The 57671-nt window shown below is 68.1% G+C and carries 47 protein-coding genes (2 of these 47 cut by a window edge); 20 read left to right on the top strand and 27 right to left on the bottom strand.

Features of this window, described 5'->3' with window-relative positions:
- Positions 1 to 2073, bottom strand: partial view of a hypothetical protein gene (locus KA383_15715; GenBank protein ID MBP7747563.1) — the 5' portion only. It extends 903 nt beyond the left edge of the window; the window shows 2073 of its 2976 coding nt (coding positions 1-2073); the start codon lies at positions 2071 to 2073; its stop codon lies beyond the left edge, outside the window.
- A 171-nt stretch (positions 2074 to 2244) separates the two neighbouring features.
- On the opposite strand from KA383_15715, the gene KA383_15710 reads away from it, so the two are divergent.
- The gene (locus tag KA383_15710) at positions 2245 to 3693 is read left to right on the top strand and encodes an amidophosphoribosyltransferase (GenBank protein MBP7747562.1); all 1449 of its coding nucleotides are present in this window, start codon (positions 2245 to 2247) and stop codon (positions 3691 to 3693) included.
- 19 nt (positions 3694 to 3712) lie between these two features.
- Here KA383_15710 and KA383_15705 read toward each other — a convergent pair whose 3' ends face one another.
- From KA383_15705 to queG, 4 genes are all read right to left on the bottom strand, one after another.
- Positions 3713 to 5491 (bottom strand): VCBS repeat-containing protein, encoded by a 1779-nt coding sequence (locus KA383_15705; GenBank protein MBP7747561.1) that lies wholly within the window; start codon positions 5489 to 5491, stop codon positions 3713 to 3715.
- A gap of 188 nt (positions 5492 to 5679) precedes the next feature.
- On the bottom strand, positions 5680 to 6453 hold the full coding sequence (locus KA383_15700) for a hypothetical protein (GenBank protein MBP7747560.1): 774 nt from the start codon (positions 6451 to 6453) through the stop codon (positions 5680 to 5682).
- A 203-nt stretch (positions 6454 to 6656) separates the two neighbouring features.
- The gene (locus KA383_15695; GenBank protein ID MBP7747559.1) at positions 6657 to 7415 is read right to left on the bottom strand and encodes a hypothetical protein; all 759 of its coding nucleotides are present in this window, start codon (positions 7413 to 7415) and stop codon (positions 6657 to 6659) included.
- Positions 7416 to 7569: 154 nt separating this feature from the next.
- Positions 7570 to 8559: a tRNA epoxyqueuosine(34) reductase QueG gene (gene queG / locus KA383_15690; GenBank protein ID MBP7747558.1), complete on the bottom strand. Its 990-nt coding sequence runs from the start codon at positions 8557 to 8559 to the stop codon at positions 7570 to 7572.
- An 85-nt stretch (positions 8560 to 8644) separates the two neighbouring features.
- On the opposite strand from queG, the gene KA383_15685 reads away from it, so the two are divergent.
- Both KA383_15685 and KA383_15680 read left to right on the top strand, forming a co-directional pair.
- A complete protein-coding gene (locus KA383_15685) occupies positions 8645 to 9052 on the top strand; it encodes a hypothetical protein (protein MBP7747557.1) in 408 nt (135 codons plus the stop codon).
- Between the two features lie 25 nt (positions 9053 to 9077).
- Positions 9078 to 9857, top strand: a complete 780-nt coding sequence (locus KA383_15680; GenBank protein MBP7747556.1) for a hypothetical protein — start codon at positions 9078 to 9080, stop codon at positions 9855 to 9857.
- Here KA383_15680 and rsmA read toward each other — a convergent pair.
- Positions 9775 to 10650 carry a ribosomal RNA small subunit methyltransferase A gene (rsmA, locus tag KA383_15675; GenBank protein MBP7747555.1) on the bottom strand — a complete coding sequence of 292 codons (876 nt, stop codon included), beginning with the start codon at positions 10648 to 10650 and terminating at the stop codon, positions 9775 to 9777. The two genes, KA383_15680 and rsmA, sit on opposite strands and share 83 nt — an antisense overlap.
- Positions 10651 to 10726: 76 nt before the next feature.
- Here rsmA and selD point away from each other — a divergent pair, with 76 nt between their 5' ends.
- The 3 genes from selD (at position 10727) to KA383_15660 (ending at position 15466) form a co-directional block, all read left to right on the top strand.
- Positions 10727 to 11782 carry a selenide, water dikinase SelD gene (gene selD / locus KA383_15670; GenBank protein MBP7747554.1) on the top strand — a complete coding sequence of 352 codons (1056 nt, stop codon included), beginning with the start codon at positions 10727 to 10729 and terminating at the stop codon, positions 11780 to 11782.
- A 69-nt stretch (positions 11783 to 11851) separates the two neighbouring features.
- On the top strand, positions 11852 to 14857 hold the full coding sequence (locus tag KA383_15665) for a histidine kinase (GenBank protein ID MBP7747553.1): 3006 nt from the start codon (positions 11852 to 11854) through the stop codon (positions 14855 to 14857).
- 99 nt (positions 14858 to 14956) lie between these two features.
- The gene (locus KA383_15660) at positions 14957 to 15466 is read left to right on the top strand and encodes a J domain-containing protein (protein ID MBP7747552.1); all 510 of its coding nucleotides are present in this window, start codon (positions 14957 to 14959) and stop codon (positions 15464 to 15466) included.
- A 9-nt stretch (positions 15467 to 15475) separates the two neighbouring features.
- Here the strand turns inward: KA383_15660 and KA383_15655 are convergent, their stop codons facing one another.
- Positions 15476 to 16096: a hypothetical protein gene (locus tag KA383_15655; GenBank protein MBP7747551.1), complete on the bottom strand. Its 621-nt coding sequence runs from the start codon at positions 16094 to 16096 to the stop codon at positions 15476 to 15478.
- Positions 16097 to 16281: 185 nt separating this feature from the next.
- On the opposite strand from KA383_15655, the gene KA383_15650 reads away from it, so the two are divergent.
- Positions 16282 to 17583 carry a tetratricopeptide repeat protein gene (locus tag KA383_15650; protein ID MBP7747550.1) on the top strand — a complete coding sequence of 434 codons (1302 nt, stop codon included), beginning with the start codon at positions 16282 to 16284 and terminating at the stop codon, positions 17581 to 17583.
- Between the two features lie 6 nt (positions 17584 to 17589).
- Here the strand turns inward: KA383_15650 and KA383_15645 are convergent, their stop codons facing one another.
- The 7 genes from KA383_15645 to mtnA all read right to left on the bottom strand — a co-directional run bounded on the left by KA383_15645 (position 17590) and on the right by mtnA (position 23057).
- The gene (locus KA383_15645; protein MBP7747549.1) at positions 17590 to 18276 is read right to left on the bottom strand and encodes a lactate utilization protein C; all 687 of its coding nucleotides are present in this window, start codon (positions 18274 to 18276) and stop codon (positions 17590 to 17592) included.
- Positions 18269 to 19663, bottom strand: a complete 1395-nt coding sequence (locus tag KA383_15640; protein MBP7747548.1) for an iron-sulfur cluster-binding protein — start codon at positions 19661 to 19663, stop codon at positions 18269 to 18271. Before KA383_15640 ends, KA383_15645 begins: the two co-directional genes overlap by 8 nt.
- The gene (locus KA383_15635) at positions 19660 to 20403 is read right to left on the bottom strand and encodes a (Fe-S)-binding protein (GenBank protein ID MBP7747547.1); all 744 of its coding nucleotides are present in this window, start codon (positions 20401 to 20403) and stop codon (positions 19660 to 19662) included. Before KA383_15635 ends, KA383_15640 begins: the two co-directional genes overlap by 4 nt.
- 129 nt (positions 20404 to 20532) lie before the next feature.
- Entirely contained in the window at positions 20533 to 20811 is a 279-nt protein-coding gene (locus KA383_15630) for a hypothetical protein (GenBank protein ID MBP7747546.1), read from the bottom strand.
- Between the two features lie 22 nt (positions 20812 to 20833).
- On the bottom strand, positions 20834 to 21055 hold the full coding sequence (locus KA383_15625) for a hypothetical protein (protein ID MBP7747545.1): 222 nt from the start codon (positions 21053 to 21055) through the stop codon (positions 20834 to 20836).
- Positions 21056 to 21229: 174 nt separating this feature from the next.
- Positions 21230 to 21409, bottom strand: coding sequence for a hypothetical protein (locus KA383_15620; GenBank protein MBP7747544.1), 180 nt, complete (start codon positions 21407 to 21409; stop codon positions 21230 to 21232).
- A gap of 541 nt (positions 21410 to 21950) precedes the next feature.
- Complete coding sequence (gene mtnA, locus KA383_15615) at positions 21951 to 23057, bottom strand: S-methyl-5-thioribose-1-phosphate isomerase (GenBank protein ID MBP7747543.1); 1107 nt, start codon at positions 23055 to 23057, stop codon at positions 21951 to 21953.
- A 115-nt stretch (positions 23058 to 23172) separates the two neighbouring features.
- Between mtnA and KA383_15610 the strand changes: the two genes are divergently transcribed.
- Complete coding sequence (locus KA383_15610) at positions 23173 to 23952, top strand: SPOR domain-containing protein (GenBank protein MBP7747542.1); 780 nt, start codon at positions 23173 to 23175, stop codon at positions 23950 to 23952.
- A gap of 160 nt (positions 23953 to 24112) precedes the next feature.
- Here KA383_15610 and KA383_15605 read toward each other — a convergent pair whose 3' ends face one another.
- On the bottom strand, positions 24113 to 24277 hold the full coding sequence (locus tag KA383_15605; GenBank protein MBP7747541.1) for a hypothetical protein: 165 nt from the start codon (positions 24275 to 24277) through the stop codon (positions 24113 to 24115).
- Positions 24278 to 24731: 454 nt separating this feature from the next.
- On the opposite strand from KA383_15605, the gene KA383_15600 reads away from it, so the two are divergent.
- From KA383_15600 to KA383_15580, 5 genes are all read left to right on the top strand, one after another.
- The gene (locus KA383_15600) at positions 24732 to 25289 is read left to right on the top strand and encodes an HDIG domain-containing protein (protein MBP7747540.1); all 558 of its coding nucleotides are present in this window, start codon (positions 24732 to 24734) and stop codon (positions 25287 to 25289) included.
- A 136-nt stretch (positions 25290 to 25425) separates the two neighbouring features.
- Positions 25426 to 25962 carry a sigma-70 family RNA polymerase sigma factor gene (locus tag KA383_15595; protein MBP7747539.1) on the top strand — a complete coding sequence of 179 codons (537 nt, stop codon included), beginning with the start codon at positions 25426 to 25428 and terminating at the stop codon, positions 25960 to 25962.
- Positions 25952 to 26647 carry a hypothetical protein gene (locus KA383_15590; protein MBP7747538.1) on the top strand — a complete coding sequence of 232 codons (696 nt, stop codon included), beginning with the start codon at positions 25952 to 25954 and terminating at the stop codon, positions 26645 to 26647. The genes KA383_15595 and KA383_15590 overlap by 11 nt, the downstream gene beginning before the upstream one ends.
- 1 nt (position 26648) lies before the next feature.
- Positions 26649 to 27527, top strand: coding sequence for a hypothetical protein (locus KA383_15585; GenBank protein ID MBP7747537.1), 879 nt, complete (start codon positions 26649 to 26651; stop codon positions 27525 to 27527).
- Positions 27528 to 27672: 145 nt separating this feature from the next.
- Positions 27673 to 28998, top strand: a complete 1326-nt coding sequence (locus KA383_15580) for a nucleotide sugar dehydrogenase (protein ID MBP7747536.1) — start codon at positions 27673 to 27675, stop codon at positions 28996 to 28998.
- Positions 28999 to 29466: 468 nt separating this feature from the next.
- Here KA383_15580 and KA383_15575 read toward each other — a convergent pair whose 3' ends face one another.
- Genes KA383_15575 through KA383_15565 form a run of 3 tightly spaced genes read right to left on the bottom strand, consistent with a single transcriptional unit; the run spans position 29467 to position 31403 of the window.
- A complete protein-coding gene (locus KA383_15575; GenBank protein MBP7747535.1) occupies positions 29467 to 30651 on the bottom strand; it encodes a hypothetical protein in 1185 nt (394 codons plus the stop codon).
- Between the two features lie 35 nt (positions 30652 to 30686).
- Positions 30687 to 31160 (bottom strand): beta-hydroxyacyl-ACP dehydratase, encoded by a 474-nt coding sequence (locus tag KA383_15570; GenBank protein MBP7747534.1) that lies wholly within the window; start codon positions 31158 to 31160, stop codon positions 30687 to 30689.
- 48 nt (positions 31161 to 31208) lie between these two features.
- Entirely contained in the window at positions 31209 to 31403 is a 195-nt protein-coding gene (locus tag KA383_15565) for a histone H1 (GenBank protein ID MBP7747533.1), read from the bottom strand.
- Between the two features lie 245 nt (positions 31404 to 31648).
- On the opposite strand from KA383_15565, the gene KA383_15560 reads away from it, so the two are divergent.
- The 5 genes from KA383_15560 to KA383_15540 all read left to right on the top strand — a co-directional run bounded on the left by KA383_15560 (position 31649) and on the right by KA383_15540 (position 42884).
- The gene (locus KA383_15560) at positions 31649 to 33091 is read left to right on the top strand and encodes an excinuclease ABC subunit UvrC (protein MBP7747532.1); all 1443 of its coding nucleotides are present in this window, start codon (positions 31649 to 31651) and stop codon (positions 33089 to 33091) included.
- Positions 33092 to 33397: 306 nt separating this feature from the next.
- Positions 33398 to 35920: a hypothetical protein gene (locus KA383_15555; protein MBP7747531.1), complete on the top strand. Its 2523-nt coding sequence runs from the start codon at positions 33398 to 33400 to the stop codon at positions 35918 to 35920.
- A gap of 489 nt (positions 35921 to 36409) precedes the next feature.
- Entirely contained in the window at positions 36410 to 37846 is a 1437-nt protein-coding gene (locus tag KA383_15550) for a hypothetical protein (protein MBP7747530.1), read from the top strand.
- 58 nt (positions 37847 to 37904) lie between these two features.
- Positions 37905 to 38369 carry a hypothetical protein gene (locus KA383_15545; GenBank protein ID MBP7747529.1) on the top strand — a complete coding sequence of 155 codons (465 nt, stop codon included), beginning with the start codon at positions 37905 to 37907 and terminating at the stop codon, positions 38367 to 38369.
- 261 nt (positions 38370 to 38630) lie between these two features.
- The gene (locus KA383_15540; protein MBP7747528.1) at positions 38631 to 42884 is read left to right on the top strand and encodes a hypothetical protein; all 4254 of its coding nucleotides are present in this window, start codon (positions 38631 to 38633) and stop codon (positions 42882 to 42884) included.
- 9 nt (positions 42885 to 42893) lie between these two features.
- Here the strand turns inward: KA383_15540 and thpR are convergent, their stop codons facing one another.
- From thpR to KA383_15505, 7 genes are all read right to left on the bottom strand, one after another.
- Complete coding sequence (gene thpR, locus KA383_15535; GenBank protein ID MBP7747527.1) at positions 42894 to 43454, bottom strand: RNA 2',3'-cyclic phosphodiesterase; 561 nt, start codon at positions 43452 to 43454, stop codon at positions 42894 to 42896.
- A gap of 23 nt (positions 43455 to 43477) precedes the next feature.
- On the bottom strand, positions 43478 to 44383 hold the full coding sequence (locus tag KA383_15530) for a sugar kinase (GenBank protein ID MBP7747526.1): 906 nt from the start codon (positions 44381 to 44383) through the stop codon (positions 43478 to 43480).
- Positions 44384 to 44494: 111 nt separating this feature from the next.
- The gene (locus KA383_15525) at positions 44495 to 46366 is read right to left on the bottom strand and encodes a hypothetical protein (GenBank protein MBP7747525.1); all 1872 of its coding nucleotides are present in this window, start codon (positions 46364 to 46366) and stop codon (positions 44495 to 44497) included.
- Positions 46335 to 47153, bottom strand: a complete 819-nt coding sequence (locus KA383_15520) for a biotin--[acetyl-CoA-carboxylase] ligase (protein MBP7747524.1) — start codon at positions 47151 to 47153, stop codon at positions 46335 to 46337. The genes KA383_15525 and KA383_15520 overlap by 32 nt, the downstream gene beginning before the upstream one ends.
- A gap of 151 nt (positions 47154 to 47304) precedes the next feature.
- Complete coding sequence (gene xylB / locus KA383_15515; protein MBP7747523.1) at positions 47305 to 48834, bottom strand: xylulokinase; 1530 nt, start codon at positions 48832 to 48834, stop codon at positions 47305 to 47307.
- 21 nt (positions 48835 to 48855) lie between these two features.
- Complete coding sequence (tsaD, locus tag KA383_15510; GenBank protein MBP7747522.1) at positions 48856 to 49914, bottom strand: tRNA (adenosine(37)-N6)-threonylcarbamoyltransferase complex transferase subunit TsaD; 1059 nt, start codon at positions 49912 to 49914, stop codon at positions 48856 to 48858.
- Positions 49915 to 49918: 4 nt separating this feature from the next.
- Positions 49919 to 50932, bottom strand: coding sequence for an NAD(P)-dependent alcohol dehydrogenase (locus tag KA383_15505; GenBank protein ID MBP7747521.1), 1014 nt, complete (start codon positions 50930 to 50932; stop codon positions 49919 to 49921).
- Positions 50933 to 51039: 107 nt separating this feature from the next.
- On the opposite strand from KA383_15505, the gene recQ reads away from it, so the two are divergent.
- Positions 51040 to 52887, top strand: a complete 1848-nt coding sequence (recQ, locus tag KA383_15500) for a DNA helicase RecQ (protein ID MBP7747520.1) — start codon at positions 51040 to 51042, stop codon at positions 52885 to 52887.
- 111 nt (positions 52888 to 52998) lie between these two features.
- Positions 52999 to 53637, top strand: a complete 639-nt coding sequence (locus tag KA383_15495; GenBank protein ID MBP7747519.1) for a hypothetical protein — start codon at positions 52999 to 53001, stop codon at positions 53635 to 53637.
- A gap of 212 nt (positions 53638 to 53849) precedes the next feature.
- Here KA383_15495 and KA383_15490 read toward each other — a convergent pair whose 3' ends face one another.
- Entirely contained in the window at positions 53850 to 56762 is a 2913-nt protein-coding gene (locus KA383_15490; protein ID MBP7747518.1) for a hypothetical protein, read from the bottom strand.
- Between the two features lie 276 nt (positions 56763 to 57038).
- Positions 57039 to 57671, bottom strand: the 3' portion of a protein-coding gene (locus tag KA383_15485; GenBank protein MBP7747517.1) for an ROK family protein. The gene runs 306 nt beyond the window's last position; the window shows 633 of its 939 coding nt (coding positions 307-939); the start codon falls outside the window, past its right edge; the stop codon is at positions 57039 to 57041.

Here is a 57671-nt window from a genome sequence, read left to right as displayed (position 1 = left end):
GTTGAACGCGCCAAGCTTCAGCGGCAGCTCGGCTTCCTGCCGCGCATCCGTGCGGAACGTCAGGTCCGTGCGGCTGAGGTTGTTGTAGTCGTAGTCCTGGATCGCGTGGCGGTCGTCCGGCCGGTAGCGCACCTCCCCGACCCGCGATTCGTGGTACAGCACGACCGGACTGAGAAACGTGTCGCCGATCCGGCGATAGGCCAGCTCCGGCAGGTGCTCGGTCTGCGTGGTGAAGTCCAGGATGCGCCAGTTGGCAAGGAAGGTCAGCGCCTGGACGCCCTTGGCGCGCTTCAGGTAGATGAGGGTCTCCTGTTCCTTCCCCTCGAACCACTCGCGCTTCTCCCATTCCTCCATATAATTCGCGTCGCTGACGTAGGCGGCTTCGAGCGTCAGCTCCCAGTCATACGGCAGATAGTGCCGGTGCCGCCACAGGGCCCGGCCGCGCGTGGCCGTGCTGGGCACTTCCTCGTCACGGCGCAGCGGCCCGAGCGTGTCCTCGCCGTCGTCGTAGACGAAATAGGTGCGCAGCAACCCGTAGTAATCTTCGCGCTGATAGTCCACGTTGATGCCGACCGCCGGCCCGCGCTCCGAGAAGTAGTCGAGCAGCAGCGTGGCATCGAAACCCGGCGGCGGCTGGATGCCGAGCAGGTTGAACAGGTACCACCCCGACTCGAACTGGTAGCCGCGCTTGCTGCTGTAGCCGGTGGCGATGCGGCGGAGCAGTGTTTCGCTGGCCTCGAGCGTGCCCCGGCTGTAGGGCCACCATGAGACGGGCAGACCTTCCACGTTGAGCGTCGTGTTCCGCAGCTCATACGCGCCGGCCGCCGGCCCTAGGGCGCGGCCCTCATCGTCGCGCTTCGTCAGGTCGCGGATGTAAACGCGCTCGGCCCCCACATGGTAGCTGGGCGTGTAGAACTCGCTGGTCGTCACTCGCGCCTGGTCGGCGGAAAACTCCCGCGCGGAAAGCTGCCGCATCTCCGCCGCCCGCACGTACAGTGGGATCTCGCGGGCCGGCACGTCCGCCCGAAAAACGGCGTCGAGGATCAGCGCCCGGTCATGCTCGAAGTCGTAGTACAACCGGTCGGCGCGGACAAAGCGATTGCCCAGCGACAGGATCACGTCGCCTTCGAGATACACGGCCCGCAGCCGCCCCGACTTGCTGGCCTGTCCCAACCCGAGCACCGCCTCCGCGGCCTCGTCGATCCGCGAGGGCGGGGTGGCCGGCGCAGGCGTTGCCGGCGACGGCTCGGCCGGCTGCGTCGTCGCGGGCTCTTCTTCGCCGAAGATCGTCTCCGCGCCGCCCTCGGTCGGGAAGACCACCGCGTGCTCCGCGCGGATCTCCAGCATCGCCGCATCCGGGCCGCCGGCCTGCGAGAAATACACGCCGCCGCTGGCGACAAACACACGGGCCCCGTCCGGCGTCTCGGCCGGCTCGACGTTCGGCAGGCGATAGCGAATCACGCGGGGCGGGCGGGGCGGCGCCGGGCGCAGGGTCTCGGGCCGGGCCACCGCCGGCTGCCGGGCGGTCTCCGACTCGCGCTCGTCGAGCGTCAGCCGGTCGCGCAGCGCCTGCTGGTAGAGCGGCGAGTCAACCATGCTTTCGGGGGCGTACGCGTCCTGGTACTTGATGATCTGGCCGTAGGTGCGCAGGCCGCGGACCAGGAGCACGGAATCGAGCGTGACGGTGCCCGCCGGTTCGCGGACTGCGGCGTCCTCGGACAGGTAAACCGTGAGCGTGTAATACTTGCGGTTGTCCGGCGGGCTGTGGCCGGCCTCGATCCAAACGACGGCGTTGTTGGCGGACATGCGACGCTGCCCCATGTCCAACCGGAACCCGCCGTTGAACATCAGCACCAGTGCGCCGTCTGCCTCGCGCCACTGCCGGACCCAGCGGCCCCGCAGCTCGATGTTGGTTTCGCTGATGGTGGTCGCCAGGAGGGGCTCGTCGCTGAAGTCGAACTGGGCCGGGGCGGGGGCCGTCAGCGCGGCGGCGAGCCCGAGCGCGAGGAGGGCCGCGCACCAGCGGGCGCAGCGCACGACGGTCCACGGGATGAAGCCGAGTTCAGACCGCACCAACCACTCTCGACGGGTGAGAGACCTCACTCACTCGGAGCCATTATCGGGCTGGCGGGGCGTCGGTCAATGGCGCCGCCGGGCGGCCGCGGATTCGGAGACTCGCACGGCGTGCGGAATCTGGTATGCTGCTTGTTTCGCCTGGCCCCGAGCGAGCATGTGCGAGGTTCGATGTCAGCCGAGATCCACCACCATTGCGGCCTGTTCGGCATTGCCTATCACCCGGATGCGGCCCAACTGACATACCTGGGCCTTTATGCGCAGCAGCACCGCGGGCAGGAATCGGCCGGCATCTGCACGGCGGACGGCCGGCACGTGCAGCGCCGGGCGGGGATGGGGCTCGTCACCGAAGCGATCACGCAGCGCGATCTGGAGGCGCTGGCCAGCCCGCTCGCGATCGGCCACGTGCGCTACTCCACGACCGGTTCGTGCAGCGAATCAAACATCCAGCCGCTGCTGGTGTCGTGCTCGATCGGTGAGGTGGCGATCGGGCACAACGGCAACCTGATCAACGCCGGCGAAATCCGCCGCGAGTACGAGCAGCATGGCCACATCTTCACCTCCACCTCGGACACGGAAGTGATCCTGCACATGCTGGCGGACCGGCAATTCGTGGAGAAGCCCGACCCGCTGGCGGCCGTGTTGCGGCACCTGTGCGGGTCGTACTGCCTGCTGCTGCTGTACCCGGACCGGATCGAGGCGGCCCGCGATCCCTCAGGGAACCGCCCGCTGTGTCTCGGCCGCGTCGGCGAGTCCTGGGTCGTGGCGAGCGAGTCGTGCGCGCTGGACATGGTGGACGCGGAGTATGTGCGCGACGTCGCGCCGGGCGAGATCGTCACGCTGTCGCGCGGCGGGCTGAGCACGCGCCGCTTCACGGAGCCGGGCGCCTTCCGCCGGGCACACTGCATTTTCGAGCACGTGTACTTCGCCGATCCATCCAGCCAGGTGTTCGGCGAGAACGTGCACCTGGTGCGGATGGAGATGGGCCGGGCTCTGGCGCGGGAGGCGCCGGCGGACGCCGACCTGGTGATCGCGGTGCCGAACTGCGCCCGCTGTGCGGCGTTGGGGTTTCACGAGCAGTCGCAGCTTCCGATCGGCCGCGGCTTCACGACGAACCACTACATCGGGCGCTCATTCATTCAGCCAACGCAGTCGATCCGCGATCTGACCGTGCGGCTGAAGCTGAATCCGATTCGCGGCAGCGTGGCCGGGCGGCGGCTGGTGGTCGTGGAGGATTCGGTGGTGCGCGGAACGACAACGCGCGGCAAGATGCAGTCCCTGCGGGCAGTGGGGGCGCGCGAGATTCACCTGCGGGTCGCGAGCCCGCCCATCCGCCATCCCTGCTACTACGGCATCGACTTCCCCAGCCGGACGGAGCTGGTGGCGAACGAACGGACGGTCGAGGAGATCCGTGCGTACCTGGGCGTGGACTCGCTGGCGTATCTCTCGCTGGAGGGGATGCTCACCGCCGCCCGCACGGCCAACGCCGATTTCTGCCACGCGTGCTTCACCGGGGAATACCCGATTCCGATCGACCCCACGTTCCAGAAGGACGTGTTCGAACAGCGGCAGTTGCGTTTCTTCGACGCGACCGGGCGTCTTACCGCGCCAGCCCCCTGACCGCGCCGTCCGCGCGGCGCTACGGCCGCGAGGCCAGATCCACGATGGTCACGAACGGATTGACGTCGGCGGAGTTGACGGCCCCGTCCTCGTTGATGTCCGCGTAGAGCCAGTTGCAGCTCGGGTACAGGCTGTAGTAGTGCGTGGGCCCTTGCAGTGCGGCCACGAACGCGGGGATGTCCGCCAGGCCCACGACGCCATTACAGTTGAGGTCGCCGATCAGGTGATCCGGGGGGCCCCAGCAATTGCAGTTGAGGTCGATCGTCAGCAGATTCAGGTCCGCACTGGTGACGCAGCCGTCCTTGTCGAGGTCGGCATCCGGGTTGAACTGCGTCGCACCGCGGCACGTGCCGAGGGCCGCGACCAGCGCCGCGTAATCCGGGTACGTGGTCAGCCCGTTCCGGTTGACGTCGCCCCGGCAACTGTTCGACCAGATCGCGATCCGAAGCATGCCACCCGACGCCGCGAACCCCGCCACGATTTCCGGCAGGGTGTTGCCGCTCAGGTCGGCCGATGCGAGGTTGCGCGGCCGCAGGATCTGGTTGGTCTGCAGGTTCTGGAAGCCGGTCGTGTCCACGGAGACGGGACTGACGCGCCGCCAGGTCGTGCCGCCGTTCTGGCACAGCGTGACCTCGATCTGATTGCCATCGGCCGCCGTACCCAGCTTCTGCTTCGTGATAATGTCGTGATCGCCGTCGCCATCCACGTCCGCGGCGACGGCCGCCATGCCGCGGCCGGGCGAGAGGCCGGCATATCCGGTCTCCTGCGTGACGAACGTGAAGTCCACGGGGCCGGAGGAGGATTGCGCCCAGTACTGGAGCGTCAGGCCGTTGCTGTCGGTCAGAATCACGCCGGGGCGGCTGCCGGGCACAGGCCTGACATCCACGACGTCCGAGCAGATGATGCTGGGCAGTTCGTTGTGCACGTGGAACGCGCCGGTGGCGGTGTTGAGGCCGAACCAGGTGGCGAAGATGGGGATGACCTCCTGGGCCGGCGGCACGACCGTACCGCTGAAGCAGACGTCGGGACGGCCGTCGCCGTCGAAGTCCGCGACCGCCAGGCCGCGCGTCCAGCACATCGGGACCGCGCCGTCGTAACCCCACCAGTCTGTGCGGTACATGTTCGCGATCGCGCCGTCGGTGCGCCAGAAGTGGATCATCAGGCCGTCGAGGTATTGATTCGGATCGGCGATGTAGGCCAGATCGGCGCGGCCGTCGCCGTCAAAATCGGCGGACAACAGCTCGGGGGGCGTGAGATAGCCCGTGGTGGTGTTGACCTCGAACATGAACTTGAGGTGCGCGGCGAACTGGCCGCTCCCGAGATTCTCGATCAACCAGAGTTCGTCGCCAAAAAAGGGAGTGACCGCGAGATCGGCATCGCCGTCGCCGTCGAAATCGCCCACGCCGATGTCCGACGTGCCGCGGCGAAACACGGACATGTTGGGCTGCGCGGCATCGTAGATATACAGGTTGATGTCGGCCGCGAGTGTAAAGCCCGCGCCGGTGTTCCGCAGGATGGTCAGCACGCGCAGGCTGGCGGCGGGGTTGTCGTCGTCGTTGGCATACCACGCGACCGCGATATCCGTGCGCCCATCGCCGGTGAAGTCCGTGACGGCCACATCGGTGCAGGTGGCGCTGTCGATCCACGCGCCCAGTGGCGCGATGGTGACGGTCGCCGGTTGCCGCTTGAAGAGCAGGCCCGCACGCGTGGCCTCCTCGCCGCTGTGCGCCAGTGTCGCTCCCGCAATGATGTACCCAGCACACGCCCAGATCCGCCAGGACCCGATACTCCGCTGCATCTGCGCGCCCTTTCGCGAGATCGCCGGTGATGGCCCGTGCTGGCCGGCGCGGCAGCCATTCCGAGGGATCGTTTCCGCCCCAGCCTCGCGTCGCTGGCTGCGCCCCATCGCAACCAGAAAAAAGCGGGGGTCAACCTTGTTGACCCCCGCGTCGGTCTACATCGGACTGTATGCCGATCCGCGCGGCATTAGCGCCGCCGCAGTCCCAACGCCACTGCGCTCACCAGGAGCAGGCCCAGGCCACTGACCGGCTCCGGCAGCAGGCGATACGTCAGGGTGCCGTTCGCCGAATCCGCGTAGGTCAGGTCGAAGGCGATCAGCATGCCCATGTCCTGCACGCCGACGGGGATCGCGGCGTAACCGGTCATCGGCATGGTCTGGCTCGCGTTGCCGCTCCCGCCCGGCCCGCCGGACACCAGGTTGACCAGGTCCGCGAACATCACGTTGCCGTTGTAGTACGCCTTGAAGGCGCCGGCCCCCACGGGACCATCACCCAGCAGCGTGACGCCATTGCCGTTCAGATCGGTGGCGCCCAACGAAGCCGTCGCGCGCGCACCGCCCACGGGGGGCTGGAGCGCTGCGGGCGGGATCATCGGGAAGCTGAGGAGGGCCGACTGAATGCTGATGTTCGTGTCGCTGGAGCCGGCATGCAGGGCAAAGCCGAGCTGAATGTAATAATAGGAGTCGGCAACCGGATCCTTGACGTATTGGACATTGGCCTGATCGAGAATCGCGATCGTGTCGCCGCTGCCGTTCTCGATCTCCACCAGCCCGGTGTTCCAGCCCCAGCGGTTGGTGCCGGGGTTGTAAACGAGCTGGTCGGCGGTGAACTCGAGGAAGCCAGAGCCGCCGGCGTTGGTCGCGTCGATCCGGAAAATGACGTTGGAAACATCACCGGCCTGAGCCAGGGGAGCGCTCAGAACGAACAACACGACCGGCAGCACGCAAGTTAGTCTTCGCATGTTTGTCGCCATCCTTTTACCCTCTCCAGTCCCGTGCGGGAGTGCCCTCTTCGATCCCACTAGCGCTCCGCGGTCGAACCTGTTGCCAATCCACGTGTGGCGCGTCGCGGTCCGCCGCGACGCCAGCAGCCAGTCAGCCAAGACCGCCCGAGGGCGGCCCTGGCTGCTGCTCCGTCCGCCCTCAGCGCTTGCCGATCCGTCGCCTAGCGGCGCCGCACCAACACCAGCCCGGCGATCAGGAACAACACGCTCGCCGGTTCCGGAACGATCTCGAACACGGACGTGCCGCTCGCGAGGTCGTTCGGCGAAAGCGTGAAGCTGATCTGCGTGCTCATGTCGCTGACCGAGCCGGCGATGTTCTGATACAGGCCGCCGCCGGGGTAGTCCTGCGCCAGGCTGAACGTGCCCATCGGGCCCGCGTTCATCTGCGGGATGAGCTGCGTGAAATCCGCGCCGCCCGGCACGAACCCGTTGTACTGGGCGAGGTAGGCGCCCGTCAGCGTCGGGGTCAAGGTGGCGCCGTCGTCGTCGATGCCATCCGACACCGTGAACGACGCGCTCGCGCGACCCTGGGCGTTCATTATCGCGGGGAACGTGAGCAGCGCGGACTTGATCGTGAACAGCGTCCCGCCCGGCGCCGAGCCCGACTCGACGGCGAAGCTCAGGTTGACCGCCGGATCCTCCAGGAAGTTCACGAACGTGTCGTTGGCCCTGAGCGTGCCGAGCTGCAGCTGCTCGTCAAAGCTCATGATCGGCGTGTCCTCGCCGAGCGTCCAGACGAACGTGCCGTTGACCCACTGGCCATCGCTCTCGTAGAACGCGGCGGCGCCGTAGCACTGCCCGTTCACACAAGCTTCGATCTCAAAGATCGGGCCACCAAGACCGGCCCACGCGGACGGTGCGACGGTCAAAGCGGCCACGAACGCAGCGAGTCCAAGGTACTTTTTAGCAAACCCCATCATCCCGAGTTCCTCCTTCCTCTTCCATCCAAGAGATGGATAACCGGCGCTTTCCGGCGCCAAGTGTCCTTATACGCCCGCGCGGCTCTGCATGTCAAGCTGATTTTCAAATATTCGTGGCCCGGGAGTGCTGAGATGCCAGCCCCCGCGGACCGGGTCAGGTCGCCGGGCCGCGCGCCGTTCGTCCAAGATTGGCGAGCGCGATGGCCGCGTTGCGCCGCCACATCTCCCGCCGCGCCCGCGCTGCAGCCGTACCGCGCGTCAGCCGTCGATACGAGCCGGATCGCAACTTTATGATTTTAAGCAAGTTAACTCGTTCCGGCAGGATATCGACGGCGATTTCCGGGTGGGAGGCGGGCGGCGTGCGCGCGTTGTAAGGGCAAACCTGCTGGCAAAGGTCGCAACCGAACACACGATCGCCGATCCCCGCCGACAATTCCACGGGAATTTCGCCGCGGTACTCAACTGTCAAATAAGATATGCATTTCTCGGCGCTTAATTGAAATGGTCCGATAAACGCGCCCGTCGGGCACGCCTCCAGACATCGCCGGCAGGCGCCGCATCGCTCAGCGAGCGGCACGCCGGGGGCCAGTTCCAGCGTGGTGATCACCTCCCCCAGGAACAGGTACGAGCCCAGCTCCGGGTTCAGCACGCACGTGTTGCGGCCGAACCAGCCCAGTCCCGCGGCGACCGCCAGCTCGCGCTCGAGCACCGGTGCCGTGTCGACGCAGATGCGCGTCTCGAACGACTCCGCGAGTTGGTCGCGCAGGCGCCCAACGAGTTCGCCGAGCATCCGCCGGAGCACAACGTGATAATCGCGGCCGCGCGCGTACTGCGCGATGACGCCGGTGGGCGGCTGCGTCGGCGCGGTGGTCGCCGGCGTGCGCGGGCGCCGGTAGCCGTCGCTCCGCCGATGATTGAGCGCGACGCAGATGACGGAGCGTGCGCCGGGGAGGAGCTGCGCGGGGTCGAGGCGCACGGGGACGTTGCGCTGGAGATACTCCATGGTTCCCCCGTGGCCGGCGGCGAGCCAATCCCTATAATACTCCGCCCGGCAGCTTTGGGTGGCCGGGGCGACGCCGGCGAGGTCGAACCCGACCTGCCGGGCGAGGGCCTGAACGACCTGGCTTTTCGCGACCGGGGTCATTTTCGTCGATGATACCCGGGAGCGCGGTGTTGCATCCACGGCCGGGAGCGCCACAGCGATGCCCGAACCGTCGCGGAGTGTGTTTATGTTCAATTTTGACTGGTTTCACGGACCGGGGCTGCGCCGACAGATCGACGAGGCGAAACACCGCTGCGCGGCGCGCAAGTTCCCTGACGTGAAACGTGCGCGGGCCGGCAACGGCAACACCGAGTACAACGAGTACCTGGAAGCGCTGGAGACGCGGACGATCCTCTATCTCAAGGACGGGCTCAGCTACGAGATGAAGGAGATGGTGGACATCGGCATCAGCAGCGCGCTGGCCTTCGAGTGCGTGCCGGTGGACGAGAACTACCAGGTGGGCGCGTACGTCATCGTGGTCCCGTTCGAGGACATCGCGCGCGTCGAGGTCTTCGCGGTTCACCCCGACGACAAGCCGCAGGAAAACATTCGTATTCCGGGCTTCCGCACCGGCGCGGGCGAAGGCCGCGACTGACGACGGGGATGGGAGGATGCGGGCCGTGAGACACGCGCTGTACGTGACGCTCATCGCGCTGACCGGCTGCGTGTCGCCGTTCGGCCCCGAGGCTGAGCACGGCATCACGTTCTACTGCCCCGGCGTCGCGAACGTGGACGTGGGCGACGCCGGCATCCGCGCGGGCCTCGCTCGGGCGGGCTACCAAGGCCAGGTCGCGCGTATGACCTGGTCGGTCTCGTTCAATCCGGCGATCGACCAGACGGTCCGCGTGATTGCCCAGCAGGGCGGCAAGCGTCTGGCGGACTATATTCAGGACTACATCGACGAGTATCCCGGCCGGCCGGTGAACGTGGTCGGGCTGTCGGCGGGGACGGGCGTGGCGCTGTGGGCCATCGAAGCCCTGAAGCCCGCCTACAAGGTGGACAACGTCGTGCTGATCTCGTCCAGCCTGAACTACCGCTACGACGTCAGCCGCGCGCTGCGTAACATCAGAGGCAAAATCTACAACTACTACTCGCCGACCGACGCCGTACTGGCCGGCCCGATGAAAGTGTTCGGCTCGATTGATGGCGTCTTCCTCGAGGACGCCGCCGGTGCCGTCGGGCTGCGGGTACCACCCGGCGCGCAGGACCGCGTCGTCAACATCGCCTGGCGCCCCGAGTTCCAGAAGTACGGCTATTACGGCGGGCACGGTGACGGCACGAGCGCCGACTTCGTCGCTTACGAGATCGCACCGCGGATCATCGGCCAGACCGCCGCCACGCCGCAAACAACCCTCGCCAATCAGGTGGCGACAACTCCTCCGCCCGCGCATCAGGACTGACCCCCGCCCGCTGGAACACCAGCGCCGCCCCGGGGGCATCCAGATCCCGCACCAGCCGCCGCAACATCTTGCGCCGCTGCTGGAAACCGCGCTGCACAAAGGCCACGAAGCCGGTCACGTCGTCCACGTTTACGGACTCGAGCGGCCGCGGACGAATCGCCACGAGCAGCGACTCGACCTGCGGCCGCGGCCAGAACGCCGTCGGCGGCAGAATCGCCAGCGGCGTCACCTCGGCGAGCGTCTGCATCACGACGGAAACCGGCCCGTACGCCTCCGTGCGCGGCTGGGCCGCCAGCCGCTCGCCTACTTCACGCTGAATCGTGGCCGTCAGCCGCGCGAACCGCGGCGCGGCGAGCAGCAGGTCCATCAGCAATGGCGTGGCGATCTGGTAGGGCAAGTTGGCCACGAGCTTGTACGCACCGCCGGGCGCCGGCGGCCGCTCGCTCAGCACCTTGAGCACGAGCGGGTTCACGCGGTGCTTGCCGCCCAGCGCGTCGCCCTGGACGAGCGTGAAGCGCGGGTGCTCGCCCAGGCGGGCGCGCAGCACACCCTGCAACCCGCGGTCGATCTCCACCGCGACGACGCGCGCCCCGCGCTGCAGCAGCAACTCGGTCAACGAGCCGGTTCCAGCGCCGACCTCGAGCACAGTATCGGCGGGCTGAACCTCTCCCCCCGCGACCACTTTTCTCATAAGATTGAGATCGATGAGGAAGTTCTGGCCGAGGCGATGCTGCGGCGCCAGGCCGGCCTCGGCGAGCAGGCGTCGGATTTCGGATTGGGTTTGACCCGGCATCACCCTGATGGTTACCAAAGACGCCGGGCTTGGCAAATGGCTCACGCCGCGGAACCCGCCGCGGCCGGAGTACCGAATGACGGAAGCGCGGAAAATCCGCCTGACCGATTACGCCTCGTGCGGAGGCTGAGCCGGCAAGTTGCCGCAAGACGGCCTGGCGCAGGTCCTGCGTCAGTTGGAACCGTGGCAACACCCGGATCTGCTCGTTGGCACCAACACGTGCGACGATGCGGGCGTCTTTCGCATTGCGCCCGACCTGGCCCTCGTGCAGACGACGGATTTCTTCCCGCCGTTGGTGGACGACGCGTTCGCGTTCGGCCGCATCGCGGCCGCCAACGCCCTGAGCGACATCTACGCGATGGGCGGCGAGCCGCTGACCGCGCTGAACCTGGTCGGCTTCCCAGACAAGACACTGCCGCTGGACATTTTGGCGGACATTTTGCGCGGCGGGGCTGACGCGGTGCGCGAGGCCGGCGCCGTGATCGTCGGCGGCCACAGCGTGCGTGACAGCGAGATCAAGTACGGCCTGGCCGTCACGGGGCGCGTGCGTCCGGACCGGATCATCACGAACGCCGCCGCCAGGCCGGGCGACAAGCTGGTACTGACCAAGCCGATCGGCAGCGGCGTGCTGTGCGGGGCGGCCAAGAGCGGCAAGTTGCCGGAGGCGGAACTGGGCGAAGCGATCGCCGTCATGGGGGCGTTGAACCGACCGGGGCGCGCTGCCGCCGTGAAGGTGGGGGTGAGCGCCGGCACGGACATCACGGGGTTCGGGCTGATCGGGCACGCGGCGGAGATGGCGGTCGGCAGCGACGTGACGATCGTGCTGGCGGCCGGGCGCGTGCCGTTGCTGGCGCGGGCGCTGGAGTTCGCGCGCCTGGGGGCGCTGACCCGCACGCACAAGACGACCCAGGCGTACCTCGGCGCGCTGCTCCGCATCGACACCGACGTCGAGCCCGCCCTGGCGGGGGTGCTGATGGACGCACAGACTTCCGGGGGCCTGTTGCTGAGCGTGCCGGCGGAGCGCTGCGACGCTTTAGTGGCTGAATTGCGGGCAACGGGGGCCTGCTGCGCCGCGGTGGTCGGAACCGTCGTGCCGCCCGGCGAGGTGCGCATTCACCTGACCGCCGACTGAGCGCCGCGCCCGGCGGGCGAGTATACTCTCCACTGATACAACCACCGACAGACGGCGAGGACGAGCAGCATGTTGCGTAGCCCGGGAAGCGGCTGTCCATTACGCCTGGCGCCCCAGGAGGCGACGGGGGGACATGACTGGCGGCGCGGGCGGTTTCCGCACCTGATGCCGCGGCGCATCCAGGAGATCCTCCTGGTGTCGAGTGCCTTCGACTCGTTCATCCTCGAAGAGGACGGACTGTCCACGGAGATGATTGCGAGCGAGTACATCGACCTCGGGCTGACACACGTACCGAGCATCACGCGCGTGTCCACCGGCGAAGAGGCGCTGGCGGCGCTGCGCGGGCGCAAGTTCGACCTGGTCATCACGCTGCTGCGGCTGGGCGACATGGACGTGCCAAAGTTCTGCGGCACGGTGCGCGCGCAGCAGCCCGACCTGCCGATCGTCCTGCTGATCGCGAACGACTGGGAGCTGGCCCGCGTGAGCCAGCAGCAAAAGCTGTTCAACGTGGACGGAGCGTATGTCTGGCATGGCGACGCGAAGATCTTCCTGGCCATCATCAAGGGGCTGGAAGACCGCTTCAATGCCGACCACGACACGCGCGTTGGCGACGTGGGGGTCATCATCCTGGTCGAGGACTCGATCCGTTTCCGTTCGTCGCTGCTGCCCATCATCTACAGCCAGCTTGTCCGGCAGACGCGGGCCGTGATGGCCGACGGGCTGAATCACATGGACAAGCTGTTGCGGATGGCGGCGCGCCCCAAGGTGCTCGTGGCTGAGACGTTCGAGCAGGGCATCGAGCTCTTTCAGCGCTACCACAAGCACATCTTCGGGATCATTTCCGACATTTCGTATCCGCGCGGCGGACGCCAGGACCCGCAGGCCGGCATCGCTTTCATCGGCCAGGTACGCGCGGATCTGCCCGACGTGCCCGCCCTGCTGCAGTCGTCGGACGCGAGCAACTGGCAGTTGGCCGAGCAGCTCGGCGTGAGCTTTCTGCACAAGAACTCGCCCACGCTGCTGGAAGACGTACGCGCCTTCATGCTCGGCAATTTCGGCTTCGGCGACTTCGTGTTTCGCACGCCCGACGGGCAGGAAGTCGCCCGGGCGGGTGATCTGCGTGCCATGGCCCGCGTGTTGCGCGACGTACCGGCCGAGTCCATCGAGTTCCATGCCCGGCACAACCACTTTTCGAACTGGTTCCGGGCGCGGACGGAATTCGCGCTCGCCCGCCGCATGCGTCCGCGGCGCGTAACCGAGTTCAGCGACCTCGAAGCCATCCGCCTCTACCTGCTGCGCGGCCTGAGCGAAACGCTGCGCCAGGATCGCCGCGGCGTCGTCGAGGATTTCTCGCGCGAGCGCTTCGATGCGGGCTGCGCTTTTGCCCGCATCGGCGGCGGGTCGCTGGGCGGCAAGGCCCGCGGCCTGGCGTTTGTGGATGCGCTGCTGGCCGGGGCCAACCTGGACGCGGAGTTCGACAATGTGCACGTGCACGTACCGCGCTCGGTGGTGCTGGGTACGGACATCTTCGACGAATTTCTCGACGCGAACCGCATCCGCCGCAGCGCCGTGCGGACGAGCGATGACGAGCTGATCACCCGGACGTTCTTGGACGCGGATCTGCCGGCCGACGTGCTCCGCAACCTGCGGGCGTTTCTGGAGACGGTGCGCACGCCGCTGGCGGTGCGCTCGTCGAGCTTACTGGAGAACGCGCAGTATCATCCCTTCGCGGGCGTCTACCAAACGCACATGCTCCCGAACAACGACCCGGACGAGCAGATACGGCTCGCGCAGCTCTGCGACGCCATCCGGCTGGTGTACGCCTCGACGTACTTCAGCGCCACGCGGCGCTATCTCGAGGCCACGCCACATCGGATCGACGAAGAGAAGATGGCGGTCATTCTGCAGCCCGTCGTCGGGGCGCGACACGGGGACTATCACTATCCTGATTTCGCCGGCGTAGCCCGTTCATACAACTACTATCCGTTCGGTGCGATGCGGCCGGAGGACGGCGTGGCCAGCGCGGCGCTCGGACTGGGCCGTACGGTGGTAGAGGGTGGCCAGGCGCTGCGCTTCTGTCCGGCGCATCCACAGGTATTGCCGCAATTGGCTGACAGCGAGGACTTCATCAATCAGTCGCAGCGCGGCTTCTACGCCATCGACTTGCACGCCCGACCGGACGCGCGCGGGATTGCACAGGACGCGTGCGTGGTCCGCCTGGAGTTGGACCAAGCTGAGCAGCACGGCACGCTGCAACCGGTTGGTTCGGTCTGGTCGGCCGACAACCAGGCCTTCTACGACGGCATTCAGCATCCAGGGGTGCGAGTCGTCACGTTCGCCCATGTGCTGAAGTCGGACGCCTTTCCGCTCGCGGGGCTGCTGCGGCGACTGCTGGCCCTCGGGCGCGCCGGCATGAACAGTCCCGTCGAGATCGAATTCGCGGTCAACCTGGCGGCCCAGCCCCGCGAATTCGCCGTCCTGCAGATTCGCCCGTGCGGTGAAAACGCCTGCAGTGAGGAGATTGAGTTGGGGGACGACGCCCGCGACGGTTGCCTGTGCTTCAGCCGCCACGCTCTGGGGCACGGCCGCATTCCCGGTCTGAGCGACGTGGTCTACGTCAAGCCCGAGCAGTTCGACCCGTCCCACACGCCGGCGATGGCCGACGAGATCGGCCGGCTGAACGAGGAGCTGATGGCCGATAACCGGCCGTACATACTGATCGGCCCCGGCCGCTGGGGTTCGTCGCACAGCTGGCTCGGCATACCGGTGCGGTGGGAGCAGATTTGCGCGGCCCGCGTGATCGTCGAGACCACGCTCAAAGACTTCATTGTCGAGCCGTCGCAAGGTAGCCACTTCTTCCAGAACCTGACGGCCTTCGGCGTCGCGTACCTGACGGTCAACGCATTCGCTGATAACGGATTCGTCGACTGGCGCTGGCTGGACGCGCACCCGGCTTTTCGCGAAGGACGTTTCGTCCGGCACGTGCGGCTAGAGCATCCGCTGGAGGCCCGCATCGACGGCCGCTCCTCACGGGCAGCCGTCCTGAAACACCCGAGAGCCACCGAAGAAGACTAGCGGCGCGCCGGCTACCGACGATCCCGGCGCAATGCTAGAATGGGACGGAAGCGCCGGAATGCGGGCCGCCCGTGGCTGCGGCGCGCGGGAAACCAAGGGATGCCCCCAACGCCGTCTCAGGAGCATTTCCGCGTGCTGGGCCTGCCACGCTCGGCCGGCCCGCATGAAGTGCGCGCCGCCTTTCGCACGCTCGTCAAGTCACTGCATCCGGATCTAAACAGCAGTCCGACCGGTCGCCAGCGGTTCATCCAGGTCGTGCAAGCCTACCGCGCGCTGCAGGAGGAACTGGATCTGCTCGCCGATGGCCCGCCGCTGCGCATCTGCCCGCGCTGCGGACGCCGCCAGGAGCTGCTCGACGGCCTCGATGGCGGCGTCGGCTGCGTGGACTGCCTGTTGGGCGAGACGCCGCGACGACGTTATCTGCCGCTGCCGGTGATCGAGACCGTACGGCACGTGTCGGTGGTCAGCCTGTATGCGCTCAGCCTGGTGCTCGTGGCCCGCGCGGCGGTGACCGGCCACCTGGGGTATGCGCTGGGCAGCCTGGCGGCGGCGGCGCTGGGCCTCCTGGTCCTGGCAGCGACGTGTGTGCGGGTGCGCGAAGCACAGTGATGCCGCGGGTCAGGGCGTTACGCGCTGCGTGTACTCGATCAGGAAGACGCCGCGGGGGTCCACGGTGATACGGGCGACGCCGCCGCTCGGTACGCGGTCGAGGGTGCCCGTCAAGCGCACGCCGGCCGGGCCCTCGTCGCCGACGTGGGGCCAGTGCTGGACGAGGCGAACCAGGCCGACAGCGATCCAGTCGTGAGCGTCGCGCACGAACGTGTCGTCGCGCGCGTTCGTCAGCTCGTCGGCAATGACCCGAAGCGTGTCGATCGGTCCGGCCTCGCTGAGGCGCAGCAGCTCGGGATCGAGTTCCCCGCGCAACTGGTAGTTCGTCTCCACGCCGAACAGGCCACGCCGCTCGACGTGCGTTGCGTGGAGCTTGCCGGCCACGCGGCGATCGCCGGTGAGCAGCACGACGGTGGCGTCGTGGCGACCGAAGCCGTCGTGCTCGGCGTAGCAGAACCCGAGCGGCGTACGGCGGGTCTTGTCGTCGGGGAACGCCTGCCGGTAGGCGCGCTGCTCCTGGCCGAGCTGAATGCGCTGATAGCCGAATTCAGCGCAGCCGGTGGAGAGCGCGACCGCAGCGAGGCCGAGAACCTGAGCGTGACGTCGGTAGCGGGGCAGCAAGGTGGTCATGGCCCAGCATCATGGGCGCGGCCCGGCGGGCAATCAAGCGGCTGGAGCCGGGCGGGGGACGCCGTGTGCGCTACCCCGCGGAAACGGGTATAATGGGGCTGGATGGCCGGCAGCACAGGCCGCGGCCGGCGTCGGAAGCCGGGCGCGGAGGGTGGCGGGGCCGTCGGTCGTGAGTTGGAAGCACGATGCAACCCGACGACATTGATGCGCTGTTGGACCGGGCGAACCGGCTGCTCGAAGCGGGGCGGCCGGACGAGTCGCTGCGGTGCCTGGATGAGATTGAGCCGGCTGGTCTGGAGGCGGACGACCGCATCGAGTGGGCCAGTCTGCGCGCCTGGGCCCTGACGGAGATGGGGCGCGACGACGAGGCGCTCGAGACGCTGGATCCGATGATCGAGGAGTTTCCGAAGTCGGCCCGGCTGCTCGGCACGCTGGGGGTGGTCCTGTCGAACTCCGATGATCTGGAAGACGCGCGTGACGCGCTGGAAGAGGCGGTCGAGCTGAGCCCCGAGGACGAGGTCTCGCTGGCAAACCTGGCGCTGGTGCACGAGAAACTGCGGGAGTACGACCGGGCAATCGAATTGTACGACCGCGCGCTGAATCTGGGCGCCGACATCGACTGGGTCCTGCAGCGCAAGGCCGCCGCGCTGACCGAAACCGGCCGCTACGACGACGCGAAGGTCACGCTCAAGCGCTATCTTTCGCTGGTGCCCGAGGACGCCGCGCAGTGGATCGCGCTGGCGATCCTGCACAGCGACGACGACGAATACGCGGACGCGTTTGCCTGCTACGAGCGGGCGGAGCGTATCGACCCGCGCTCGGCCGCGCTGCGACTCAACTGGGGGGTGACGGCCGTGCGGGCCCAGCGGCTGCGTGTGGCCCGCTTGCAGCTCAAGCAGCTCGAACGGCTCGAACCGCGCTCGACGCGCCCCTGGCTGCTGCGGGCGTTCATCCTGGAGGAGGAGGGCCAGGTCAGCGCCGCGCGCCTGATCTACGAACGCATCCTCACCCGGACGCGTTTCGGCGACCACGGCGAACTGAGCTACGCGCTGGAAATGGCGATGGATTTCTTCGCCCGGCACCAGATGAAACCACGCTGCGAACGGCTGCTCCGGCGGGCGTATGCCGCCAACGCCTGCACGGTCGAGCTGTGCGAGGCGTATCGCGAGGCGACCGGCGAGCCGGTGGAAAAGGCGTACTGGTTCAGCGTGCTCGTCGAGGCGGATTACCGCGCCGGGCTGGCCGAGGTCCGCGAGCGCCGCGCGCGGCATCCGCAGCGTTTCACGCGTTTCGTGCGGGCGTTCCAGGTGGTCGCGCGGAACCACGACGAAGCCCTGGGCATCGTCATGGACTTCGCCCGCCACATGGGCGAGACGAACCCGGTGATCCGCGAGATCGTCGGCGAGGAGACGATCGAAAGCACCTACACCGGGGTCTATGAGGTGGAGACGGAGAGCTTCGTCTTCGCCGACGAGCAGGGTACGTAGCCCCCCCTAGACCAGGACGATGTGAACCGTCCCCGGGCCGTGTACGCCGGTCACGAGCACACCCTCAATGTCCGCCGTCTTGCTCGGGCCGGTGATCAGGTTCACGTTCGCCGGCAGCGCGCCGCGCTCAGCCAGCCATTCGAAGAGGTCGAACAGGTCCGCGACGAGCTGGTCCGTGCTGACCAACGCAATGTGCACGGGCGGAATCAGCGACGCGCCACGCGCCGACGCCGCGCCGGACATGCACACCAGCGTACCGGTCTCGGCGATGGCCCGCTGCACGCCGGTGACCGCCGCGTCCACCGTGAACAGCGTCTCGTCGTCGCGCTCCGTGACCACGACTACGCCGGCCGCCCGCAGCGCGGTTTGCAGCAACGCCGCGCGCTCGGCAGTGAGCGCCGTTCCCGGCTGCGGTTCGACCAGCACGCGACGTGCGCTGTGGGCCGCCAGAAGCTCCGCGATGGCCGCCGGCCAATCATCCGCGCCCGCACGCCGCACGCCGCAGCCGGCGGACTCCGCTGACCGGGCAAAGCGGGCGGGCAGATCGTCGTCCGGGCTCACGGCGCGCAATGTGGCCGGAGATTCAGCGGGCAGCGGCGTGGATGCCGCATCCGGCGGGCAGGCGCGCGCCAGCCGGGCGAGGAAATCCCGCACCGCGCTCGACACCGCCGGCAACGACCCCGCGCTACTCATGACCCAAACCCTCCTGCCACAGTCTTCGGAAGCTCTGTGCCGGCGGCCGGGGCAAGTCGCGTTGCGCGGTCCACTCCTTCAACGGCCCCACGCCCTGCCGAATCCAGCCGCTGCCGTCATCCGGAAGGAAGCGTCGCATGAGCCGCTGGCCGAGTCGGTACATCCAGGCATGGCGCATGGCCCACGCCCAGCCGCGTATCCCGATGCGCTTGGCCCACGACTGGCGTGCGTGTGACGCGACGCGCAGTTGCACCAGCAGCTTTGGAATGTCGATCTCCACCGGGCAGGCGCGCTGGCACAGGCCGCACAGGCTGGACGCCCGTGGCAGCTCGTCATACTGTTGCCCATACAGCAGCGGCGACACCAGGCTGCCGATCGGGCCGGGATACACGCTGTTGTACGCGTGGCCACCGACGTTGCGGTACACGGGGCACGCGTTCAGGCACGCACCGCAACGGATGCAGCGAAGCACCTCGGCCATGGGGCCGGCCAGGATGCCGCTGCGGCCGTTGTCCAGCAGCACGACGTGCAGCTCCTGCGGGCCGTCCACATCGTCGGGGCGGCGCGGCCCGCTGATGAGCGTGGTGTATACTCCCATGGCCTGCCCCGTGCTCGACCGCGCGAGGAGTTTCAGAAACACGGGCAGGTCACGCAGCCGCGGGATGATCTTCTCGATGCCCAGCAGCGCCACGTGCACGCGCGGCCGCGTTATGGTCATGCGACCGTTGCCTTCGTTGGTCAGCAGGCACAGCGACCCGGTCTCGGCGATCCCGAAGTTCACGCCGGTGATGCCCAGATCGCAACGCCGGAAGATGTCGCGCAGGTGCCGCCGCGCGATCTTCGTCATCGCCGTTGGGTCCTCGGTGTACTCGCAGCCGAGCTCGCGGGTCATGGCCTGGGCGACCTGCCGGCGGTCCTTGTGGATGATGGGCGTAATGATGTGGCTCGGGCGGTCGTGGTCGATCTGGACGATGAACTCGCCGAGATCGGTCTCCACAACGCGCACCCCGGCACCGAGCAGGGCATCGTTCAGGTGCACTTCCTCGGTCGTCATGCTCTTCGACTTGACGGCGAGCTTCAGTCCGCGCGCCGCGGCAATCTCGATGATGGTCTGGCACGCGGCGGCGGCATCGGGCGCGAAATGCACGGTCGCGCCCAAGGCGGTAACGCGCTCCACGAACCGACCGAGATATTCGGGCAGGCGTTCGAGCGTGTGCCGGCGGATCTGGGCAGCCCGCGCGCGGATCTCTTCGAAATGCGGCAGCGCGTCCATCGACGCGGCCCGATCGGCGACCTTCCGCCACGTCGCCAGATGCACCGCTGTACGGACGCGCTGGTCGGTGATGGCCGCGGCGAGCCGCCCGCGCAGCCCATCTCGTCCGCTCATGGCTGGGGCTCCAGCAGGCCGAGCGACTCGGCGAGGCATTCCGCGAGGTGCTTGAACCGCAACGCGATCCCCCGCCGCCGGGCCCCGCCCATCATCTGCAGCGCGCAGGCACCTTCGTTGCAGATCACCAGCCGTGCCCCGGTCGCGGTCAGTTCCGCCAGCTTGTCCTCCAGCATGGCCCCGCTCACTTCCGGGAAGTCGACCGCGAAGACCCCGCCAAAGCCGCAGCATACGTCGCCGTGCGGCGGCGTGCGTACATCGCGGCCGTTGCCGCCCGCCAGCCAGCCGCGCAGATCGTCCAGGCTGTACAGCTCGCGGGCGTGACAGGGGTAATGGAACGTCACCGGCTCGTTGAATTTCAGGTGGGCGCCGATGTCGACATGAAGCACGTCGCGCAGAAACGTGGCGAACTCCCAGGTCTTGTCGGCCAACCGCTGCGCCGCCGCTCGGGCAGGCGGATCATTGGCCAGCAGCGGCGGGCCGTGCTTCCTGATCATCGTCGCGCAGGAGGCCGAGGGCGTGACGACGTGCGCGTAGTCGGCAAAAACGGTGGCCATGCGGCGCACGAGCCGGGCTGCCTCGGCATGAAACCCGCTGTTGTAGGCCGGCTGGCCGCAGCAGGTCTGGCCGGCGGGGAAATAGAGGCGGCAGCCAAAGTGGCGGAGCACCCGGACCACAGCCTCACCGACGCGCGGATAGAAAGTATCGGTCAGGCAGGTGACGAACAGGGCCACGTCCATCGCGTGCTCCTCGGGCCGGCGCGCGGCCAGATTGTACGCGGACACGGCGCGGGCGCACACCATTGTCGCTTTACGTGATGAGGCAGGGCCCTCCGACACCTGCCCGTCCGGGGCGTCCGGATCCAGCCGTTACGCTCCCCCGCCGCCCGTCGACACGAAAGGATCGCCGTCGCAATACGGAGGGAAGGTGCACGCCGGGTCGATGTCCGGGTCGGCGCCCGGGCCTTTATAGCCCGACGTGATGAATCGGTATTCGACCGGATCGCATGCCAGGATGGTGAGGCACGGGTTGATGTTGGCGACGTAGTGGCCGACATCGCTCAGGCTGCAGCCGCCAAACCCGTAGCAGGTGCCCACCGCGACCGCGGCAACCAGCCAGCTCAGCACCCGTGTATGCCGGTGACGCATGAGAAATCCTCGGCTGAAGGTCTTACTCGCTCGCGAACAGATTCGGGCAGTCCATGAACAGCGCTATCGGCTCACAGAAGTTGAAAAACGTGCCGCCCGTGCAATTGAAGACCGAGCAGAAATCGAACCCGACCAGCGCCTGCTGGGTCAGGTAGTTGGCGCAGCCGTTCGGGATAACCTGAAAGAGCGTGCCCGCTCCGCAGATCATGATCGCAGCCCAAAGCTTCTTGCTCTTGCTCGACATCAGGGACACTCCCAAATTTCCAGGTCCCGGGTACTCTGTGACCGGGGAAGTATACGGCCCAACCAACCGCCCCAGCAAGGGGCCACCCGCCGCAGCCGTTCAAGAAAACGGGGTGCCCGTCCGCCGGCAGGGCGTCCCGAAGATCTTGCGCAACACCGACTTGCGGCGCGCGCCTCACGGGGCGTAGATCGTCGCTTCCTTCACGACATCGAGCGCCAGATTCAACCACACATTGTCCGACGGCCACCCCGTGTTGAAGAACCCCTGCCAGAATGCACTCAGGCAACCGGCGAAGAGCGTCGAGCCCCCCGCCAGCAACACGGACAGGGCCAGCCACTTGGACTTGCGCGTCATTTACACACTCTCCAGCGCTCGGTTCGCCGGCACCCGTCCCCGCCGGGGGCGGCGGCACCTCCGCGCGCGTTTAGCGAACTACACTCAGCCAGATCTGGTCGGCCACCAGGTCGCCCATGAACCGCGCCAGGCACGTGCCCGTGCTCAGCGCGACGGCCCCGCTGCTTAGCACCAGAAGCACCGCCTTGATCTGTCGTGTCACGAATGCGCTCCTCGAACATTGATCCGCAGCAGTCGGCCGTCCGACTAGATCGCCAGTCCGACGATGATGCGCTGCAGTGTGCTCTGCAGGCAGCCCCCGACGGGCAGTGCCACCAGCAGGCCCGAACCCAGCATGAGCAACCCCCGCTTCCACCAGTGCCTGAACTGCATCCCTGGTCTCCTGTTCCAAGCCATGGGGCTGCGCCCGCCGTCGCTCGCGAGCGGCCGCCGCCGGTTCAATTACAGGGTTTGGAATCCCGGGTTCTCGCCTCAACACATAGGAGCCAACCGCGCCGGCGGCAGATTAGGCACACTGGGACTGGTTTGGGCAAGGCGGCCGCTACCGATTCGGGCCGACCAAGGCACCGATTGTGGCCCTCGTGACCGGTTGCACGATGCCTTTTTCCGTGATGATGCCCGTGAGCAACTCGGCAGGCGTCACGTCAAACGCGGGGTTGTAGCAGTGGGCGGCGGGTGGGACCGTCGGGCAGCCAAAGCCCGCGCGGACTTCATCAGCGGCGCGCTGCTCGATGGGAATCGCGTCTCCCGACGCCAACGTGAGATCAAACGTGCTGCATGGAGCGGCCACATAAAATGGTATGCCGTGGTGCCGGGCGGCCAGGGCCACTCCGTACGTCCCGATCTTGTTGGCCGTGTCGCCGTTCGCTGCAATGCGATCTGCCCCGACAATCGCCAACTGGATGCGCCCCGCGCGCATGAGGCTGGCCGCGGCGCCGTCGCACAGCACGGTCACATCGAGGCCAGCGGCACTCAGCTCAAACGCCGTCAGCCGCGCGCCCTGCAGCAGCGGCCGGGTCTCATCGGCGTAGACCTGGAAGCGCCGCCCCTGGGCATGCGCCAGGTACAGCGGCGCGAGGGCCGTGCCGTAGGCGACGGTGGCCAGCGAGCCGGCGTTGCAGTGGGTCAGCACGCCGCCGCCGTTCGGGATCAGGTCGGCACCGTTCTCGCCAATGCGGCGGCAGGTTTCGGCATCCTCGCGTGCCAGTTGATGCGCACACATGAGGAGAGCGGGCCACGGCGGTCGTCCATCGCGCGCCGCCTCGTCCGCCGCCGCGCTTGTTCGCCGCACCGCCCAGGCCAGGTTCACCGCGGTGGGCCGACACGAGCACAGATACGCCCCGACCTCCCGAACCTTGGCGAAGAATGCGTCGGCGGCCAGCGACTGGTGTGGCCGTGTTCCAAGGCACAGCCCGTAGGCCGCGGCGACGCCGATCGCCGGCGCGCCCCGCACGCGCAGCGCGCGGATCGCTTCCCAGACGTCCTCGGCCGTCGCGCAGTCGCGGGTGGCAACGCGCGTGGGGAGCAGCGTCTGGTCCAGCAAGCGAAGAAGACCGTCGCCGCCGCCGACCCACTCCAGCGTCGGTGGGAGGGCCCCGAGCGGTCCGCGGTCAATGCGCGGTGCGGCAAGTTCGTCCAACGCACTCATGCGGCATGTTCTAACCGATACGGCGGCGGCACGGAACCGCCAGTGCGCGGTATGCCGGCGCGAAAACGCCGCGGCGCGGGTTCACGGGTGCCCTGCCGCGTGGTAGCCTGTTGGCATGAGCGTTTCAGCGAAGATCTGGCCCGGGCTTGTGCTTCTGGTTGGCCTGACCGGTTGCAGCACGTTGACGGACGGACAGCGGATGTGCCTGGCCGACGGTGAACGCGCGCTGCGGGAGAAACAATACAGTCGCGCCATCGAACGGATGTCCACGTTCCTGGAGCAGGTTCGGAATCCGCCGGAAGTGGCCCGGGCGTATTATGTCCGTGGCATGGCGCGGGCGCTGTCCGGCCAGCGGGCGTGGGCGTACGCGGATCTGCAGCGTGCCGTCACCGAGACGCGTGATCCGCAGGTCACCTGGCAGCCCCACGCGATGCTCGGGGTGCTGTGCTTCGAGGATGACAACTGGGACGCGGCGGCGCGGGCCTTCAAGGCCGCCGTGGACAAGATGCCGGCCGGTCCGCCCCAGGATGCGCTGCTGTTCCGCCTGGGCCTGTGCGCGGAACGGATGGGGCGCTGGTCCGCGGCGACAGCGCAATACCGCCTGATCCTGCAGCGCTTCCCGCGGGGCGTGTACGCGGCGGCGGCGGCCCGGCGCACGCAGCTCGGGGCCGATCACTTCGCCGTTCAGTGCGGTGTGTTTTCCCGAGCCGAGAACGCCGACCAACTGGTTGCGCGGCTGCGGGCGGAAGGGCTGCAGGTCTACTCACGCCCGGAGCCGCGGCAGGACGGGTCAAGTTACGTGGTCCTGGAGGGCCGCTATGCGTCCTACCAGGAAGCGAACCAGGCCCTGGGCCGGGTGCGCGGCTACATTCCGGACGCCGTCCTCTGGCCGTGACCCCCGCCCCCCCGGTTTCCTCCCCTGCGTTGACATATCCACGCCCGACATAACGGCGCCGGAAAACACGCGGGGCCGGCTTAACCTGGTGACTGGCACCTGGTTACTCCGGCCCGTACTGAATACTGCGTGCGCGCTGTTCTGCGGCGCTCTGACCGGCTTAGTAGCCGTTCAGGACGTTGAAGTGCTCGAGGATGTTGGTGAAGTCAGAGCCCCACGTCGTGGCGGCCGTGATCCACTTCCACCAGCTGCCGCCGAAGCAGCCTTCAACCAGAATGGTGCTGGCGGCGAGCACGAACAGCGCTCTCTTCGGATTCTTGAACATTCGCGTTCTCCTTCCAAAACAAGTGCGGAATTCACAGTTGCCGATTGGCCTACAAAAGCGACCACCGCCTTTAACCGCGCCATCTCGACAGCGAATCGCCAATATTGGCTGAGGAGCGTAGCCAAGTTATCGGCAGGCGTCAATGCCCCGCCACGCAAACCAGGAAAAATCTTGTTCGCATTTTGTAAGGATATGCCGTCTGTCGGCGCGGCCGCACCGGGCCCGTGCGGGGCGGGGACGGGCCGGTTATGATTCCAGCGCGCGTCGGCGGCGCACCCGCGGAAGACGCGTCGCGGGGGCGTAGCCGCCGACAGCACGCGGCATGCGCAGCGGCCGGCCGATCCCGCCGCCCGTCGGCTCGGCTCAGTCGCTGGCGCGCGCGGCGGGCGCACGTTACGTGGCGCAGTTACAGGTGTTTAGGCGTTCAGCGCTTACGGAAAGGCAGGTGTCGCGGATGACGCGTGATGAGGCTTGGCAGTTGCTCTGTGAGTACACCCCGAGCGATTCGCTGCGGAAGCACGGCCTCGCGGTTGAGGCAGCGATGCGCTACTACGCGCGCCTGAACGGCGCCGACGAGGAGAGCTGGGCGGTCGCAGGTCTGCTCCACGATTTCGACTACGAGCGGTGGCCGACGATTCCGGAACACACACGCGAGGGAGCGCAAATCCTGCGCCAGAAGGGCGTTGACGAGGAGATCGTCGGCGCCGTGCTCTCGCATGTCCCGTGGAACCTGGAGGAGTATCCGCGCGATCGGCCGATCCGCCGCACGCTTTTCGCCGTCGACGAGCTGAGCGGGTTCCTGGTGGCGTGCGCGCTGGTGCGTCCGAACCGCCTCGAAGGGCTTGAGCCGAAGAGTGTGAAAAAAAAGTTGAAGACGCCGTCGTTCGCCGCGGCGGTTTCGCGCGAGGACATCGCGGCAGGACCCGAGCTGGTCGGGTTGCCGCTGGATGAGCATATCGCAAACTGCATCCGGGCGTTGCAGGCCGCGGCTGGACCGCTCGGCCTGGCGTGAGCCGAGGCGCGGGCGGCGCGAACATGACGGCCGGACGCGCGACCGGCTCGAACACGCGTTATCGGACACGATCTGCCAGCGGCGCGGGCAAATATCGTCCACGTCAGAACGTCTTCTACGTTGGAGAGCGATGCGCGTGCGACTTGGACTTCGCGGCTCCCTGACCGCGGCCGAACGGGACTTGCTGGACCGGCTGGTGCGCGAGCAGGGGCCACGGTTGCTGGCGTACGTCCGGCACGCCCATCGCCTGGCCGGCGACGCCGACGACATTGTCGCGGAGACGTTTTGCCGGGCGGCCATGAATATCGCGGCGGTGCAGGGCAGCGGCCGTCCGGACCTGTACCTGCTGACCGTGGCGCGGAACCTGTGCTGTGATCGTTTCCGCCGGCCGAAGTCTGACCCGCTGTCGGAGCCCGTTGAGTCGGCGCGGGTGGACGCGGCGGCAAGTCCGCACGAGACAGCCGTGCGCGGTGAACAAGTCCGTGCCCTACGGGCCGCGGTGCGCGGCCTGCCCGACCACCTCCGTGAGATCGTCGTCTTGCGGCTGTCCGCCGGGCTGAAGTTCGAGGAGATCGCCGAGTTGCTCAAGATTCCGCTGGGCACGGCCCTGTCGCGGATGCACGCCGCCGTGGAGCGACTGAGGACCGAACTGGGTCAGACGCATGAACAGTGACCGCCAAAACCCGACTTGCGACGACCTGCGCGACGAGTTGGTGCGGCTGGCCTGCAATAGTGCGGCGGCGCCTTCTCCCGCGCTGCGCGCGCACCTGGCAAACTGCCCGCAGTGCCAGCGCAAACTCGCGGCGGATCGCCAACTGCTCGGCGACGTCGGCGCGGCTTTGCGCCCCGAGCCCCTGTCGAACGAACTCGCGACGCGGATCGCCGAACGGCTGGCGGCGCAAACTGGTGTCACGCGCGGGCGCTGGTTCTCAGCCCGACCGCTCGTCGGCGCGGCGGCGGTGGCGGCGTGCCTGCTGATCGTGTTCCTGGTTTCCCGCGGCACCCAGCCGGCGCCGTCCAGGGAGGATTCGCGGGCGCGGCTCGGTCTCACGAAGGGTGATGAGACCGCGATCACGGAGGCGTATGCACTGCTGCTCTGGGAGAGTGCCGAGTACTCGGTGGACTCCCTGGCCGAGCGCGTGGAGCAGGCGGTTCAGGCCGTGGGGCGGGCACCCGGAGGCAATGCGGTGCTGCCCTGGTCGGCGGACGACGACTGGGATGTGCCCGAAGCCAACACGGAGTCGTCCGGGCTGGAGGCCGCGCGGCCGGTGTGCAGCAGCGCGCAGCCGGACAGGGCGGCGGCAGGGCAAGTCACGCCCACCTCCGGCCGAATTCCGACCACAACAATGGAGTCGTGACATGAGACTGTTTATCGCTGGGCTGATCGTCGTATGGCTCATGGCTCTCGCCGCGGCGTGCGCGGCACAGGATCTTGTGCAGCAGGAACAGCCACCGCCACCGAACCAACCGGGCAAACCAGAACCGCCGCCACGACCGGACCTGGATGGCCCCCGCGCTCCCCGGCCCGGCCAGCCTGGGCTGGATGAGCCGCCGCCAGCGCTGCCCCCGGGGCCGGCGGGGCGTGAGCCGCGACCCCCGCGCCCGCCGGGGCCGCCGTTCGACCCGTTGCTGCGCCTGATTGGGGAGCAGCGGCCGGAACTGGCCCAGCGGCTGGAGCGTCTGCGGCGTGAGTCGCCGGACCTGTTCCGGGAAGTTCTGCTCCAGGCCCTGAGTGCGCGACTGGAAGATGCGCTCAACGCGGTCGGCGCCCCGCCGGGAGTGCCGGGTGCGGAATCGCAGCCCGGCGGTCCACCGCGCGACCGGCATGGGGCAGACTTTGGCGGGCCCGGCGGGCCGCCCCCGGGCGGTGGGCGTGGTCCGGGCGAACTTTCGCCCGAACTTCGGGGCCGTCTGCACGAGTTGGAAGAGCGGCACGCGCAGTTGGAGGCCCGTTCGCGCGAGGTCGCGGCCCGTCTGGCGGGGGTCCGCGCGCAAGGCGCTGCGGAAGACGTTCAGGACGCACTGCGGGAGGAACTCCGCAACGTGGTGCGCGAGCAGTTCGACGTGCGTTCGGAACTGCGTCAGATCGAGTTGCAGCGCATCGAGAGCGAGCTTCAGCGACTGCGCGAGGCCCTGCAGCGGCTGCAGCGTGAGCTGGAGCGCCGCGATCGGGAGCGCGAGGCGATCATCGACCGGCGTGTTGAGCAGCTTTCGGGGGCCGAGACAGGGGGCTGGTAGCAGGAACCCGCCGACCAACCGGCAATGCGACCCGGGCACCGCCGACCGCGGGCGCCCCGGTCGCCGCGCGCCCCCCGTTGCTCAAATACGCGGCGGCCGGTACAACCTCCCGACGATTCAGACCTCCTTTGACTGGAGAGCAGCGATGACACAGGCGCAGGTGTTGCGGCAGAAGATCACGGACCGCAAGGTGGTGGTCGGCGTGGTCGGTCTTGGTTACGTCGGTCTTCCGCTGGTGCGGGAGTTCTGCAACTCGGGGATCCGCGTGATCGGCTTCGACATCGACACCCGCAAGGTGCGGATGTTGAAGGCCGGCCAGACCTACATCGAGCACCTGCCCGGGGGGTTCTTCAAGGACCTGATTCAGCGGCGGCTGTTCCGGCCGACGGCCGACATGAACGAGCTCAGCAAGCCGGATGCGATCCTGATCGCCGTGCCGACGCCGCTCGACAAGATGCATGAGCCTGACATGTCGTACATCGAGAGCACGACCCGGGACATCGCCCAGCGTCTGCGGCCGGGGCAGTTGATCGTGCTGGAGTCCACGACGTATCCCGGGACGACGCGCGAGGTCGTGCAGCCGATGCTGGACCAGACCGGCCTCAAGCTGGACCGCGACTATTTCCTGGCGTTCTCGCCGGAGCGTGAGGATCCGGGCCGGACGGACATCACGACGCGGCAGATTCCAAAGGTGGTGGGTGGGGCGACGCCGACGAGCGGGAAGCTGGCGGCCGCGGTGTATGCGCTGGCGCTGGAGACGGTCGTGCCGGTGCCGACGTGCGAGGTCGCGGAGGCGGCGAAGATCGTGGAGAACGTCTATCGCTGCGTGAACATCGCCCTGGTGAACGAGCTGAAGATGCTGTTCGACCGGATGGGCATCGACGTGTGGGACGTGATCGAGGCGGCGAAGACGAAACCGTTCGGGTATCAGCCGTTCTACCCCGGCCCCGGGCTCGGCGGGCACTGCATCCCGATCGACCCGTTCTACCTGTCGTGGAAGGCACGCGAATACAAGATGCGGACGCGGTTCATCGAGCTGGCCGGCGAGATCAACACGCGCATGCCGGACTACGTCGTGAGCCGGGTGATGGAGACGCTGAACGAGCGTGGCAAGGCGCTGCGCGGCGCGCGGGTGCTCGTGCTGGGGCTGGCGTACAAGAAGGACGTCGACGATGTGCGCGAGTCACCGTCGGTGACGCTGATCGAGCTGCTGCAGGAGCGGGGCGCGCTGGTGGACTATCACGACCCGCACATTCCGGTGGCCAAGCCGATGCGTGAGCACAACCTGACGCACATGAAGAGCGTGCCGCTGACGAAGACGCAGCTCAAGAGGTACGATTGCGTGCTGATCGCGACGGATCACAGCACGGTGGATTACGACCTGGTTTGCCGGCACGCGGCGCTGGTGGTCGACACGCGGAACGCGACCGCGCGCAAAAAGAGGCCGGCCAAGCGGGTGGTGAAAGCATAGCCGATCGAATCCGTATCCGCTTGGTCGGCCCGACGAACCGGGCGCGATGACGCGCGCCGGGTTGTGAGTCCAATGGGCCGGGTCGGCTTGCGCCAGTTGGACGGGCTTTTTTTCGCCCTTCTTCTCCCCGCGGGCACCTTCACCCCGCTGCGAGGCGTTGCCCGTCCCGATTTTGCGGCTTCAAGCCGATCCGGCGATGAAATCCTCCAGCTAAGGACTGCACCGCGCCCGCACACAATGCGCGGGCGCCCACGATGTATATTCTCCCCTCAGTGGCGCTAAGAAATCCGCTTCAGAGCGGCGCTTGCTTGGCATGCCCACACATACGCGACCAACCACACTCGGTCACGTGATGCCACTCAGAAGTATCCACCGCATTTGTGCGAGAGTCAAATTTACTCGGTGATTTCCGCCGCTTCTGTGCAACCAGCGTGGCAAAAAGTGTACGCCCCCGCGGCCACCCGCCTGTCACGGCGTTGCGTCGCCGCCCGTCGACTGCGGTCCGGAATCCGCGCGCGCGCTCCGCACCCGCTCGGCGCGCTCCACTAGCCCCGCGGCCAGATCGCCCGGCACCTCGAGCGTCGGCAGCCAGAACAGCAGCGCCGTATCCATGGTACGACTGGTCAGCAACTGGCTGAGGAGCCACGTCTGCTCCATGCGCACTGTGCCGTCCAGCGCCGCCGGGGCCTGCGCGAGTTGCTCACGCAGCCACGTGACAGCGTCCGCGCCCAGGCGGCGCTGCGGCAGCACCGGCCCCTCCTCCAGGTGCCCCTGGCGAAACAGGAACAGCTTCCATGCTTTGCGGCGCGTCACCGGCAGCCCCAGCAGGCAGTTCAGTTGCGCTTCCGGGCGCACCGTCGCCGCCCAGTGCGACTGCCAGTGCCGCGCGAACGTGAGTTGCTGCTTGATCTGCCCGGCCAGCTCGAATCTCTGCTCGCGGGCCGCGACCTGCATGCGCTGCGTGGCCGCGGCCAGCCAGGTGCCGACGCCACCGGCCGCGAACGCCCAGGCCGCCCGGCAACGCGCCACGTAGGCGGTGAGCGGCGTCGTCCCGTCGCAGGGCGCGTCACAGCGGCCCATTTCCGCGTACGCGCAGCGGATGCCGCGCGGCGCCTGGCGCACCTGCTCGGGATGGCGGCACAGGTCAAAGAGGTCCCACAGGCCGACCAGCGCCTCTTGCGCCGCGCGGTATGATGGCCAGGGGCCGATGAATTCGCCCGGCAGGCACCAGATGCGCTCGGTGACCCGCACCTCCGGCACCGGCTCGGCCCAATCGACGTGCAGGAAGCGCGCCGGTCCGAACGATACGAGGCGCCGGTAGCGGCCCGGATAGAGCGCGCGGGCCAGCCGGTAATACCACCAGCGCCCCTCGAACGCCGTGGCGACCGGCCGCCAACGTACGCCGCGCGTGATCGCCGCCAGGTCCGCCTTGCCGGCCCGCGGCTGCGGGTCCACCAGACGCGCTGACAGCAGACGCCTCAGGGATTGCGTGGTTGCCAGTTGGATCGCCGCGCCCCCCGCATCGACGAGCAGGTAGACCGCCGGCGTGTTCGGCAGCGGGTCGATGTCCGCAGCGGTGGGTCGGTCCGGCCAGGTGCGCAGCTCCGGCAGGGCAGCGGTGAGGAACTCGGCGGGGCACTCCGAAGTGGGCATGGCCTGCACGCTGCGCCCGCGCAGCGCGGGGCGCGCTACACGGGCATTCCCGTGATCTCGCACTCGAAGATCATCGTGTGGTCAACGAAACCCTGCGACTCGCAAATCATCCGCCGCGGCTTGAGCTGCGTACCGCGCCCGACGATCACGAGGCGACTCGGCGGCGTGACGACGCCGCGGAACTTCGCCTTGTCAACGCCCGTGAACCCGATGAACCCGGAGTTCGGAAACACGTGCCGGAACAGGAAGCTCGCCAGTTGGGCGGCGGCCTCGATCATCAGCACGCCCGGGAACAGCGGCCGGCCGGGAATGTGACCGCGCACCCAGAAGGCATCCGGGTGAATATCGTGGTAGCCGGCGTAGACCGCCCGCTCCAGGTCGAGCAGCACCACGCCGTCGAGCAGGCGGAACTCGTGGCGGTGCGGATTGATGCGTTCGATCTCGGCCGGACCGGCGATGGGGTGGGAGAAGTCCAGGCGCGCGGGGTCGAGGATGAGCGGCGGCGGCATCGGCTCTCGCTGGTGGCTACGGGTTGAAGTACGGAGTCTGGCCGGGCATCACTGCGGCGGCGCCGGCGGCTCATCGGCCCCGCGCAGGTCGAGGACCTTCTTGCGCACTTCTTGCGCGGTGTTCTTGATGTCCTGCATGATCTTGCGCACGCGCGTCCCGGCCGCCTTGTTGCCGCCGACGGCCTTGTAGATGTCGTCCGCCACCTCGTCGACGAGCTGCTTGAGCTTGAGATACTCGTCCATGACTGCTTGTTCTCCGTGCTACGGCCAACCAGGGGCGTGCCGCACCGCGCGTCGCCGGTCCTGACCGATAATCCTATCGGCTGCGCGACCGCAGCACCATGCGGCGGGCAGCCGCTCAGGCCGCCCGAACGGCAGTTTTTAGCACCGCGCCCGCACCTTGGCAAGCACCGCCACCAATTCGGCTATAATCCCCGGCTGCCATGCCCGATGCCGCCGACACCCGCCTGCAGCGCCTCCGTGCGCGGATCGCCGAGCTGCCCAAGAGCCCGGGCGTATACCTGCTGAAGGACCGCGACGGGGTGGTACTGTACGTCGGCAAGGCCCGCGAGCTGCGCTCCCGCGTGGCGAGCTACTTCCAGGACTCCGCCGACCTGCTCAATACGCGCGGCCCGCGCATCGCCCACATGACCACGCTGGTCGAGGAGATCGATTTCCTGGAATGCGACAGCGAAGTCGACGCGTTGCTCAAGGAAAACCGCCTCATCAAGGACATCCAGCCCCACTACAACGAGCAGCTCAAAGACGACAAAACCTTTCCATACATCGAAATCACGACGGGCGACGACTTCCCCGGCGTGTATGTCACCCGCAAGCCCCGCCCGCGCGGCAGCAAGCTGTACGGCCCGTTTCTCAACGCGGCCGGCATCCGCGAGGCCGTGAACGCCCTGCAGAAGGTATTCAAGTACCGCACGTGCACGCTCGAGATCCGCGCCGACGACGAGCAGCGCCGCTTCTTCCGGCCCTGCCTGCTGCACGCGATCCACCAATGCAGCGCCCCGTGCGCCGACCGGATCAGCCCGGCCGCCTACGCCGCCGACATACAACGACTGCGTAAGCTCCTGGGCTCCAAGCGGAGTGCGCTGCTGCGCCAGTTGCGGCAGGAGATGGAGCAGGCCGCCGCGGCGAAACGCTACGAGGACGCGGCCGTGCTGCGCGACCGGTTGCAGGCCATCGAGTCGCTGTCGCTAAGCGGCGACCCCGACGAGCACGTGCAACCTGAAGCATTCTTCATCGATCCCACCGCCGGACTGGAGAAGCTCCAGTCCGTGCTCGACCTGCCGGAGCGGCCACGCATCATCGAGGGACTCGATATCGCCACGCTGCATGGCGAGGCGTCGGTCGGGTCGCTGGTGTGCTTCATCGACGGCAAACCGTTCAAGAGCGGCTATCGCCGGTTCCGGATCAAGACGGTCGCCGGGGTGGACGACTACGCGATGATCCGGGAGGTCATCGCGCGCCGGTACAAGTACGCCGCCGTCGCCGAGGAGTTGTATCCGGACGTGATCCTGATCGACGGCGGGCTCGGGCAACTGCACGCCGCCCTGGATGCATTCGAGCATCTGCGCCAGGCGATCGAGACGGAGGGCCAGCACGCCGTGAAGCCGGCGATGGTGGTGTCGCTGGCGAAGCGCGAGGAGCTGGTGTATGTGCAGGCGCGCAGCGCGCCGCTGAAGCTGGCGCGGAACAACGAGGCGCTCCGTCTGCTGCAGCACGTCCGCGACGAAGCCCACCGCTTCGGCCAGCACTACCACCACGTCGTCCGGCGCAAGCAGGCGTTTGACGAGGACGTCGCCGCAGGCCGCCGGCCGCCGCCGCGCAAGCGCCCGGGCAAGACGCGGGACACGAACATCGTCGTCGAGCATGACGATTCCGCGTTGCCGCCGCCCGATGACGCGCGGCAGGCGTGACGGGAGTGACCGCAACGCACGCCGCGCGGGGCTGCCATCGGCACGCCATCCGGGTCCGGTAACCGGGAGGGGGCCGGGAGAGGCCCACCGGGGCTGGATTTCACGTCAGAAAGCGCTCCAGCGGAGATAGAGATCAGTAGAATGGCAGTGAGGTCTCCGGCGCGGCGGATGTTCTCGCCGACCTTGGAGTTCGGGGGTCTCACACGCAGCATGGAGGCGCGGGGTCCGGTGGGTGGACCGCGCGTGGTGCCGCGTGAACTCAACGCTGGAAGGCGGCCGCGCGCCGCACACTGCAGGAGGTGTCAGATGCAACGCAGCTACGGGTCACTAGGCTGTATTCAACGAGTGTTAATTTCGCTGCTCGGCCTGGCTGTGCTGACGGGGGCCGTCCCCACGCACGCCGACGAGTTCGTCTGGGACAGTACCTGCGGCACGACCGGCTGGCATGCCATCTGTACCGGTGAGCAGTGCAGCAGCAACCCCGTGCGCAACTGGACGTCCAACAACTGGGGCCTGACGGCCTGCGGCAGCGACCCCGGACCGGCGTTCCCCGGCTCCACCGACACCGTGCTGCTCACCGGCGGCGATGTCCTGCTCAGCAACGCCGCCACCATCGCTTACCTGACCGTCCCCATGGGGTGCGAATTCGCGGCCAGCGGGCTGCCCGCGGTGCTGATTCCGACCGGAGGGCTCACCAACGGCGGCACGTTCATCGTGCGGGACGGCGCTGCGCTTGCGCTGGGCAACTGTGTGGTCAGCAACGCCGGCGAGTTGATCCTGCGCTATGGCGGGATGTGGGGCGCGGGGTGGCTACACTGCGATGGAAGCACCGCGCTCGACGGCCCGGGGACACTGACCCTCGAGTCCGGCGTGATCGACGGTGGTGGCACCCTCACGAACAACGCGGGGCACGTCATCCATGGTGGGGGCAGCAACATCGCGGCCGTGCTGGCCAATGCCGGGCTGCTGAGCGCGGACGTGGTTGGTAACCCCCTGCGTCTCAGCACCGCCGCCAAGACCAACACCGGCACGCTGCAGGCGGTGAACGGCGCCATACTGCGGATCGAAGTTCCCGTCACGCAGTCGAGCACCGGCGTGATTCGCGCGGACGGCACGAACAGCAAGGTCAGCCTGATTAACGGCTCGGCGATCACCGGCGGAACGCTCAATACCTCCGCGGACGGACGGATCGACGCCGACAACGTCACGACGGCCTTTACCGACCTGGTGAACCTCGGTGACTGCCACATCTGGAACGGCAGCACGCTGAACGTCACGGGTACCACACTGACGAATGACGGCGCGCTCCGGGTCTACTATGGCGGCTACGCGGGTTGCGGACACCTGCGCTTCAACAGTGACCTCACGCTCAATGGCTCCGGCGAGATCCACCTCGATTGCGGCGACATCGACACTGCCTCGGGTATCACCATCACCAACTCCGCGGGCCACACGATTTACGGCGGCAATGGCTCGATTCCGGCCGCCGTCAGCAACGACGGACGGATCGCCGCGTACACCACGGGTTACGTGCTGACCCTGAACGGCAAGACCAAGACGAATCAAGGCGTGCTGCAGGCGATGAACGGCGGCTACCTGGACATCTCCACGGCCATCATGCAGACCGCCGGCGGCGAGATCCGCGCCGAGGGCAACGGTCGCGTCCGCCTGCGCAACGGCGCCGTCGTGACGGGTGGCGCCCTGACGGTGGCGGATGGCAGCTTGTGCACGTGTGGCGGGGGAGAGACTGCCACCCTGGGCGACCTCACGATGACGGGGACGGCGAGCTTCGGTGACGGCGGCCGGCTCATCGTCACGGGCACAACGCTGACCAACAACGGCACCATTGGCATCAACTACGGCGGCATGTACGGCGGCGGGCATGTGCGGTTCGACAGCAATGCGACGTTCGGCGGCACAGGCGACGTGATTATTGAAAGCGGCGACGTCGCGACCAGCGCCGGCATCCGCTTCACGAACGGCGCCGGGCACACGTTCCGCGGGCGCGGCCCGCTCAACGTCGCCATGCTGAATGAAGGCGCGATCATTGCCGACATGGCCAACCAGACCCTGTCGATCAACCCGCAGGAGCTGGGTGTGACCAACGCCGGCCGGCTGGAGGCGCAGCCCACCTGCACGCTGGCCATCAACAGCGCCAGCCTCTGCACGCAGACCGCTGGTGAGACCGTGGCCAACGGCACGGTCGCGGTGCACGGCGCCCCGCTCAACCTGCAGGGTGGGAGCTTGCGCGGGTCCGGCGTGGTGGCGGGCAGCGTCACGAACGCGGGCGCGACGGTGGCCCCGGGCACGTCCGTCGGCACGCTCACCATCGGCGGCAACTACACACAGGCCGGCGGTGGGACGCTCGAGATCGAGCTGGGCGGCACGACGTCCGGCACGGAATACGATCGGCTGGCCGTCAGTAGCACGGCCACGCTCGCCGGCACGCTGCGCATCACGACCATCAACGGGTTCCAGCCGGTCACGGGCCAGGAGTTCGTGATCCTGACGGCGGGGACGCGTACCGGAACATTCGAGTCCGTGGACGGGCCGCTCCACTGCACGGTGGTTTATGGCGCCCAGGATGTGCGCGTGGTGGTCCTGGCGCCGTGCGTCGGCGATATGAACTGCGACGGCCAGGTCGATTTCGCCGATATCAACGCGTTCGTGCTCTACCTGTCCAATCAGCCGGCGTGGCAGAGCGCGTACGCGAGTTGCGATCCGCGCAACGGTGATATCAACGGCGACGGTGTGTACCCCAGCTTCGGTGACATCAACCCGTTCGTGACGCTGCTGACGACGAACCCCCTGCCGATCGCGTGCCCGTAGCAGAACGCGGTCGGGAATTCGCCGCGCGGAGGCCGGCCTGCCTGGGACCGGCCTCCGTGCGTACTCAGGCGGTACCCGGCGCGGCAGCGCATTTGCGTTGACTCCGCGCCGGCTGTGTCTTAGCATGCGCTCTTGGATTGGAAGAGGCGACGGGGGCGCCAAGTGGGCCAAACCGCGTCTCCGCAACGACCTCACATCCACGCCGACCCGCATCAGTTACGCGCAGTCTTGAGCCGAGTCGGTGGCCGGTCGTCATTGGGCCGTTCAGAGATGTTCCGTTCGCAGTGCGGCGCGGCCTGAGGTCCGCCGGTGTCAATTGACCACATGCGCTGGGTCACGCCGGTGGCACTTTGTGCAGGGTCGCACGCCGGCCTCGGTCGGCGTGCCTTGGTGGACACACGATCCCGCCTCGGGGGCGGGTGACAAAGTCGAGCGGCGCCGGGGCGTCCGGTCTCGATAGTGGTCGTCATTTCAAAGGAGGCATCGACCATGAAGCGACGCTGGATTCTGACAAGCATTGGGGTGATTGGGGTGGTGCCATGGTTCACCAGCGTACGGGCACAGGAGAAGGCCGTGACGAGTGATCCCGCTGCGGGACTCCAGGCCTTGACGGGCGAGCCCATCAAGCCGGGCGACCTGGAGCCACAGGCACCCGAACTGGACGGGGACCGGGCTGGACCGGTGGGCACGGGATTCACCTATCAGGGCGCCCTCCAGGTTGCCGGCCTTCCGGCCAATGGCGAGTACGACATGCGGTTCAACCTGTACGACGATCTGGGGGTGCTGGTGGCCGGGCCGATCTGCGTGGACAACGTTGAGTGCTTCGACGGACTGTTCACGGTGGAGATCGACTTCGGCGCCCAGTTCGGCGGCGACGCCCGCGAGTTGGAGATCGCCGTCCGGCCGGGCGGGGCCCTCGGAAATTGCGGCGTCGGCGGCGGGTACACGACGTTAAGCCCGCGGCAGCCATTGACGGGTACGCCGTACGCGCTTGGACTGCGCCTGCCCTGGGCGGGCACTGCATCCGTGGATGGGTACGTGTTCTCGATCACCAACACCAGCACGACATCCCAGGACACGGCGATCCGTGGCATCCAGGCGGGGCCAGCCACATTCGGCTTTGCGGACCGGGCCGGCGTACGCGGCGAATCCACCGACGTCATCGGCGCAGGCGTGCTCGGCATCAGCACTGCCTACGCGGGGGTCATTGGCTACTCGCCCGCAGTTGGCCAGTATGGTGTGTTCGGCCGCGCCGATGGCAACAGTGGCGCCGGTGTGTGGGGCTGGGCGACCAATGCTGGCGGTATAGGCGTATTGGGCGAAGCGAGTGCAGCCGACGGGTGGGGTGGCTACTTCGACGGACGTGGGTATTTCTCCGGAAACGTAGGCATCGGTACGTCATCGCCGGCGACCAAATTGGAGGTCGCGGGCACGGCCAAGATGACGGGGTTTCAGATGCCGACCGGGGCCGCCGAGGGACGGGTGCTGACCAGCGATGCCTCCGGCACCGGAAGCTGGCAGCCGTTGCCGACCACGACCACGGGGTTCACCAGCGGGATCGGCAATAGCCCCACGGCGACCACGCAATTCCTCACGCCGTTCGTAACGGTCACCATCACGGCCGGCCAGAAGATCCACGTCACCGCGCACAAGGCGTTCGGCACGACGGTCGCCGGAGGGGCCGGCGGCCTCGATCTGTACATCGGCTACCGCGTGAACGGCAGCGGGGCCGTACCCACCACTGTGGGAGGCGGGATTCTCAACAACCTGGTTCAGCAGAATACGCGCGTCACGATGGGGCTCAGTGCCGTCATCAGCGGCCTCGCGGCTGGTACCTACGACGTCGGAATGGTCGGCGACGACGACGGCAACGGGAACTGGAACTTCAACGAGTACGGCTACGTGTCCGTAATCGTGCTGGATTGACCGCGAGCACAACCGTTGCCGGAGCCGTGTGACTTCGGCAACCAGGAGGAAGCCTGTCATGCAAGCAAGCTCTATGGGGTTTCTGGTGCTCGCGGTGATCGCGCTTGTCCTGAATCCCGCTGCCGCCCAGACATACGAACTACCATGGCACACCGTCGACGGCGGTGGCGACATGTGGGGCTACGGCGGCGACTACGAGATCTCCGGTACAATCGGCCAGCCGGACGCAGGCGTCGTGATGACCGGCGGCGACTACGTTCTGGTCGGCGGATTCTGGGCCGGGGTGGTTGCCGCGCCGGAGAGTTGCCCGGGCGATCTCAACTGCGACGGACTCGTGGACTTCCGCGACATCAACCCGTTCGTGCTGTACTTGTCAAATTACATCGCGTGGGCGACGGCATACCCCGCGTGTAATCCGCAAAACGGCGATGTCAACGGCGATGGCACCTATCCCAGCTTCGGAGACATCAATCCGTTTGTCACCCTGTTGACCACGAATCCACTGCCCATCGTCTGTCCGTAGCGCACCTATCGACTGAGCCCCCTCGCCGCCCGGGAGGGGGCTCACGGCGGGCAACCTGCCACGCCGGCGCGCCCCGGCCACCGGGGCGCGCCGGCCGCGCTGATTTTGTCAGAAACCAGCCGAATCAAGGCCATATAACGGATGGAGGATCATCCGCTGCGTACGGGGCGCACCAGCCCCCTGGACATGCAGCCCATCCCGCGACATCGGGGAGCGGACCTGGCCGCGGGCGCATTTCACCTCACGGGCAAGGAGCGAGCCATGCCAACCATCACGCACAATCACACAAGCAACACCCGGCACAACCCCCTCTGGCGGCGCGGACTGCACGGCGCCACGTGCATCGCGACCGTCATCTCCACCACCTTCATCCCCGCCGCCGCGGCCGATGTCACGATTCAGCAGATCGGGCAGTGGGGCGGCCCCAGCTATGCCATAGATATTTGTGGCACAACAGCTTACGTCGGAGTGGGCCATACGCTGGGGATCTTCGACGTGTCGACGCCCGACGCGCCGTACTTCGTCGGCCGCTCCGCCGAGCTGCTGGACCTGGTGCGGGGCGTGCGTGTGTCCGGCAACTACGCGTACGTGGCCAATGCGTGGGCGGGGCTCCAGATCCTCGACGTCAGCGACCCGGCGGCACCGATGCCCCTGGGTCTCGCGGGGTGGCTGGGCTACGTGTGGGACGTGCGCCTGGATGGCTCCTACGCCTATGTCGCCGGCGGCGTCGATGGCCTGCAGATCGTCGACGTGTCCGAGGTGGCTGCGCCCTTTGTGGTCGGCCACTGTGACACGCCGGTGGATGCGCGGGGCGTGGCCATCGCCGGCGGCTACGCGTTTGTGGCCGACGGACCGGGTGGGCTGCAGATCATCGACATATCGGACCCGGCCGCACCGTTCGTCGCCGGCGAGTACACGGCGCTACCGGACGACGCGAACGGCGTGGCGGTGGATGGCCCGTACGCCTACGTCGCTGCCGGCTACTCCGGCGGGTTACAGATTCTCAGCATCGCGGATCCGGCCAATCCGGTCTGGGTGGGCGCTTGTGAGACGTGGGGCATCGCGGAGACCGTGTCACTCTCTGGCAATTACGCCTATGTCGCGACGCTGTGGGAGGGACTCGCGATCGTGGACATCACCGATCCGGCGGCGCCCTTCCGCGCCGACGGCGCGAACACGGACGGCTCGGCCAACGATGTCGCACTCGCGGCGGGACATGCGTTCGTCGCCGACGGCGCGCGCGGGCTCCAGATCTTCGACATCTCGGCCCCCCCGGCCGCATCCTGGGTCGCCGGCACGCGCCAGTTTATGTGCGGGCCGGTGACGGACGTGGCCGTGGATGGCAACCTGGTGTACATCTCGGATGGAGAGTCCGGCGGCGGCATGCAGATTCTCGACGCGTCTGAACCGGCCTACAGTGACTGGCTCGGCGGGGTCAACACGTACGAATACGGCTGGGGCCTGACGAAAACCGGCAACTACGCGTATCTCGCCGACGGTTGCGCGGGCCTGGGCGTGATTGACGCGAGCGATCCGGTGTATCCGGAGCGCATCGGCCACGCGCCTACAGGCTGCGCGGCCCGCGACGTCGTGGTCGCAGGCGACTATGCCTACGTCGCGGACGACCATCAGAGCTTGCTGGTGATAAACATATCCGATCCGTTCGCACCCCAGCTCGTCGGGCAGTGGCAGGATCCCGCCGCGCCCGGCTACGCGCTGGGCATCGCGGTGGCGGGCAACTGCGTCTATCTCGCCAACGCCGACCCGGGACTGGAGATCATCGATGTTGCCGATCCGCAGAATCCGACGCGAATCGCGCACTATGCCACGGGCGGACCGGCGCGCGATGTCGCCGTCGTGGGCGACCGCGCGTATCTTGCCAGCGAGTGGGCCGGGCTCGAGATTCTCGACGTGTCCGACCCCAACCTGCCAACGCTGCTCGGCGCGTGCGCGAACATCGGCCCGGCGCAGAGTATCCTCGTGGACGGGCAGCTTGCGTACGTGACTGCGGCGGACTGGGGCGTCTGGGTCGTCAATGTCGCGGACCCGCTGAGCCCGTATTGCGTAGGCAACTACAACACTGGCGGGTTCGCCCGTCGGGCAGCTCTCGCCAACGGACGGCTGTACGTCGCCGACGGCGACAACGGCCTGGTGATCCTGACCGTCGGTGAGCTGGTCTGGTCCAACCCGTATGGCGGCTATTTTGATGACCCGCAGAACTGGACGCCGGCCGGCCCGCCCGGCCCAGGGCAGCGCGCTATCTTCAACCTGCCGGAGAGCTACACGGTCACCTTTTCGCAGGACGCGGCGCACGGGAGCACCATCGTGCAGGACGGCAACGTGGCGCTGGATCTCGGCGGATTCACGTACACGCTGAGCGATGAGTACTCGCTCAAAGTCGGCGTCCTGCCGTACTACGGCGCGACCCTCGCGGTAACGAACGGCGTGCTCAACGCGCGCTACGCCGGCCTGGGCGATCCGGCGGATGCCTACGGCGAACTGCAGCTCAGTGGCGTGGGAACGCAGCTCAATCTCGATCCCGCATTCGGCTATCTCGATGTCGGCATTTACGGCGCTGGCCTGGTCGGGCTGGCCGACGGTGCCACGTTGAACAGCAGCGTCACGAAGCTCGGCGAGTGGGCGGATAGCCAAGGCGAAGTCACACTGGAGACCGGCGCCACAATGAGCACATGGGACTTGGCCGTCGGCATCAGCGGGATCGGGGCGCTCACCATCGCCTCGGACGCGGACGTGACTAACATACATGCGTTTCTGGCCTTCGGCGCCGGCGCAAGCGGCAGCGCGACCGTGACCGGCGCGGGCTCGACCTGGGTGTCAACCGACTTCCTGGACATGGGGCGTGAAGGGACGGCGACGCTGCTGGTCGAGGAGGGCGGATTGGTCAAAACCACCAACGATCTGAAGCTGGGAGAACTCCCCGGCGCGTATGCAGAGCTGATCGTGACCGGCCCGGATTCGCGGTGCGAGACGGAGGCGGGGATCGTCATCGTGGGCGTCAGCGGCGATGCCGATCTGAACGTGCAGGCTGGCGGCAGCATCGTCACGCCGGGCGTCCTGTCCGCGACCTTTGGCGACTCAACCGGCGACATCGTCGTCACGGGCTCGACGTCAAGCATCACCGCCACGAGCCGCGGCGTGCTGATTGGCCGCGAGGGCATCGGCACACTGCTGCTCGATGACGGCGCGACGCTGTCGTCCACCAGCGGATGGCTGTACGCCGCCGAGCAATCGGGGAGCGAAGGCTGGGTGACTATCCAGAACGGTGCCACCGCCAGCGCGGATGGCACGGGCCTGGGCATCTGGCAGACCGCGCAGGGTCACTTGGTCGTGACCGGCGATACGGCGAGCTACACCAGCACGCGACAGGTACAGGTGGGGCGGTATGGTACGGGTGAGCTGGAAGTGCTCGCCGGGGCCGACGTCCGTTCATTCAAGAGCGACTCCCCCACCAGCAGCAGCGCGCTGATCGGCATGTACGCCGAGGGCGTCGGCGTGGCGACGGTCTCCGGCGGCGGCTCGCGCTGGGACCAAGACGGCGTGTTCACGGTCGGCTGGTTTGGCGACGGTACGCTCCACATTGACAGCGGCGGCCAGATCACCAACGGGCTTGACGGCATTCTGGGACGCATGCCCGGCTCGAACGGCATCGCGACCGTCACCGGCGCTGCGTCGCTGTGGGATGTCGGCGGCACGCTCAGCCTGGGCGGGCTGCCGGACAGCGCCGGCGGCAGCGGCACACTGAACGTGAACGATGAAGCCGTGGTCTGGGCCCACAGCCGGCTGCTGCTGTGGAGCGCCGGCACAGTGAGTCTGAACGGCGGTAGCGTCACGGTTGGCACGGCCGCCGGCGGCGGCACGGCAAACACGGTCGAGCTGACCACGGGGGGCACGCTGCAAGGCGTCGGGACAATTACCGGAAACGTCCGCAACACCGCCGGCACGGTCGCACCAGGGATTCCCACGGGACGCCTGCACGTCGCGGGCGATTTCGTGCAGCAGGCGGCGGGCACGCTGCGGATCGAGCTGGGCGGCTATGACGCCGCGACGACGCACGACCAGTTGCAGATCGACGGCACCGCCACGCTCGGCGGCACGCTCAATGTCACGCTTGCCAATGACTTCGTCCCGGTCGCGGGCGACAGTTTCGTCGTCCTCACCGGTGCACTTGCCGGAACACAGTTCGACGTCGTGAATCTGCCGACCGGGATTCCGGGCGTGCAATTCGGGGTTGTCTACGCGCCGCAGAGCGTGACGATCGTCGTCAGCGCAACCACGTGCCCCGGCGACCTGAACTGCGATGACCAGGTCAACTTCGTCGATATCAACGCCTTCGTGCTGTACCTGTCCAACCACCCGGCATGGCTGACGATGTACCCGGCGTGCGATCCGCGGAACGGCGACCTCGACGGCAACGGCGTGTATCCAAGCTTCGGCGACATCAATCCGTTCGTCACGCTGCTGACGACGAATTCGCTGCCGATCGTGTGCCCCTGACACGGAGCGCTATGGACCAAGGTCTACCGTGGCCATCGGGTGATACTGGGCACCACTCGGCAACAACCGGCTCTCGAACACCACCACGCGGTCCACGGTCATCTCGTCGGTCTCCGGCGGCGCGACGGTCTCGAGCACCCGCTGGAATACGCGTCCGCCGGCCGTCGAGCGGCTGCGCCCCAGCGTGATGTGCGGCGTGAAGGCCCGGCCCTCCGGCGGGAAGCCCAGCTTGCTAAAGAGCGGGTCGGCGGCTTCGACCCATTGACGGCAGCTCCCCGTCGGGTCATCGACCCCGCACCACAGCACGCGCGGGTTGCGCGGCCCCGGGAAGCAGCCGAGCCCTCGGATGCGCAGTGGAAACGGCTCGAGCTGCGCGCTGGCGGCCCGCACCGCGTCGCAGACCGCGGCGATCTGCGTATCGCGCACTTCACCGAGGAATTTCAGCGTGACGTGCAACTGGTGCTCGGCGCACCAGCGCACCTCGCGGTCCGGTGGCAGGTCACTCCGCAGCAACTTGATCAGCGGCCGCCGCACCGCTGGGTCCAAGTCAATCGCGACAAAGGTGCGCACGGGTGTGCCTCCCGGATGGTGCACTACTCGAAGCGCGCCAGCGCGCGCAGGTCGTCGAGCCGCTTGTCCACGTCGGCCGCCGTGATGCGCTTGAGCGCCTCGATCGAGAACGACTCCAGGACATACGAGCCAACGACTGACCCGCGGGCCATCGCCGCCCGCAGCGTCGCCCGGTCACAGCGCCCCTGCGCCGCGATATAGCCCATGGTCCCGCCGGCGAAGCTGTCGCCGCAACCGGTCGGGTCCACGACGTTCTCGGTCGGATACGGCGGCATCAGGAACAGGTCGTCCTGCGACACGAGCATGCTGCCGTGCTCGCCCTTCTTGATGATCACGAAGCGCGGGCCGAGCTTCAGAATCTCGCGGCCGGCCGTCACCAGGTTCGTCTTCTGCGTGAGCAGCCGGGCCTCGCCCTCATTCAGCACCAGGCCGTGCACGATCGACAGCGTCTTGTGCAGCTCGTGCGGCTCGTTCTCGATCCACAGGTTCATCGTGTCGCACACGAGCAGCTCGGCGTGCGACAACCGCCGGGCGAACTCCCGCTGCAACGCGGGATGCGTGTTCGCCAGGAACACGAACCGGCTGTCGGCGAACTCCGGCGGCAGCGGTGCGCCGCGCTCGGCGAGCACGTTCAGCCGCACGTCGACCGTCTCGGCTTCGTTCATCGCGCCGACGTACTTGCCATGCCAGCGAAAGGTCCGCGCCCCCTGGCGCACCTCGACGCCGCGCGTGTCGACCCCACGGTCCGCCAGCGGCTTCAGGCGGCCCAGGTCGAAGTCCTCGCCGACCACGCCGACCATGCGCACCGGCGTGAACAGCGATGCCGCCAGCGCGAAATACACCGCCGAGCCACCCAGGGCGTCCTCCGCGCGGCCGCGCGGTGTCTCCACGGTGTCGATGCCGATCGAGCCCGTGACCAACAGTGACATGCAGTCTCCTTCCTTGTCCGGCGGCGAGGCGCGTGGGTCGCAGCCGTTGATCCCAGAGCGTAACGAACTAGCCCCGACTTGGCTACGCGTCGACTGAGCACGGCCCCGCAATCAAGGTTGGGTATCGTTGAGCAGCGCCGGGATTTCGTCCGCGCCGCGCACCGGCGCCAGGCGCGTGACGAAGCCAGTTGGCACCGGCCGCTGCTCGAGCCACAGGCGCGCGTCGTCGCCGATGAGCAGCGCCGCGTACTCTGTCGCCGCGCCGCACACCCGCAGGACGTGCGCCGTGCTGCGGGGTCGCCGCCGGAAGACCGCGGTGACAAGATCCTCGGCCGGCAATTCGATGAACAGCCGCCCGCCCGGCCGCAGGGCCCGGTGGCAGCGGCGCAGCAACTGCCCGGCGCGTTCGGAGCCCAGCGCGAAGCCCCCCGGCTCGGCCGCCACCACAACCACATCCCAGCGCGGCCCCCCAAGGTCCACATCACCCGCGATGGGCCGGCTCCGATCGGTGCCGCCGCGCTCGGCATACACCATGGTCGCGCGCGCATCCGCGCCCCCAAGCAGGCGACGCCCAACCTGCGTCGCCGGCCCCGGGTCCGACGTCGACAAGGTCGACGCGTCCTGGGGAAACCAGATGCGCATTCCAGTCAGCAGCCCGATGAACCAGAGTGCGATCACAGCCATTCCCCACCGCCGCAACGGTCGCGACACCGTGCGTGATATGCACAGGCTGAGCCCGGCCGCCACGGCCATCACCAACGCGGACGCGCCGGCCACGCCGGACACCGCGTGTGCACGCAGCCATAGGGATGTCAGTGCGAACCCGACTCCGAGCCCCGCCGTCACCGCCGCTCCCAGCCAGGCCACGGCGGGCTGAATGCGCCCGGCGACGTTTGCGATGCGCCGCCCGACCAGCACCACGCACGCCGCCGCCAGCAGGCCCAGCAGCGCCAGGCGGCCGGCCCCCGCGCCCGGGCGGTACGGCAGGCTCCAGGCGACACCGCTCGCCAGCAGAAGCAGCGGAACCGCCAAGTCCGCGCCAAGCGCGACCCGCCGCGCGACGCGCGTGCCCAGCAACCCGAGCAGCGCGGCACCGACCAGCAGCAGCAAACCCCAACCGAGCGTGCCCGCCGAAACAAAGCTGTCCACCGCGTCTGCCGTCGCGCCTGCACCGGTCGAGAGCGAGACCAGTGCCACGCTGCCAAGCGGCGCGGCGAGTGCGCTTGGCCCGATGTGCGGGGTGTGCTGGACGTCCACGGCGGCGCGCCCCGGGCTCCGGCGGCCAACCGCGACCAGTGCGGCCCCGAAGGTCGCCAGCAGTGTCGTGAGATTCAGCACCGACCGCTGCGGCAGCCACGCCGCGAGCCCAGCTCCAAGCGCCATCGCAGCCAGCATCGCCATCCAGAGGCGCGTCACGCCAGCCGGGTCTTTTTGCAGCAGTCGCAGCCACCCATGCAGCGCCACCAGCAGGGTGCTTCCGGCGGCCCCGAGCAGCGCCAGTCCCAGGCCAACCGGCGCCACCAACAGCAGGCGCGTGACGCCCGGCGGGTGGACAAACCGGTGCGTGAGCAGGATGCGGTAACTTTCCAATCCCGACGCCAGACCGAGCAGCCCCGTCCAGACCAGGGCCAGGCACAGGATCAGCACGCCCGCGAGCGTCGCGGCGAATTCAAACCGCACGCCCGGGCCGGCACCACCGTGGGAATCGGCCTCGCCACCGAGCCGCCGCCGGATGATCCGCCGCGGAACCACCAGCCCGAAGAAGGCTCCGATGCAAATCGCGGCACCGCCGTAGCCGACCGCGGCTCGCGCGGTGTTCAACTGCTCGGTGAGCTCGCCGAGCACGCGCACCACGCCGGTCGCGGCCGCGAGGGCACACAGAGCCGCGCAGACGGTGACCTGCGCGCCCGCCGTGGCGGTCGTGGGACCCGCAGCGTTGGAAGGCCCGGACCTACCCGGCGCGCGTCGTGGTCGTGGCGGCAAAGTGTCTCCTTCCCCCGTGGTCCAGTTGCACAATCAGATCGCCCTGGTCGTCGAGATCCAGCGCTGTGCCAGCGAAAGTTCGGCCATCGTGTTCGAGCGTGACGCGCGTGCCGATGTCCTCGCAATGTTTGCGCCAGGTCGTGCGCATGCGCTGCCAGCCGCCTTCCACGACGTTGCACATGGCCAGCCACGTATCCAGCCGCGCGAGCAGATGCCCCGCGACCAGCGCCCGATCCACGGCGTGGCGCGACTCGCACTCGAGCGACGTCGCACGGTCCGCGAACTCGCCGGCAAAGTGCCCCCGCTGCTGCAGGCAGTTCAGGCCGATCCCGATCACCACCGCCCGGCGCGCCGCGCCCTCCGCCGTCCGCAGCGCACACGACTCCGCCAGCACACCTCCCAGCTTGCGGCCGTTCAGCACCACGTCGTTCGGCCAGCGCACGACCGGGCTGCAATCCGTGGCGGCGGCGACCGCCTCACATGCCGCGACGGACGCCAGGAGCGCGCCCTGCGAAAGCAGCGGCGTGTCCGCCGGCTCGTGCAACAGCACGCTCAGCAACACGGACGAGCCACGCGGCGCCTCCCAGCGACGTCCGAGTCGGCCGCGGCCGGCGCTCTGCGACTCCGCGCACGCGACCGCCCCGTCGCCCGCATCGGCCGCATGGTCCAGCAGAAACCGATTCGTGCTATCGAGCGTGTCGTGCAGGAACACGCGCCGCCCGAGCCGCCGGAGCGGGCCCTGCGACAGCAGGTCGGCACTCGTCAATGGTCGGTGTGGCGCGGACATGGCGGTGCGCTCTTTCGGCCGAGTGGTGCCTCCTGCCTGCGTGGTACGGGCGTCTCGCCCGTCACAGCCACGAGCAGGCTGCCCGTACCACCCATCCGGAACGGGCAAGATGCTCGTACCGCCCGTACGGAAGTAATCCCAAGGTGCAACACTACCCTTCCGCTCCGCAGTAGAGCGGCTCCAGTGTTTCATATGTCGTCCGCAGCCGCGCCGCCAGCACCGCATAGCGGCGGGTCCGCGCCGCGACCGGCTTGTGCACCGCGCGCACCTGCGCCGCGACGCGACTCGCCGCTGCCACGGTTCGGAACCTGCCGCCGCCGACCGCTGCGAGCAGTGCCGCGCCCAGGGCCGAGCCTTCCTCCGAGCGCATCGCCACGCACCGACAGCCGTAGACGTCCGCCTGCAACTGCCGCCACCAGGCGTTGCGGGCACCGCCGCCACCGAGACGCACCTCGCGCAATGGCACACCCAGGCCGCGCATGAGCTCGATCTGCCGCCCCATGCCCAGCGTGATGCCCTCGAGCACGGCACGGACCAGCGCTCCGCGCCCGTGGCTGCGCGTCAGTCCGACGAACGCGGCCCGCGCGTGCGGGTGCGCATACGGGCACCGCTCACCCGTCAAGTACGGGTGGAAAACCAGCGCATCGTCGCCGTCGGTCCTGGCCGCCTCCGCAATCATCGCCGTGTAAATGGCGTCGCGCGCCGCGTCGGTCCTGGCCGCCGCCAGCCGGTCCGCGTACAGCACCTCGCGCGCCCATTGCAGGCTCCCGCCCGCCGAGAGCATGCAGCCAAACACGCACCACGCGCCGGGCACCGCATGGCAGAAGGACTGCAGCAGACCCGCATCGTTCGGCACCGGCGTGGCACTGTGCGCGAACACGACGCCGCTGGTCCCCATCGTCGCCGAGACGATTCCGGGGCGCACGACACCCGTCCCCACCGCCGCCGCCGCCTGATCGCCGGCGCCCGCGACGACCGGCGTTCCCGCGCGCAGGCCGGTCGCCCGCGCCGCGATGGCCGTCACCGCCCCGATGATGGCACACGATTCGTCGACCGCTGGGAATAACGCTGGCTCCAACTCCAGGCGGCGCATGAGCTCCGTGGACCACCGTCGGTTGGCGACATCGAAGAGCAGCGTCCCCGAAGCGTCCGAGACATCACTGTTCAACACGCCGGTGAGGCGGAAGTTGATGTAGTCCTTCGGCAGCAGCACCGCCCGCACGCGGTTGAACAGTTTCGGCTGATGCGCCCGCAGCCAGAGGATCTTCGGCGCCTGGTAGCCCGTGAGAGCCGGATTGCGGACCAGGCGAATCAGCTCCTCGCGCCCGCCGGCCCGGCGCTCCAGCTCCACGCACTCCGCGCCGGTCCGCTGGTCGTTCCAGAGCAGGGCGTTGCACAGCACGCGCCCATGCGCGTCGAGAAACACGCTGCCGTGCATCTGGCCGGACAGGCCGACACCCGCCACGTCGTCGCGGCTGACGCGGCCCTTGCGCAGCGCAAGCTTGATCGCCGCACACGCCGACCGCCACCAGTCATCCGGCCGCTGCTCGGACCACCCGGGCCGCGGGAACAGGCTCGGATGGGACACCGTCGCCGTCGCCCGGACGCGCCCGCCCGCCTCCAGCAGCAGTGCCTTCGTCCCGCTCGTGCCGATATCGACGCCGAGATAGTGCTCCGCCATCTGTGTCTCCAATGCCCAGCGCTATGCGCGCGCGTCACGCCGCAGCGGCGGTCGCAACAACCCCGCCCGCGGCTCCAGCCACAAATCCGCCACGTCACCCCGCTGCCAGCGGCGATATCCGAGGGCCGCCACCATCGCCGCGTTGTCCGTGCAATACTCCAGCGGGGTGAGGTGCAATTGCAGGCCGGCCGGCGTGCACGCGGCCTGCAGCTCGGCGCGCAAGGCCGAATTCGTCGCCACACCGCCACCGACCACCACGTGCGACACGCCCGTGTGCCGCGCCGCCGCCACCGTCTTGGTCGCCAGCGTCTGCACGAGCGCCGCCTGAAAGCTCGCCGCGACGTCCGCCAGTTCCCCGGGACTCAGGTGCGCGACCGAGCCGTACTTCTGCCCCGCGCCGTAAACATGGTAGAGCACCGCCGTCTTGAGGCCGCTGAACGAGAAATCGAAGTGCGGCTTCTTCAGCCAGGTGCGCGGGAAACGGATCGCCTTCGGGTTCCCGTCGCGGGCCACGCGATCGATCACCGGCCCGCCCGGGTACCCCAGCTCCAGGATCGCCGCCACCTTGTCGAACGCCTCGCCCGCCGCATCGTCCACCGTTTGCCCGAGCAGCTCGATGTCGAAGAAGTCGCGCACCAGGTAAAGCGACGTGTGCCCACCGCTCACCACGAGGGCCACGGCCGGCCACGGCGGCGTCTCGCTCAGCAGCGCCGCGCTCGTCGCGTGCGCCTCGATGTGATCCACCGCGACGAGCGGCCGATCGCAGGTCAGCGCCAGCGTCTTCGCCGCCGTCACGCCAATCAGCAGCGAGCCCACCAGGCCTGGCCCCGCCGTCACGGCAATTGCGTCGACGGCGGCGTAGCCGACCTTGGCGGCGGCGAGCGCTTCCTCCACGATCGGGCGGATCTGCTCAATGTGTGCCCGCGAGGCAATCTCCGGCACGACCCCCCCGTACTTCGCGTGCAGCGGCACTTGCGAGCTGACCAGGTTGCTGCGCACTTCCCGGCCGCCGACAACCACCGCGGCCGACGTCTCGTCGCAGGAAGTCTCGATGCCGAGGATCGTGCCCGTGCCTGCCATGCCGTTACGCCGCGACCGTCACCACGATCTTGCCGAAATGCTCGCCAGCCGCCAGGCAGCGAAACGCCTCTGGCAATTGCGCGAACGCGAACCGCCGATCGATCACCGGCTCGATGTGATGCGTTGCCAGAAAGCGGTTCATCTGCTCGAACGCCGCCCGCGAGTCCACCATGATCCCTTCGATCCGCAGCCGTTTCATCAGGATCAGGCCGGTCGTCACGGGACCTTGGCGACCGGTCAGCGCGCCCAGCAATGCGATCCGGCCGCCGGCCCGCGTGGCCTTCATCGACCGGTCCAGCGTCCCCGGCCCCACCGTCTCGACGGTCAGGTCCACGCCCGCGCCGCCGGTCAGTTCGCGGACCGCCTGATCCCACTCCGGCGTTTCGCGATAGTTGATCGTGTGGTCCGCCCCGAGTTGCCGCGCACGCTCCAGCTTGTCGTTGCGGCTGCTGGTGATGATGACCCGCGCACCCAACCCCCGCGCGAGCTGCACGGTGAAAATCGCAACGCCGCCCGTCCCCAGCGTCAGCACCGTCTGCCCGGGCTGCACGGCGCCGACAGTGATGAGCGCACTCCATGCCGTCAACGCCGCGATCGGCAACGTGGCCGCCTGCGCGAAGTCATAGCCGGCCGGGATCGGCAGCACCGCCTCGGCCGGCAACAACGCCTGCTCGGCCGCGAGCCCCGCGCCCGGCGTACCGAGTGTGGTGGTCACGTAGCGCTCGTGAAACGGCCCGTCCAGCCAGTCGGCGACGAAGTGCGACACGACGCGGTCGCCAACGCGCACGCGGGTGACGTCCGGTCCGACGGCCGACACGACGCCGGCCCCGTCGCTGATCGGCGTCGCCGGCCGCTTCAGCCGCGGGTTGTACTGGCCCTGCACGACGAGCAGGTCGCGGTAGTTCAGGCTCAGCGCCCGCACGTCGACGACCACCTGGCCCGGCCCCGGTCGCGGAGTCTCCACGTCCTTGAGCTTGAGGTGCTCGGTCCCAAAATCGTCAAAGCAATACGCCTGCACGTGACTTTCTCCATCGCGCCCGCCGGCTGCAGCGGCTACTCTCAACCGCTCGCCAACCGGTGTCAACCCGCTGCCGTGCGTGGCCGCAGCGCACTTCTGATGCTAGCATGGCAATCATGCTCGCGCCGCCCACGCCAACCAGGGTCCCCGACATCCTTGCCACCGTGCACAAGTACTGGGGCTACGACCGGCTGCGTCCACTGCAAGAGGAAGCGATCCGCGCGGGTCTCGAGCAGCGCGATTCGCTGGTCGTGCTCCCCACCGGCGGCGGGAAATCGCTGTGCTACCAGGTTCCGCCCGCCATCCTCGGCCGCACCGACGTCGTCGTTTCCCCGCTGATCTCACTGATGAAAGACCAGGTGGATGGGCTGCGGCAGTGCGGCTACCCGGCGGCGGCGCTCCATAGCGGGCTGCCGATCGGCGTTCAGCGGGAGATCGAGCGGGAAATCAGCCAGGGTGCTTGCCGGCTGGTCTTCGTCGCGCCCGAACGCCTGTTGACGCCCGGCTTCTTCGAGCTGCTCGACCGGCTGCCGGTCCGCGCGTTCGCGATCGATGAAGCCCACTGTATCAGCCACTGGGGCCACGATTTTCGCCGCGAGTACCGCCAGCTCGCTGTGCTCAAGGAGCGGTTCCCGCGCGCGAGCGTTCATGCGTACACCGCGACCGCAACCGAGCGCGTCCGGCAGGACATCGTGGCGCAGTTGCGTCTCGCGCACCCCGCCGTGCTGGTCGGCACGTTCGACCGGCCGAACCTGGTCTATCGCGTGATCCCGCGCTTGGACATCGAGCAGCAGGCGCTGGAGGTCGTCCGGCGACATGCCAACCAGGCCGTGATCGTCTATTGCATCACGCGCCGCGAGACGGAGACCCTGGCCCGCCACCTGGCGACGGCCGGTATCCGCGCCGCGTGCTACCACGCGGGTCTGGATGCCGAGCAGCGCCGCTTGGCGCAGGAGCGCTTTTCGCGCGAGGAGCTCGACGTCATCGTCGCCACGGTCGCGTTCGGCATGGGCATCGACCGCAGCGACGTGCGCTGCGTACTCCACGCCGCCCTGCCGAAGTCCATCGAGCACTACCAGCAGGAGACGGGCCGCGCCGGACGCGACGGACTGGAAGCCGAGTGCGTGCTGCTCTACTCCGCGGCCGACGCGATCCGCTGGGAGAGCCTGATCCGCAAGAGCGCCACCGACGCCGACCGGCCCGAGGAGGTCATTGCCGCCGGGCTGGAGCTGCTGGGTCACATGCGGGCCTACGCGGCGGGCTACGTCTGCCGGCACAAGCTGCTGTCGGAGTACTTCGGCCAGCCCTACGCCGCGGCGAAGTGCGGCGCGTGCGACGTGTGCCTCGACGAGGGCGAAGTCGACGAGGAAGCAACGGTCATCGCGCAGAAGATCCTCTCGTGCGTCGCGCGGGTCGAGCAGCGTTTCGGCCTCGTGCACATAGTCAAGGTGCTCACCGGCAACAACGACCGCAACGTGCGCGCCTTCGGTCATGACCGGCTCAGCACATTCGGTCTGCTGCGCGAGCTGGACCCGAAGAAACTGACCAACCTCGTGTTTCAACTGGTCGAACAAGGCGTGCTCGACCGCACCACGACCGACCGCCCACTGCTCAAGCTCAACGCCACGTCGTGGGCCGTGCTGCGCGGCGAGCGCCACGTGCGACTCACGTTGCCACGGGAGCGCGTCGTCAAGGCTACCCAGGTGCAGGCCAACGCGTGGGACGGCGTGGACCGCGCGCTCTACGAGAGCCTGCGCGCCTTGCGCCGCACGCTGGCCGCGGAGCGCGGCGTGCCCGCGTTCGTAATCTTCGGCGACGCCGCCTTACGCGACATGGCCCGCCGGCGGCCGCGCACGCTGGCGGAGTTCCGCGCGGTGCACGGGGTCGGCGCGCAGAAGCTGCGCGAATACGGACCGCGCTTCACCGCGCACATACAGGCCTTCCACGGCCGATAGTTCGCGCTTGTCCAGCCGTTCGCGGCGGTTATACTGGCAGCGCCCTGGATGAGCTGAAGCCAGGGCCAGTACGCAGGGGCGGGACGGCGACGAAGCAGCGGTGTCTGCGGGATGAGAAACCTGGCTTACCTCCTGAGTCTGGCGGTCGCCACCTGCCTGGCGGTGGGTCTGTCCACCGGTCCGCTGCGCCGGCCACCCTGCGAGCGCTGCCACGGGCGCGGGCGCGTCACGTGCCCGGTTTGTCAGGGCCGCTGGCACGTGCCGCATACAACCTTGCTGCCCTGTACCGCCCACGGACAAGTGGGCTGCGATGGCCGCGGCTACCGTCCCTGCGGTGAATGCCACGGCACCGGCCGAATCAAGTGCCAGCGCTGCCAGGGCACGCGCTTCGAAACGGTCGAAATCCGCGAAAACGGCGTCGTCGTGCGCACCGAGCGCCGACCGTGCCGCGCGTGCGCAGACGAGCACGGCGTTGCGCAGGGGTACGTGGACTGCCCGCGGTGCGTGCCGTTGTGGGTATGCCGCGACAGCGGACTGGTGTTTGCGCATCCGGTTTACGCCGGCGCGGTCGCCGACGGCGAGGGAGGCGAGTGGTCCGCCGAAGCGCCGGCGACGGAGCTGCGCGGCCAGGTGATCTGCCCGCGCTGCCACGGACGGGGCGAATACGAGCTTCACACGGGCAAGTGCCCGCACTGCAAGGGGGGTACGATCATCTGTCCAGACTGCCAGGGGACGGGCAGGGCACGTTGACGATCGCTGCTGCCCTGCCTGGCTGAACGCAGGCCATAACTGGGCTGGTACGGGCGTCCCGCCCATCGTATGAACGGGCAAGATGCCCATACCACCTATTGGCCCATACTACCCATTGGCCCGTATTATCCACGCGGGGGCAAGTGAACCGGCCAGCGCTGGGCACGGAGACCCAATGCTGGCCGGAGTAACCGCAACTCATGGCGGACCGGCTACTGCCCGGACAGCAGCAGCACGAACGGATTGATGTCGCCGAAGCTCACCGTGCCATCGTCGTTCACATCCGCCAGGTTCACGTCGCAGTCCGGGTACGCATCCGCGTAGGCGACTGGGTTCGTCAACGCCAGAATAAACGGGTTGATGTCGCCGAACGTGACCTCACCGTCGCAGTTCAGGTCACCGACAACATCCGGGCACGCGGTCGGGTCGGCCGCCCAGACCTTCACATCGTCGATGTTCCACCCGCAGTAGCGCCACGCACTATCGGTCACGCCCATCGTCCAACGGAGCTGCACGGTCGGGCGATTGTCCGCGTACGCCGACAGGTCATATTCCTGGTAAACCCACGCGCCATCGTCCACGGTACCCGTGTTCTGCCAGACGGTGTTCCACGAGCTGCCGTTGGTGGTGATGCGGATGTAGGCGTGATCATACGTCGGCGACTCGACGCCCAGCCAGCGGTAGAAGGACAGCCTTACGCCGGTCAGCCCGGAGCAGTTCATCACCGTCGTCGTGATGTTCATTTCCGAGAGGCCGTTGGCGTAATCGCCGTTCAGGTTGTAGCCCACCACGTTCGCGCCGGTGTAGCCGTTGGCGGGGTCCGCGGCGCCGTACTCGCCGCCGCCGCCGTTCGGATGGCCCCACGCCCACTGGTTGGCCGCCGTGTTCGGAAGCTTGACCCAGCCCGGATTGGTGCTCATGTCTTTGTTGTACACCGTCACGATCGGGATCGCCGCCGACTGGTAGGTCGCGGCCGGCGCGTCGGACGGGGCCGTCACCACCGTCCCCACCGTCGAAGCCGCCGAGACGTAATAGCACAGCGTCTTGCCGCACGGCGTCGCCGGCAGCGTCGCGAGGAACACGTTGCCGAGCTGGGGCACGAGCGGTGCAGTCAGGTACGGGCCGTCGTTATAGCGGTAGTACAGCAGGCCCGTGCCGGGCGCGTACGTCTCGGTGCCGTTGTTGATCTCGACGTGCAACGCCGTCGTTTCACCGGGGACCACGTACTGCGGCGGATCTTCGACCAGGCGAATGGTCAGCGGCGGCGGCGGCAACATGCGCAAGTCCGGGTTGCCCCACAGGGCGCCCCACTCAAACGTCTCGTACTTCAGCGCGTCCCACAGCCCCAGCGTGTACATCTGGCGCAGGGCCGCCTGGTGCGACTCGCCCTGCGTGTATTCGCCCGAGGTCAGGCCGGTCGTGAAGAAATAGTCCATGGACTGGCTGGAGCCGCTAGTCGGGCCGGTCCAGCCGGGGCAGCCGTACGCGACCTTCGTGGCCCCGACGAACCCCACCGCCCCCTGCTTCAACATCGCCTGGCCGATGTTGAGCTCATCGGTGTCCGAGTTGCTGCACGCATCCGCGAAGATGATCGCGGGGTAGTTGTCGTTCAGCGCCGGGCAGTCGCTGGCGGCGATGAACGCCGGCGCGCCCAGCCCCAGGATGTGCGCCGACGTGGGCGAGCCGTGCCCGGCCCAGTTGACGAACGCGAACTTGCCCGCCGGCCAGACGGCCATGACGTTGCTCTGCAGCAGCGGATAGTCGCACGGGTACGTCGACATGTAACCCGAGTTCTTTTCGTACATCCGCGTGAGCGTCCAGCCCGTCATCCATGGCTGGTCCACCTTGGCTTCCATCAGCACGGCGTTGTCGGTGTCATCCCAGAAGTAGGCCCCGAGCAGCAGCATGTTCCGCTTGAACGTCGGGTCCTCGTTCTGCTCATAGGCCACCGACTTCTGGCAGATGCTTTGCACGGTCGTTGCGTCGCTCCAGGGGATGCGGCCCACGTTCACTTCGGCGTAGAAGTCGATCGGGTCGGAATCCTCGCCGTAGGCGTGATTGCCGTTCGCGTCCCAGGAGGCGCTGTCGGCCAGGGACAGCTCGGCGTAGTAGTAATCCGTCTCCGGCTGGCCGTAGCCGAGGTTCTGCGCGGTGCGCCGCATCGGCACGTCGTCGTAGTGCCCGACGAGCAGCACATCGCGAATGCCCCACTGGCTGGACGGGTACTTCGCCCGCAGGAAGTTACGGATGCGCTCCGCGTTGTCGTAGCCCGTGTAGTTGGCGATGATCCAGGGCATGGTCGCCACGTACACCGAACGGCCCTTGGTGGTTTCCCAGTCCACCAGCGGCTGCACCGCGGTGGTCAGCGAGTCGAGCGTGATGATGACAAAGTCGTACAGGTCACGTCCGTCGCGCGGGCTCGCGGGGTACCACGCCGCCGCCTGCGCATAGTTCGCGATCAGCGCGCGGGCGATCGCCTCCGTCTGCGGCAGGTCGTCATCAACCGGGGGGTACAGACGTCCCGCCTGTTCCTCGTCCGGCAACACGTAGCGCACGTTCACCTGGATGGAGCCGTGGTACGTCAGTTGCCCCGACAGCGGTCGGTACGTGAACGGCGCCACGCGCACGTCCACCAGATCATATTTGCGATAGTGCGCGACGCGCTCCAGCGTGACGATGCGGGCCGGGTACGCCGCGTCGCTGCTGTATACCGCCGCGTGGTTCGCGAGGTACGTCTGCTCGCGCGCCGCCTGGATGGCCGGGTCTTCCGGGCCGACCACGCGCGGCAGCGGGGCGGGCAGGATCTCGTAGCTGCCCGGCAGCGTGATGCCCGGCGCGCACTCGTAGTCCACGCCCGTCACCTCGGCACCCGGCGGAACGGCGATCGCGAAGATGCGGGCTGGCAGGTTCGGCTTGCCCGGCACCAGTAGCCGGCCAAAACCCTCGACGCGCAGCTCGTTGCCGCGCGCCGTCTCGACCATCTGGTACGGCCCAACCGTGATCGTCGTGCTGAGCGTGCCTTCCTGCCCAGCGATCGCCGGCGCAGCCAACATGAAGATCAGGACCAACACCGACAGGCCGCCAGTCACACAGCCGTACGACGCGGGCGCGCTCCGACGCTTCATGGATTCCTCCTCGGCAAAGCCGGCTTGCAGAGACATTCCCTTGGCCCCGTCAACAAGGCCGGTCGCGGCTCCACGGCCGCTCCGGACCCCGGTTCTGCTGGCGCGGTTGCTCCCGCGCGCCGAACACCCGCCCCACTCAAAAGATAACTGTAACGGAAACGCAATCGCCGAACAAGCAGGCGGGCTCTGTGCGGATAATGTCGGCACTCGGACGGCTGCAAGCGACGGCCGACTGGTTGTGTACCGCGCCGCGTGCCGCCGCCGTCACGCCGGTACTCACGCGTGTTTGCCGACGGCCACGATCGCCGCGCACAGGCAAGCGACGTCGCCGATCCGCTCGCCCAGCCCGGCCGGCAAGACGCGGCAGACACGCACGGCGTCCGGCAGTGCCTCGCGTGCCAGGACTTGGCGTGCCGGTCCGAGAACCAGATCACCCAAACGCACGGCCAGCGCGCCGATCACGATCACCTCGGGGTTGAGCACGTCCACGAGGATGGCCAGTCCGCGGCCAAGGTGGCCGCCGACCTCGCGCAGGACCGCGACCGCCTGGGCATCGCCTGCGAGCGCGGCTTCTGCGACGTCTCGGGCCGTCACTTTGTCCGCCGGCCAACGCTCGGGATGGCGCACCGCCGCGAGCTTCGCGACGCCCGCGCCCGCGCACAGCCCCTCCCACGAGCCGGCCTTGCCGAACCCCACCGGCCCGTCGTCCGCAATCCGCACGTGCCCCACTTCGCCGGCGGTGTCGCACGTTCCGCGGTAGAGTTGACCGTTCAGGATCAACCCGCCGCCAAAGCCCGTGCCCATGGTCAGGAAGATCACGTTCCGCGCCCCGCGCGCCGCGCCGAACAGCCACTCGGCGAGCGCCCCGGCGTTGCCGTCATGCTCGATGTACACGGGCAGTCCGGTGAG

The organism is Phycisphaerae bacterium (assembly GCA_017999985.1).
GTDB lineage: Bacteria > Planctomycetota > Phycisphaerae > UBA1845 > Fen-1342 > JAGNKU01.
This window is presented reverse-complemented; position numbering and strand designations above follow the sequence as displayed.

Excerpts from the sequence above, each read along its gene's own strand:
- KA383_15710 (MBP7747562.1), top strand. The coding sequence starts at position 2,245 with ATGTCAGCCGAGATCCACCACCATTGCGGCCTGTTCGGCATTGCCTAT.
- KA383_15705 (MBP7747561.1), bottom strand. The coding sequence starts at position 5,491 with ATGCAGCGGAGTATCGGGTCCTGGCGGATCTGGGCGTGTGCTGGGTAC.
- KA383_15700 (MBP7747560.1), bottom strand. The coding sequence starts at position 6,453 with ATGCGAAGACTAACTTGCGTGCTGCCGGTCGTGTTGTTCGTTCTGAGC.
- KA383_15695 (MBP7747559.1), bottom strand. The coding sequence starts at position 7,415 with ATGATGGGGTTTGCTAAAAAGTACCTTGGACTCGCTGCGTTCGTGGCC.
- queG (MBP7747558.1), bottom strand. The coding sequence starts at position 8,559 with ATGACCCCGGTCGCGAAAAGCCAGGTCGTTCAGGCCCTCGCCCGGCAG.
- KA383_15685 (MBP7747557.1), top strand. The coding sequence starts at position 8,645 with ATGTTCAATTTTGACTGGTTTCACGGACCGGGGCTGCGCCGACAGATC.
- rsmA (MBP7747555.1), bottom strand. The coding sequence starts at position 10,650 with ATGCCGGGTCAAACCCAATCCGAAATCCGACGCCTGCTCGCCGAGGCC.
- KA383_15665 (MBP7747553.1), top strand. The coding sequence starts at position 11,852 with ATGTTGCGTAGCCCGGGAAGCGGCTGTCCATTACGCCTGGCGCCCCAG.
- KA383_15660 (MBP7747552.1), top strand. The coding sequence starts at position 14,957 with ATGCCCCCAACGCCGTCTCAGGAGCATTTCCGCGTGCTGGGCCTGCCA.
- KA383_15655 (MBP7747551.1), bottom strand. The coding sequence starts at position 16,096 with ATGACCACCTTGCTGCCCCGCTACCGACGTCACGCTCAGGTTCTCGGC.
- KA383_15650 (MBP7747550.1), top strand. The coding sequence starts at position 16,282 with ATGCAACCCGACGACATTGATGCGCTGTTGGACCGGGCGAACCGGCTG.
- KA383_15645 (MBP7747549.1), bottom strand. The coding sequence starts at position 18,276 with ATGAGTAGCGCGGGGTCGTTGCCGGCGGTGTCGAGCGCGGTGCGGGAT.
- KA383_15640 (MBP7747548.1), bottom strand. The coding sequence starts at position 19,663 with ATGAGCGGACGAGATGGGCTGCGCGGGCGGCTCGCCGCGGCCATCACC.
- KA383_15635 (MBP7747547.1), bottom strand. The coding sequence starts at position 20,403 with ATGGACGTGGCCCTGTTCGTCACCTGCCTGACCGATACTTTCTATCCG.
- KA383_15630 (MBP7747546.1), bottom strand. The coding sequence starts at position 20,811 with ATGCGTCACCGGCATACACGGGTGCTGAGCTGGCTGGTTGCCGCGGTC.
- KA383_15625 (MBP7747545.1), bottom strand. The coding sequence starts at position 21,055 with ATGTCGAGCAAGAGCAAGAAGCTTTGGGCTGCGATCATGATCTGCGGA.
- KA383_15620 (MBP7747544.1), bottom strand. The coding sequence starts at position 21,409 with ATGACGCGCAAGTCCAAGTGGCTGGCCCTGTCCGTGTTGCTGGCGGGG.
- mtnA (MBP7747543.1), bottom strand. The coding sequence starts at position 23,057 with ATGAGTGCGTTGGACGAACTTGCCGCACCGCGCATTGACCGCGGACCG.
- KA383_15610 (MBP7747542.1), top strand. The coding sequence starts at position 23,173 with ATGAGCGTTTCAGCGAAGATCTGGCCCGGGCTTGTGCTTCTGGTTGGC.
- KA383_15605 (MBP7747541.1), bottom strand. The coding sequence starts at position 24,277 with ATGTTCAAGAATCCGAAGAGAGCGCTGTTCGTGCTCGCCGCCAGCACC.
- KA383_15600 (MBP7747540.1), top strand. The coding sequence starts at position 24,732 with ATGACGCGTGATGAGGCTTGGCAGTTGCTCTGTGAGTACACCCCGAGC.
- KA383_15590 (MBP7747538.1), top strand. The coding sequence starts at position 25,952 with ATGAACAGTGACCGCCAAAACCCGACTTGCGACGACCTGCGCGACGAG.
- KA383_15585 (MBP7747537.1), top strand. The coding sequence starts at position 26,649 with ATGAGACTGTTTATCGCTGGGCTGATCGTCGTATGGCTCATGGCTCTC.
- KA383_15580 (MBP7747536.1), top strand. The coding sequence starts at position 27,673 with ATGACACAGGCGCAGGTGTTGCGGCAGAAGATCACGGACCGCAAGGTG.
- KA383_15575 (MBP7747535.1), bottom strand. The coding sequence starts at position 30,651 with ATGCCCACTTCGGAGTGCCCCGCCGAGTTCCTCACCGCTGCCCTGCCG.
- KA383_15570 (MBP7747534.1), bottom strand. The coding sequence starts at position 31,160 with ATGCCGCCGCCGCTCATCCTCGACCCCGCGCGCCTGGACTTCTCCCAC.
- KA383_15565 (MBP7747533.1), bottom strand. The coding sequence starts at position 31,403 with ATGGACGAGTATCTCAAGCTCAAGCAGCTCGTCGACGAGGTGGCGGAC.
- KA383_15555 (MBP7747531.1), top strand. The coding sequence starts at position 33,398 with ATGCAACGCAGCTACGGGTCACTAGGCTGTATTCAACGAGTGTTAATT.
- KA383_15550 (MBP7747530.1), top strand. The coding sequence starts at position 36,410 with ATGAAGCGACGCTGGATTCTGACAAGCATTGGGGTGATTGGGGTGGTG.
- KA383_15545 (MBP7747529.1), top strand. The coding sequence starts at position 37,905 with ATGCAAGCAAGCTCTATGGGGTTTCTGGTGCTCGCGGTGATCGCGCTT.
- KA383_15540 (MBP7747528.1), top strand. The coding sequence starts at position 38,631 with ATGCCAACCATCACGCACAATCACACAAGCAACACCCGGCACAACCCC.
- KA383_15530 (MBP7747526.1), bottom strand. The coding sequence starts at position 44,383 with ATGTCACTGTTGGTCACGGGCTCGATCGGCATCGACACCGTGGAGACA.
- KA383_15520 (MBP7747524.1), bottom strand. The coding sequence starts at position 47,153 with ATGTCCGCGCCACACCGACCATTGACGAGTGCCGACCTGCTGTCGCAG.
- xylB (MBP7747523.1), bottom strand. The coding sequence starts at position 48,834 with ATGGCGGAGCACTATCTCGGCGTCGATATCGGCACGAGCGGGACGAAG.
- tsaD (MBP7747522.1), bottom strand. The coding sequence starts at position 49,914 with ATGGCAGGCACGGGCACGATCCTCGGCATCGAGACTTCCTGCGACGAG.
- recQ (MBP7747520.1), top strand. The coding sequence starts at position 51,040 with ATGGCAATCATGCTCGCGCCGCCCACGCCAACCAGGGTCCCCGACATC.
- KA383_15495 (MBP7747519.1), top strand. The coding sequence starts at position 52,999 with ATGAGAAACCTGGCTTACCTCCTGAGTCTGGCGGTCGCCACCTGCCTG.
- KA383_15490 (MBP7747518.1), bottom strand. The coding sequence starts at position 56,762 with ATGAAGCGTCGGAGCGCGCCCGCGTCGTACGGCTGTGTGACTGGCGGC.